Origin of the sequence: Ruminococcus sp. YE282 (assembly GCA_900101355.1) — a bacterium.
Taxonomy (GTDB): domain Bacteria; phylum Bacillota; class Clostridia; order Oscillospirales; family Acutalibacteraceae; genus Ruminococcoides; species Ruminococcoides bromii_A.
On sequence record FMUV01000013.1, the window covers coordinates 1 to 57259 of the forward strand.

At 37.7% G+C, this 57259-nt stretch carries 73 protein-coding genes and 2 pseudogenes (1 of these 75 cut by a window edge); 73 read left to right on the plus strand and 2 right to left on the minus strand.

Annotation, left to right across the window (positions count from 1 at the left end; all coding sequences use genetic code 11):
- The 12 genes from BLP46_RS13015 to BLP46_RS05845 form a co-directional block, all read left to right on the plus strand.
- Positions 1-424, plus strand: a 424-nt coding sequence (locus BLP46_RS13015; RefSeq protein ID WP_092977012.1) for an adenine-specific DNA methylase, incomplete at its 5' end; no start/stop codon positions are given.
- A gap of 10 nt (positions 425-434) precedes the next feature.
- Complete coding sequence (locus BLP46_RS05795) at positions 435-1073, plus strand: hypothetical protein (RefSeq protein WP_143000458.1); 639 nt, start codon at positions 435-437, stop codon at positions 1071-1073.
- Positions 1074-1230: 157 nt separating this feature from the next.
- Positions 1231-2100 (plus strand): DNA cytosine methyltransferase, encoded by an 870-nt coding sequence (locus tag BLP46_RS05800; protein ID WP_318259496.1) that lies wholly within the window; start codon positions 1231-1233, stop codon positions 2098-2100.
- On the plus strand, positions 2088-2378 hold the full coding sequence (locus BLP46_RS05805) for a hypothetical protein (protein ID WP_092977021.1): 291 nt from the start codon (positions 2088-2090) through the stop codon (positions 2376-2378). The genes BLP46_RS05800 and BLP46_RS05805 overlap by 13 nt, the downstream gene beginning before the upstream one ends.
- Positions 2375-2731 (plus strand): hypothetical protein, encoded by a 357-nt coding sequence (locus BLP46_RS05810; protein ID WP_092977024.1) that lies wholly within the window; start codon positions 2375-2377, stop codon positions 2729-2731. The genes BLP46_RS05805 and BLP46_RS05810 overlap by 4 nt, the downstream gene beginning before the upstream one ends.
- The gene (locus BLP46_RS05815) at positions 2728-3624 is read left to right on the plus strand and encodes a hypothetical protein (protein ID WP_092977027.1); all 897 of its coding nucleotides are present in this window, start codon (positions 2728-2730) and stop codon (positions 3622-3624) included. The genes BLP46_RS05810 and BLP46_RS05815 overlap by 4 nt, the downstream gene beginning before the upstream one ends.
- Before the next feature lie 2 nt (positions 3625-3626).
- Positions 3627-4667, plus strand: coding sequence for a methionine adenosyltransferase domain-containing protein (locus BLP46_RS05820; protein WP_092977030.1), 1041 nt, complete (start codon positions 3627-3629; stop codon positions 4665-4667).
- 1 nt (position 4668) lies between these two features.
- Entirely contained in the window at positions 4669-4953 is a 285-nt protein-coding gene (locus tag BLP46_RS05825) for a hypothetical protein (protein ID WP_092977033.1), read from the plus strand.
- Positions 4931-6544, plus strand: a complete 1614-nt coding sequence (groL, locus tag BLP46_RS05830) for a chaperonin GroEL (protein WP_092977036.1) — start codon at positions 4931-4933, stop codon at positions 6542-6544. The genes BLP46_RS05825 and groL overlap by 23 nt, the downstream gene beginning before the upstream one ends.
- A gap of 15 nt (positions 6545-6559) precedes the next feature.
- Entirely contained in the window at positions 6560-7519 is a 960-nt protein-coding gene (locus BLP46_RS05835) for a Fe-S-oxidoreductase (protein WP_092977039.1), read from the plus strand.
- A gap of 118 nt (positions 7520-7637) precedes the next feature.
- Positions 7638-8252 carry a DNA-methyltransferase gene (locus BLP46_RS05840; protein WP_318259497.1) on the plus strand — a complete coding sequence of 205 codons (615 nt, stop codon included), beginning with the start codon at positions 7638-7640 and terminating at the stop codon, positions 8250-8252.
- Between the two features lie 3 nt (positions 8253-8255).
- Positions 8256-8606, plus strand: a complete 351-nt coding sequence (locus BLP46_RS05845; protein ID WP_092977044.1) for a hypothetical protein — start codon at positions 8256-8258, stop codon at positions 8604-8606.
- Positions 8607-8647: 41 nt separating this feature from the next.
- Here BLP46_RS05845 and BLP46_RS05850 read toward each other — a convergent pair whose 3' ends face one another.
- Both BLP46_RS05850 and BLP46_RS05855 read right to left on the minus strand, forming a co-directional pair.
- Positions 8648-9253 (minus strand): ImmA/IrrE family metallo-endopeptidase, encoded by a 606-nt coding sequence (locus tag BLP46_RS05850; protein ID WP_092977047.1) that lies wholly within the window; start codon positions 9251-9253, stop codon positions 8648-8650.
- Between the two features lie 76 nt (positions 9254-9329).
- The gene (locus BLP46_RS05855) at positions 9330-9674 is read right to left on the minus strand and encodes a helix-turn-helix domain-containing protein (protein ID WP_092977050.1); all 345 of its coding nucleotides are present in this window, start codon (positions 9672-9674) and stop codon (positions 9330-9332) included.
- A gap of 152 nt (positions 9675-9826) precedes the next feature.
- Between BLP46_RS05855 and BLP46_RS05860 the strand changes: the two genes are divergently transcribed.
- From BLP46_RS05860 to rimO, 61 genes and pseudogenes are all read left to right on the plus strand, one after another.
- Positions 9827-10087 (plus strand): hypothetical protein, encoded by a 261-nt coding sequence (locus BLP46_RS05860; RefSeq protein ID WP_092977053.1) that lies wholly within the window; start codon positions 9827-9829, stop codon positions 10085-10087.
- Positions 10081-10248, plus strand: coding sequence for a hypothetical protein (locus tag BLP46_RS13020; RefSeq protein ID WP_167669194.1), 168 nt, complete (start codon positions 10081-10083; stop codon positions 10246-10248). Before BLP46_RS05860 ends, BLP46_RS13020 begins: the two co-directional genes overlap by 7 nt.
- On the plus strand, positions 10241-10504 hold the full coding sequence (locus BLP46_RS05865; RefSeq protein WP_092977056.1) for a hypothetical protein: 264 nt from the start codon (positions 10241-10243) through the stop codon (positions 10502-10504). The genes BLP46_RS13020 and BLP46_RS05865 overlap by 8 nt, the downstream gene beginning before the upstream one ends.
- A gap of 10 nt (positions 10505-10514) precedes the next feature.
- On the plus strand, positions 10515-11309 hold the full coding sequence (locus BLP46_RS05870; RefSeq protein ID WP_092977059.1) for an ADP-ribosylglycohydrolase family protein: 795 nt from the start codon (positions 10515-10517) through the stop codon (positions 11307-11309).
- A gap of 299 nt (positions 11310-11608) precedes the next feature.
- The gene (locus tag BLP46_RS05875; protein ID WP_143000459.1) at positions 11609-12547 is read left to right on the plus strand and encodes a zinc-ribbon domain-containing protein; all 939 of its coding nucleotides are present in this window, start codon (positions 11609-11611) and stop codon (positions 12545-12547) included.
- Between the two features lie 2 nt (positions 12548-12549).
- Positions 12550-13581: a DNA polymerase beta superfamily protein gene (locus tag BLP46_RS05880; protein WP_092977065.1), complete on the plus strand. Its 1032-nt coding sequence runs from the start codon at positions 12550-12552 to the stop codon at positions 13579-13581.
- Between the two features lie 18 nt (positions 13582-13599).
- Complete coding sequence (locus BLP46_RS05885) at positions 13600-14547, plus strand: hypothetical protein (RefSeq protein ID WP_092977068.1); 948 nt, start codon at positions 13600-13602, stop codon at positions 14545-14547.
- The gene (locus BLP46_RS05890; protein ID WP_092977071.1) at positions 14538-15833 is read left to right on the plus strand and encodes a CCA tRNA nucleotidyltransferase; all 1296 of its coding nucleotides are present in this window, start codon (positions 14538-14540) and stop codon (positions 15831-15833) included. Before BLP46_RS05885 ends, BLP46_RS05890 begins: the two co-directional genes overlap by 10 nt.
- Positions 15820-16149 carry a hypothetical protein gene (locus BLP46_RS05895; RefSeq protein ID WP_092977074.1) on the plus strand — a complete coding sequence of 110 codons (330 nt, stop codon included), beginning with the start codon at positions 15820-15822 and terminating at the stop codon, positions 16147-16149. Before BLP46_RS05890 ends, BLP46_RS05895 begins: the two co-directional genes overlap by 14 nt.
- 131 nt (positions 16150-16280) lie before the next feature.
- Positions 16281-17057 (plus strand): annotated as a pseudogene (locus BLP46_RS05900) (DNA adenine methylase); the annotation flags it as partial.
- A gap of 10 nt (positions 17058-17067) precedes the next feature.
- Positions 17068-17256, plus strand: a complete 189-nt coding sequence (locus tag BLP46_RS05905) for a hypothetical protein (protein ID WP_092977080.1) — start codon at positions 17068-17070, stop codon at positions 17254-17256.
- Positions 17257-17260: 4 nt separating this feature from the next.
- Positions 17261-17662, plus strand: a complete 402-nt coding sequence (locus BLP46_RS05910) for a hypothetical protein (protein ID WP_092977083.1) — start codon at positions 17261-17263, stop codon at positions 17660-17662.
- A gap of 58 nt (positions 17663-17720) precedes the next feature.
- Positions 17721-18470: a DNA adenine methylase gene (locus BLP46_RS05915; protein WP_092977086.1), complete on the plus strand. Its 750-nt coding sequence runs from the start codon at positions 17721-17723 to the stop codon at positions 18468-18470.
- A complete protein-coding gene (locus tag BLP46_RS05920; RefSeq protein WP_092977089.1) occupies positions 18457-18651 on the plus strand; it encodes a hypothetical protein in 195 nt (64 codons plus the stop codon). Before BLP46_RS05915 ends, BLP46_RS05920 begins: the two co-directional genes overlap by 14 nt.
- A 127-nt stretch (positions 18652-18778) precedes the next feature.
- On the plus strand, positions 18779-19264 hold the full coding sequence (locus BLP46_RS05925; RefSeq protein WP_092977092.1) for a hypothetical protein: 486 nt from the start codon (positions 18779-18781) through the stop codon (positions 19262-19264).
- A gap of 44 nt (positions 19265-19308) precedes the next feature.
- Positions 19309-19653 carry a hypothetical protein gene (locus tag BLP46_RS05930; RefSeq protein ID WP_092977095.1) on the plus strand — a complete coding sequence of 115 codons (345 nt, stop codon included), beginning with the start codon at positions 19309-19311 and terminating at the stop codon, positions 19651-19653.
- On the plus strand, positions 19637-19882 hold the full coding sequence (locus tag BLP46_RS05935; RefSeq protein WP_092977098.1) for a hypothetical protein: 246 nt from the start codon (positions 19637-19639) through the stop codon (positions 19880-19882). Before BLP46_RS05930 ends, BLP46_RS05935 begins: the two co-directional genes overlap by 17 nt.
- On the plus strand, positions 19879-20652 hold the full coding sequence (locus tag BLP46_RS05940; RefSeq protein ID WP_092977101.1) for a DNA-methyltransferase: 774 nt from the start codon (positions 19879-19881) through the stop codon (positions 20650-20652). Before BLP46_RS05935 ends, BLP46_RS05940 begins: the two co-directional genes overlap by 4 nt.
- Before the next feature lie 170 nt (positions 20653-20822).
- Positions 20823-21268 (plus strand): annotated as a pseudogene (locus tag BLP46_RS05945) (XF1762 family protein).
- A 191-nt stretch (positions 21269-21459) separates the two neighbouring features.
- On the plus strand, positions 21460-22035 hold the full coding sequence (locus BLP46_RS13315) for a phosphoadenosine phosphosulfate reductase family protein (protein WP_318259490.1): 576 nt from the start codon (positions 21460-21462) through the stop codon (positions 22033-22035).
- Positions 22036-22043: 8 nt separating this feature from the next.
- Complete coding sequence (locus BLP46_RS13320; RefSeq protein ID WP_318259491.1) at positions 22044-22427, plus strand: phosphoadenosine phosphosulfate reductase domain-containing protein; 384 nt, start codon at positions 22044-22046, stop codon at positions 22425-22427.
- A 59-nt stretch (positions 22428-22486) separates the two neighbouring features.
- Entirely contained in the window at positions 22487-22828 is a 342-nt protein-coding gene (locus tag BLP46_RS05955; RefSeq protein ID WP_092977104.1) for a hypothetical protein, read from the plus strand.
- A complete protein-coding gene (locus BLP46_RS05960) occupies positions 22821-23786 on the plus strand; it encodes an AAA family ATPase (protein ID WP_092977107.1) in 966 nt (321 codons plus the stop codon). Before BLP46_RS05955 ends, BLP46_RS05960 begins: the two co-directional genes overlap by 8 nt.
- Complete coding sequence (locus tag BLP46_RS05965; protein WP_092977110.1) at positions 23786-24007, plus strand: hypothetical protein; 222 nt, start codon at positions 23786-23788, stop codon at positions 24005-24007. The genes BLP46_RS05960 and BLP46_RS05965 overlap by 1 nt, the downstream gene beginning before the upstream one ends.
- A 248-nt stretch (positions 24008-24255) precedes the next feature.
- Positions 24256-24897 carry a Sak single strand annealing protein gene (locus tag BLP46_RS05970; protein ID WP_092977113.1) on the plus strand — a complete coding sequence of 214 codons (642 nt, stop codon included), beginning with the start codon at positions 24256-24258 and terminating at the stop codon, positions 24895-24897.
- Between the two features lie 10 nt (positions 24898-24907).
- On the plus strand, positions 24908-25354 hold the full coding sequence (locus tag BLP46_RS05975) for a hypothetical protein (protein WP_092977116.1): 447 nt from the start codon (positions 24908-24910) through the stop codon (positions 25352-25354).
- A complete protein-coding gene (locus BLP46_RS05980; RefSeq protein WP_092977119.1) occupies positions 25354-25968 on the plus strand; it encodes a hydrolase in 615 nt (204 codons plus the stop codon). The genes BLP46_RS05975 and BLP46_RS05980 overlap by 1 nt, the downstream gene beginning before the upstream one ends.
- Positions 25968-26504: a hypothetical protein gene (locus BLP46_RS05985; RefSeq protein ID WP_092977225.1), complete on the plus strand. Its 537-nt coding sequence runs from the start codon at positions 25968-25970 to the stop codon at positions 26502-26504. The genes BLP46_RS05980 and BLP46_RS05985 overlap by 1 nt, the downstream gene beginning before the upstream one ends.
- 9 nt (positions 26505-26513) lie before the next feature.
- Positions 26514-27848, plus strand: coding sequence for a DnaB-like helicase C-terminal domain-containing protein (locus BLP46_RS05990; protein ID WP_092977228.1), 1335 nt, complete (start codon positions 26514-26516; stop codon positions 27846-27848).
- Between the two features lie 18 nt (positions 27849-27866).
- Entirely contained in the window at positions 27867-28883 is a 1017-nt protein-coding gene (locus tag BLP46_RS05995) for a CHC2 zinc finger domain-containing protein (RefSeq protein ID WP_092977231.1), read from the plus strand.
- Between the two features lies 1 nt (position 28884).
- On the plus strand, positions 28885-29685 hold the full coding sequence (locus BLP46_RS06000; protein ID WP_092977234.1) for a RecB family exonuclease: 801 nt from the start codon (positions 28885-28887) through the stop codon (positions 29683-29685).
- Positions 29686-32763, plus strand: coding sequence for a PHP domain-containing protein (locus BLP46_RS06005; protein ID WP_092977237.1), 3078 nt, complete (start codon positions 29686-29688; stop codon positions 32761-32763).
- A gap of 12 nt (positions 32764-32775) precedes the next feature.
- Positions 32776-33219: a macro domain-containing protein gene (locus BLP46_RS06010; protein ID WP_092977239.1), complete on the plus strand. Its 444-nt coding sequence runs from the start codon at positions 32776-32778 to the stop codon at positions 33217-33219.
- A complete protein-coding gene (locus BLP46_RS06015; RefSeq protein WP_092977241.1) occupies positions 33216-34100 on the plus strand; it encodes an NUMOD1 domain-containing DNA-binding protein in 885 nt (294 codons plus the stop codon). The genes BLP46_RS06010 and BLP46_RS06015 overlap by 4 nt, the downstream gene beginning before the upstream one ends.
- The gene (locus BLP46_RS06020; RefSeq protein WP_092977243.1) at positions 34090-35331 is read left to right on the plus strand and encodes a WGR domain-containing protein; all 1242 of its coding nucleotides are present in this window, start codon (positions 34090-34092) and stop codon (positions 35329-35331) included. Before BLP46_RS06015 ends, BLP46_RS06020 begins: the two co-directional genes overlap by 11 nt.
- Positions 35324-36004 (plus strand): HNH endonuclease, encoded by a 681-nt coding sequence (locus BLP46_RS06025; RefSeq protein WP_092977245.1) that lies wholly within the window; start codon positions 35324-35326, stop codon positions 36002-36004. The genes BLP46_RS06020 and BLP46_RS06025 overlap by 8 nt, the downstream gene beginning before the upstream one ends.
- A 93-nt stretch (positions 36005-36097) precedes the next feature.
- Entirely contained in the window at positions 36098-36379 is a 282-nt protein-coding gene (locus BLP46_RS06030; protein WP_092977247.1) for a hypothetical protein, read from the plus strand.
- Positions 36369-37148: a hypothetical protein gene (locus tag BLP46_RS06035; protein ID WP_092977249.1), complete on the plus strand. Its 780-nt coding sequence runs from the start codon at positions 36369-36371 to the stop codon at positions 37146-37148. Before BLP46_RS06030 ends, BLP46_RS06035 begins: the two co-directional genes overlap by 11 nt.
- Entirely contained in the window at positions 37145-37465 is a 321-nt protein-coding gene (locus BLP46_RS06040; RefSeq protein WP_092977251.1) for a hypothetical protein, read from the plus strand. The genes BLP46_RS06035 and BLP46_RS06040 overlap by 4 nt, the downstream gene beginning before the upstream one ends.
- 11 nt (positions 37466-37476) lie before the next feature.
- Positions 37477-38040, plus strand: coding sequence for a guanylate kinase (locus BLP46_RS06045; protein ID WP_092977253.1), 564 nt, complete (start codon positions 37477-37479; stop codon positions 38038-38040).
- Positions 38033-38464 (plus strand): hypothetical protein, encoded by a 432-nt coding sequence (locus BLP46_RS06050; RefSeq protein ID WP_092977255.1) that lies wholly within the window; start codon positions 38033-38035, stop codon positions 38462-38464. Before BLP46_RS06045 ends, BLP46_RS06050 begins: the two co-directional genes overlap by 8 nt.
- A gap of 14 nt (positions 38465-38478) precedes the next feature.
- Complete coding sequence (nrdD, locus tag BLP46_RS06055) at positions 38479-40809, plus strand: anaerobic ribonucleoside-triphosphate reductase (RefSeq protein ID WP_092977257.1); 2331 nt, start codon at positions 38479-38481, stop codon at positions 40807-40809.
- Positions 40810-40811: 2 nt separating this feature from the next.
- Positions 40812-41348 carry an anaerobic ribonucleoside-triphosphate reductase activating protein gene (gene nrdG, locus BLP46_RS06060; RefSeq protein WP_092977259.1) on the plus strand — a complete coding sequence of 179 codons (537 nt, stop codon included), beginning with the start codon at positions 40812-40814 and terminating at the stop codon, positions 41346-41348.
- 9 nt (positions 41349-41357) lie between these two features.
- Entirely contained in the window at positions 41358-42530 is a 1173-nt protein-coding gene (locus BLP46_RS06065; RefSeq protein ID WP_092977261.1) for a hypothetical protein, read from the plus strand.
- Positions 42514-42927 (plus strand): hypothetical protein, encoded by a 414-nt coding sequence (locus BLP46_RS06070; RefSeq protein ID WP_092977263.1) that lies wholly within the window; start codon positions 42514-42516, stop codon positions 42925-42927. Before BLP46_RS06065 ends, BLP46_RS06070 begins: the two co-directional genes overlap by 17 nt.
- A gap of 12 nt (positions 42928-42939) precedes the next feature.
- Positions 42940-43371, plus strand: a complete 432-nt coding sequence (locus BLP46_RS06075) for a dUTP diphosphatase (protein ID WP_092977265.1) — start codon at positions 42940-42942, stop codon at positions 43369-43371.
- Complete coding sequence (locus tag BLP46_RS06080; protein ID WP_143000460.1) at positions 43349-43774, plus strand: hypothetical protein; 426 nt, start codon at positions 43349-43351, stop codon at positions 43772-43774. Before BLP46_RS06075 ends, BLP46_RS06080 begins: the two co-directional genes overlap by 23 nt.
- Positions 43775-44010: 236 nt before the next feature.
- Positions 44011-45642, plus strand: a complete 1632-nt coding sequence (locus BLP46_RS06085) for a recombinase family protein (protein ID WP_092977269.1) — start codon at positions 44011-44013, stop codon at positions 45640-45642.
- An 87-nt stretch (positions 45643-45729) separates the two neighbouring features.
- A complete protein-coding gene (locus tag BLP46_RS06090) occupies positions 45730-46074 on the plus strand; it encodes a magnesium chelatase subunit ChlI family protein (RefSeq protein ID WP_318259498.1) in 345 nt (114 codons plus the stop codon).
- A gap of 121 nt (positions 46075-46195) precedes the next feature.
- On the plus strand, positions 46196-46390 hold the full coding sequence (locus tag BLP46_RS06095) for a DUF1858 domain-containing protein (protein ID WP_092977270.1): 195 nt from the start codon (positions 46196-46198) through the stop codon (positions 46388-46390).
- Positions 46390-47058 carry a class I SAM-dependent methyltransferase gene (locus BLP46_RS06100; RefSeq protein WP_092977271.1) on the plus strand — a complete coding sequence of 223 codons (669 nt, stop codon included), beginning with the start codon at positions 46390-46392 and terminating at the stop codon, positions 47056-47058. The genes BLP46_RS06095 and BLP46_RS06100 overlap by 1 nt, the downstream gene beginning before the upstream one ends.
- Entirely contained in the window at positions 47045-47803 is a 759-nt protein-coding gene (locus BLP46_RS06105) for a Nif3-like dinuclear metal center hexameric protein (protein ID WP_092977272.1), read from the plus strand. The genes BLP46_RS06100 and BLP46_RS06105 overlap by 14 nt, the downstream gene beginning before the upstream one ends.
- Before the next feature lie 224 nt (positions 47804-48027).
- Positions 48028-48693, plus strand: a complete 666-nt coding sequence (gene trmB / locus BLP46_RS06110) for a tRNA (guanosine(46)-N7)-methyltransferase TrmB (protein ID WP_092977274.1) — start codon at positions 48028-48030, stop codon at positions 48691-48693.
- A gap of 17 nt (positions 48694-48710) precedes the next feature.
- A complete protein-coding gene (locus BLP46_RS06115) occupies positions 48711-50051 on the plus strand; it encodes an FG-GAP repeat domain-containing protein (RefSeq protein WP_092977276.1) in 1341 nt (446 codons plus the stop codon).
- Positions 50052-50082: 31 nt separating this feature from the next.
- Positions 50083-50790, plus strand: a complete 708-nt coding sequence (locus tag BLP46_RS06120; RefSeq protein ID WP_092977278.1) for a response regulator transcription factor — start codon at positions 50083-50085, stop codon at positions 50788-50790.
- Between the two features lie 73 nt (positions 50791-50863).
- On the plus strand, positions 50864-52330 hold the full coding sequence (locus tag BLP46_RS06125; protein ID WP_092977280.1) for a sensor histidine kinase: 1467 nt from the start codon (positions 50864-50866) through the stop codon (positions 52328-52330).
- A gap of 132 nt (positions 52331-52462) precedes the next feature.
- Positions 52463-53455 carry a DUF1385 domain-containing protein gene (locus tag BLP46_RS06130; RefSeq protein ID WP_092977282.1) on the plus strand — a complete coding sequence of 331 codons (993 nt, stop codon included), beginning with the start codon at positions 52463-52465 and terminating at the stop codon, positions 53453-53455.
- On the plus strand, positions 53452-54303 hold the full coding sequence (gene prmC, locus BLP46_RS06135; protein WP_092977284.1) for a peptide chain release factor N(5)-glutamine methyltransferase: 852 nt from the start codon (positions 53452-53454) through the stop codon (positions 54301-54303). The genes BLP46_RS06130 and prmC overlap by 4 nt, the downstream gene beginning before the upstream one ends.
- A gap of 129 nt (positions 54304-54432) precedes the next feature.
- Positions 54433-55539, plus strand: coding sequence for a recombinase RecA (recA, locus tag BLP46_RS06140; RefSeq protein ID WP_092977286.1), 1107 nt, complete (start codon positions 54433-54435; stop codon positions 55537-55539).
- A complete protein-coding gene (locus tag BLP46_RS06145) occupies positions 55539-56150 on the plus strand; it encodes a regulatory protein RecX (RefSeq protein WP_092977288.1) in 612 nt (203 codons plus the stop codon). Before recA ends, BLP46_RS06145 begins: the two co-directional genes overlap by 1 nt.
- Positions 56147-57259 carry the 5' portion of a 30S ribosomal protein S12 methylthiotransferase RimO gene (gene rimO / locus BLP46_RS06150; RefSeq protein ID WP_092977290.1) on the plus strand. 216 nt of this gene lie beyond the right edge of the window, so only the first 1113 of its 1329 coding nucleotides appear in the window; it begins with the start codon at positions 56147-56149; the stop codon falls past the right edge of the window. The genes BLP46_RS06145 and rimO overlap by 4 nt, the downstream gene beginning before the upstream one ends.

A 57259-nucleotide genomic window follows, 5' to 3' on the forward strand; every position in this document is an offset into this window, starting at 1 on the left:
GGGGGGGGGGAAAGTCATTATTGACCCATTTGCAAACAGTTCAAAAATAGGGACAATTACCAATGACTTGAATCCAAAGTTCGACACAGATTATCACCTTGATGCTTTGGATTTCCTAAAATTGATGAAAACACAATCAGCCGATGTGGTTTTATATGACCCGCCGTTCTCGGTGCGTCAGCGCGTGGAGTGCTATGAAAGTGTTGGCATTACTCCAACTATGGAACATACAAAAGCCTCTTGGCGTAGCAATCATCTCAATGAGATTTCACGGATTGTCAAACCGGGCGGTTATTGTTTGAGTTTTGGCTGGAATACAAACGGTGTCGGCAAAACGCGCGGATTTGAGATTATCGAAATTCTTGTTGTGGCGCACGGTGGGAGTCATAACGACACTTTATGCACGGTTGAAAGAAAGGTTTAGAATAAATAATATGAATTATGATGATGAATTAACAATGTTTGAAGCTCTTTTGTATGCACAAGAGGGTGAAAGCCCTTCAAAAGCCATCGAGAATCAGGAAAAGAGAGGTCAGCAATCCGTAGTTGCAAATCAAAGGTTGCCTAAAAGGACTAATTTTTGTTCTGGTTATCAAAATAAAAACAATACCGATTTTACAAAATCACAGTATGAGAAAATGGGCATTGAAATCGTAGGGGATTATGATGGTTTGTTTTGGGAAGTCCAGCTTCCCGAAGGATGGCAGGTTAAAGCAACGAGTCATTCTATGTGGAACGAAATCATTGATAACAAGGGTAGAAAACGCGCAACATTCTTTTATAAGGCTGCGTTTTATGACAGAGATGCTTTTGTAAATTTTGAAACAAGATTTAATATTTCCGTTGAGCATACCGCTGATTACACAGCAGATTATGATGTTTGGAGCAAATCTGATTATCACGGTGTAGTCAAAGATTGTGACAAAATTATTTTTGAAACAGAAACAAGACCCTATTGCGAAGATTTATTTGAAGAAGATAAAAAGGTTATTAAGCCCCTTACTAAAGTATTAGAAAAATATATGGCTGAACATTATCCCGATTATAAAGATGTAAATGCTTATTGGGACTAACAAATGGTGTTTTTATCTACGTTTTTGATTTCTAATCACCTATTTCTGAGTGTTTTCTTTTTGTAATTAAGGTGTTTTTATAGATTTATAATTTAGACCCTTCATAATTCCTCTAAAATAGAGGGGTTAAAGTGATATTTGTGTCAATAAAAACACCATTTTATCGTCACAAAAGGGTTTAACGGTTCTAAGCTTATGCGATGGTATGAGTGGCGGGCAAATCGCATTGAAGGAGTTGGGAATACCAATCCATAAATACTTTTCATATGAGATTAAGCCCACTGCCGTACAAACCACTCAATTAAATTTCCCGAACACAATTCAATTAGGAGATGTGCGGGATTTTGATATAAATGATTTACAAAACGAAACCATAGATTTATTTTTGTGTGGTTCTCCTTGCCAAAATATGAGTTTGATAAATATTACCGGCAAGGTTGGAGTTGATGGTGAAAAGTCAAGTTTGATTTACATATGTGTCGATATTTTCAAGCAAGTTAAACCAAAGTATTTCCTATTTGAAAATGTTGGCTCAATGACGAAAGCAGATAAAAGGGTTTTTAATCAGCTTATCGGTTGCGAACCTGTACAAATCAATTCTTCTTTGGTTTCCGCGCAAAAGCGTAATCGGTTGTATTGGACTAATATTCCTTGCGATGTTCCGCAAGACCGTGGGATTTTACTTAAAGATATTTTAGACGAAAATCCACAAAGAGAAGAAAATTGGTCTGATAAGAAACGAGCATTTGTAAATCGCAAACGAAATGGAACTATGTATGTGCAGGTAAACGGTGATAAATCAATTCCGATTACCGCCCGTGGATATGCTGCGTGGAACACGCAGTTCATAGAAGATGAAAATGGTTTGAGAGATTTAACCATAAACGAATATCGAAAATTGCAGACTATTCCTGATTGGTATGATTTCGGCGGGTTAAGAAAGTCAGCTATAACAGACCTAATCGGCGATGGTTGGAGCATTGAAGTAATTAAACATATTCTAAGAGGTATAAAATGTACGAATTAAAAGGTATCGCAATTCTCAGCGAAAATATTTACGACGTTCAAAGCTATAAAGAAAAGCACAATGACTTTTTCGCGCAAATCCGCGAATGGGTATCGAGTGTAGGCAATGGTTTCACGCTCTTTGAGCCGGTTGACAATCACAGATTTGCTTGTGCTTACAGATTCACTTGTAGCACCGAGGATTTTTGTCGTGGTTTGTCAGCAGAGCTTCAATCAAAACTCAGGCGCGAATTTCCAAGTCTAAATGTGCTTGTTGAGCAAGTGGGTGAAGTAGAGTGATAATAGAACCAACCCGCGCGGAATACTCAATCGAATCATTAAGAGAAGCAATAGCGAACTGCAAGAAATATCCTAATTATCGGGTATTGGCTGTTTTCCCGAATTACAAAGAAGCCGCAATGAGTTTTGTGGTTTTCCCGACCGAGGAACTTTTAGGCGTAAGCGTTCGCATTAACCATCAAAGACAAGAAATAAATCTATCCTGCAAGAATGGCAGTTGGATTAAGTTTCTCGTTCACGGCGATTATGTTACTCACGGATTTAGAGTAAACACTTTGCTTGAATCTCCGCTTGTCAGCAAAAGCACTCTCGATAGCGTTTATGCTCCAATGCTAATCCCGTATCGCGTATGAAAAGATGGATATTAACCCTTGAAGGTAATGACTATAAACCGCTAATTTATGCTGATACCGCCGAAAAAGCGCGGCAATACTTTTATTCCGAGAATGTAACAGATATTCAGCCATACACGAATATGGAGTATTTGAAATACATTGAGGAAATTAAAAGCAAGTCCGAGCTTTTGGCAGAGCAGTTAAGAACAGACGGAACGCGGGAATGGTATAAATGCGTTTTGCCCGATGGTTTTGCGCGGATTAGATTATACAAGGATTTAGATGGAGAGTATTACGATATTGCAGAATATCAGTTTATGTCGAACGACAGTATGATTTATCCTTGCACATTTACTTATTCAAATCCCGCGAAAGTTCATTCCTTATTTTTTGTAGCACCACTTTCTTGCGAGGTGGTTTCATATAGATTTTGGGGTCAGCCAAAACTTGCAAAACCCGCAGAATTGAAAGGCGTTAAGCAGAGCTTTGCGGCAGATTATATTCCAAAGAAATGTTCTTGTCCTTGTTTTGTTAATGGTGATGACTTGTGGATTAAACACAGAGATTTCTTCTCGGAATCATTCAGACCACCAGTAGAAGATATGGGCGCACCTTTGAGATATATTTTAGAAAAATACTTTCCTGATTTTAAACGCCATACTAAAGATTTTATATATGCCGATGCTTGGGGCGACGTTGTATTGCGAAATGAAGCGTGGATTGTGTTCCGAAATTTCGGGCAAGTAATCCGGCGCGATAGACATTTGCCGATACAAAGTTTAGTTAAAGTATTTCTTAAAGCAGATATTATAAGAAAGTCCAAGATAGATTCTTTATCAAATGATTGGTACAGATTCTTTGAAGATGTAATTCAAAAGTACAATGAATTTATTAAGAAGGGGGATGGTTAGTTATGTTCTTCTCAAACGAAATCGTATTCAGGTCGCATCCCGACAAAGTTGCAGACCAAATAAGCGATGCTTTGCTCGATGCTTATTTATCGCAAGACTCAGATAGTCGCTGCGGAATTGAGGTTGTCGGCGGTAAAGGCAAGATATTCGTCACTGGCGAAGTAACCTCGAAAGGTGATGTTGATGTTGAAAATGTTGTTAAATCCGTTTTGGATGACGTTGGATATTCAAAAGACTGTGAAATAATTAACAATCTTGGGCAACAATCACCCGATATTGCGCAGGGAGTTGACACTGGCGGAGCTGGCGACCAGGGAATGATGTTCGGCTATGCTTGCAGAGATACTACAAGTCACGTTCCTCTTGCAATGCACATTTTACAGTGTTTGTCGATGTATTATGATTGGCTGCGTTCGCAAGACCCGCGATTTTTACCCGACGGTAAAGCTCAAATCACAGGTTGCTATGACGAAAGTGGCAAACTCAGATATATAAAGGATTTCGTTATTTCTTATCAAAACACAGAAGTTGATAGGGAAGAAACGGACAGGATTTTGATTGATTATTGCCGCAATTTATGCCATCAGTATTATATCTCGATTGAGAATTTCCATATCAATCCAACGGGTAAGTTTCTTATCGGCGGATTTGAGGGAGATGCGGGATTGACTGGTCGCAAAGTAGTGATTGACAACTATCAAGGCTTTGCTCCTGTCGGCGGCGGATGTTTCTCGGGCAAGTGCTTTACAAAAGTTGACCGTTCTGCTGCATATAAGGCAAGACAATTAGCAATCCGTTTTCTTAAAAGTAATAGCGAGTTTGATTGGGTACAAGTTCAGTTATCATACGCTATTGGTATTGCCGAGCCGATGGCTATTTATATCAAAACCAACAAAGGCGATTATCAAGAGAACATTGATAAACTATATCGGGAGTGTACTCCCGCGCGGATTATCAATGACCTGAAACTTAAATCGGTAAAATATTATGAAACAGCGAAATTCGGGCATTTTGGATTGCCGGGATTTCCGTGGGAGAAATAATATGAAGATAAAAATGGAATATAACGATTATGTTCTTCTTAAACCATACGAAATCGAACCTCAAACTGCATTAATTGTAAACAGCAACGACACGCCTTGTCTTGGCAAAGTCGCGGTGGATTATGAGATTTGGGGCGGCGAAACCGTATATGCCGTTGGTGAGATTCTGTTATTTGACGTAATGAAATCTCAAAAATATGTAATCGGCGGCGAGGAATATATTATCGTAAAGACAGAAAATATTATTGCAAAGGTGGATTCAGATGGCGAAAAAGATACTATATAACGAGGATGCGCAAAAAGCACTTCAAAATGGCGTAAACACCGTTGCGGAATGTGTTAAGGTAACTCTCGGCGCAAAAGGCAATTTTGTTGGCTTAGATAGAGATTATGGTTCGCCGCTTATCACTAATGATGGAGTAACCATAGCAAAAGAGGTTGTTCTGTCTGATGAATTTGAGAATATGGGTGCAAAGCTCGTATGCGAGGCTTCCTCAAAGACAAATAGCGATTCCGGCGATGGCACGACAACAGCTATCGTTCTTGCACAAGCATTAGTCAACAACGGATTAGGCTGCGTTGTAAATGGCGAAAGTCCTGTTTTGATTAAAAAGGGAATGGAACGGGCGGTTGATAACGTCGTTGAGTATATCAAGGAACACGCTATTCCTGTGCGCGGAGCAGACGATATTGCAAAGATTGCGACTATCTCATCCCGCGATGAACAGTTCGGCAAAATCATTGCTGACATTATCGAGAAGATGGGTAACGATGTTGTAATTACGGTTGAGGAATCCCACACTGGTAATACAGAATATGAGATTGTCAAAGGTCTACAATTCGACAAAGGGTATGTTGCGCCGCATATGGTTACAGATGTTGAGAAGATGATTTGCGAGTACGACAATCCGCTCATTTTGATTACTGACCAAAAAATCACTAATATTCAGGACATTCTTCCCATTCTCGAAGAAGTGTCAAAAAGTGGCAGAGCGTTACTGATTATCTCTGATGAAATGTCCAATGAGGTAATGGGAACACTTATTCAGAACAAACTGCGCGGAGTTCTCAATGTGGTTTGTGTTAAGCCACCAAAGTTTGGTGAAATGCGTGAGGCTTGGCTTGAAGATATTGCGGCACTTACGGGTGGAGTATTTATCAACAGTAAGCACGGAATGACTTTGAAGGATATTGAAACTCATCATCTTGGCTCGGCACAGAAAATTAAGGTTGACAAGGACACAACCACGATTATCGGCGGCACGAACAATCCTGATATTATCCAAAACAGGGTTTCTTCAATCCGCGCGGAGCTTGAAAAAGCAACATCCGAGTTCGACAAGGAAAAGCTGAAGGAGCGTATCGCAAAACTGACGGGCGGCGTGGCTGTCATTCGTGTCGGTGCTTCTACGGAAGTTGAAATGAAAGACAAAAAGTTGAGGTTAGAGGATGCGCTTGCAGCAACCAGAGCTGCTATTGATGAGGGTATTGTTCCCGGCGGCGGCATTGCATTGCTTAATGCTTGTGATGAATTGCAAAGAAATAAAATTTATGATTATGCCGAAGATTATTTGACAGGAAATGAAATTGTAATCAAAGCGTTACAAGAACCCTTTAAGAATATCGTTGAAAATGCGGGTTGTGACTACAAAGAACTATACTCAACATATATGGCGAATAAAGGTAAGAAACCACATTCTTATATTAAGAATTGCGGATTTGATGTAATGACAAATAAGTTTGTTGATATGATTGAAAACGGTATTATCGACCCTGCAAAAGTTACCCGCACGGCACTTCAAAATGCCTTATCCGTGGCTACAATGATTATCTCAACGAAGGTGTTGATTACAGAAGATAAGGAAACCAAAGAATAAGAAAAGAGAAATGCAATGAAAATTGTTAATACACATACCGGCAAAATATATGTTGACACCGACAGAAAGTTAGAGTTCTTAACTGTTGGTGATTATGGAAAAGAAAATAATATTAAGGCTGATTTCCTCGGACTAACCAAAGAAATCAATGGCGTGGCAAACACAGAAGTTGATTTATCCGATAAATGGGTTGCTACCATCAGCACACAAAAGGGCTGCCCTATGAATTGCCAATTTTGCGATTGCCCCAAATATGGATTTTATGGTAATGCTTCTATTGATGATATGTGCTATGAAATTGAGCAAATATTAAAGGGCGAAACCGTAAAGGAAACAAAAAGATTTAATGTGCATTTCGCAAGAATGGGAGAGCCGACATTTAATAAAAACGTTTTGGCTTTTGCAGAATCTTACCTAAAACCTCTTGTTGGTGAGTATATCAAAGCAGACACCATTCATCCGGTAGTTTCAACAATGCTCCCGAAGAATAATCCCAAACTTTTTGATTTTATTACTGAGTGGTGTTATATCAAAAACAACGTATATAACGGTGAAGCTGGGCTTCAATTTAGTATTAACAGTACGGATGAGGCTCAAAGAAAAACACAATTTGGAAATAAAAGTTTAGCACTTGTTCAGATTTCGGAGTTTGCTCGCACACTTCCTATGCCGAAAGGCAGAAAATACACATTGAATTTTGCGGTTACTGCGCAGACAATTCTTGATGCAAAAGAACTTTCAAGACTATTCGACAAAGATAAATTCATCGTTAAGATTACTCCAATTCACGAAACAAATTCTGCTATTAAGAATGGCTTTGATGTTGCTACATCTTATACTGATTATGACGTTTACAGAAAATTTGAGCAGCCCCTACTTGATGAAGGTTGGGATGTAATTGTGTTTGTCCCAAGCAAAGAAGAAGATAGCGACAGAATTACTTGCGGAAATGCTTTAATCGCAAACGAACAATAAAACCAAAGAGGAAAAGAGAATTTGACAGTAATTAAGAACACCCCACCGAGCGAAGCTCATTTGTGGAGAGTGCGTAGAACAACTAAAATTACTTGACGATAACAGTATTGATTTGATTGTGACAGACCCGCCGTATAAAGTTACTTCGCGCGGAAGTGCGGGAAACAGCGGCGGTATGCTCCAAAAGAAAATCAATAAGCGTGGTCAAGTATTTGCGCATAACAACATTGATTGTTCTGAATACGCACCTGAGTTTTATCGGGTACTGAAAGATGGTAGCCATTGCTATGTGATGACTAACCACGTTAATTTGATTAAAATGCTTAATACTTTCACAAATTGCGGGTTTCATTTTATCAAATGCCTAATATGGGATAAGGGTAACAAGATAATGGGTCAATACTATATGTCGCAATTTGAATACATAATGTTCTTCCGCAAGGGCAAAGGCATTAAAATCAATCATTGCGGGACGAGCGATATTTTATCTGTTCCGAATGTTAAACTCAAAGGTGATGATGGCAAAAATCTCCACGACACAGAGAAACCAGTTGAACTAATGAAGATACTTATTGATAATTCTTCTAAGGTAGGAGATATTATTTTAGACCCATTTATGGGTATTGGTGGAGCGGGAATAGCAAGTCAACAGCTTGACCGTAATTTTATTGGAATTGAAATTGATAATAAATACTATGATATTGCTATGCAACGTATAAAGAAAGCGAGTTAAATAATGACTACAAAATGTTGTTGGGCGCAAGCAGAGCGGGATGGAGATGTATTTACTTGCCCAGTTTGCGGAAAGAAAATTGATGTGGGAGAAAGATACATTGTTAAATCCCATAAAAGAATAGGTGGGCAAAGACGAGCTAATTTACACGCCAGCTTTGAAAATGGCGCGAACTGCTGGTTGAATCCAAGTGATTTCCAAGTTGGTAACTGTGGCAGAGTTTATATTGAATTTACCAATGGCGAAGTACATACGATTACAACGTCCGGAGTTCAACAGTCGGACTTTGACGGAAAGACCTTAACGGTTAATACATATAATACTGTTTATGTATTTGAAAAAGCAGAAAAATAAATAGCACTTCCAAAACGGAAATGCTAATTGATAAATAGTATTTATTGTAGGGTTTTATATTTAACAACATTTACAATATCGTTTTCCCAAGCGGTTTTCCTATGGTTTCTCAGCCATATCTTATACTCCTTGAGGCGTATATCGGAGGCTTCTGCTGACAAGCCAAATGTGTTTTGAATATCCCGCGCGGATTGTATCTCAAACGCCTTAAACAAAGGTAATGGAGATAACAATGTCGCTACAAAATAGTCAACTTCAATTTCATAATCTTGGTTATTGATTCGTGCGAATGAGTTCTCAGCAATTTTATCCACGGCAGACAGAATGTGATGCCCACAAACGATATGACCTATTTCGTGGGCTATTGTCCATCTGCGCCGACCATAATTGCTTGTTTCAGCCAAGTTCACCAATATTAAATATCGGTTAGTTTCCACATCATAATGCGTACAGCCGGACTTGCTTTGACACAAGGCAATAACGTCATTGACTGAACAATGATTGATGTCGGCAAACTTCTGGTATGACATTAGTTTGCAGTTTGGTAATAGAGATAAAACTTCATTCAAATCGAGCGGATATTTAATTCGCGGGAGTTGAGAATAGAGTTTTAATACCAGATTATTGATATAAATTTTCCTAATCAATGGGGTTATAGTCCTCCTATTATTATACTTCTATTATCAGTATAACAAATTAGGTGGGCGATAAACAGGACAATGCTCAATCGTTTTCCTCAAAAGCATAGCCAAAGGCAAGTTTAATCATTTCGAGTGATTTGGTTTGGTCTTGCGGAGTCATTCGTTCCTTACCGCGCTGCAAAGTAATGATGTACTCATCGCCGAGCAGTTCTGAGGCGGGAGTTCTGACATCCGTTCTTCCGAGCAGATAATCAACTGACACATTAAAGTATGTTGCAACTTTAGCTATCTTATCCGCCGAAGGAGTAGATTGTCGCCATTTTCTAATGACAGAGTTGCCCATTCCTAAATCGCTTTCTAATTTGTTAATTGTTATTCCGCGCTCGGCACAAAGCTCCACAATCCTTTGATACAATACGCTATCCATAATAATTCTCCTTTATCGAGAAAATAATCTCGAAAAACTATTGACATCGAGAGAATTTTCTGATAATATATACACATTGAGAAAATAATCTCGAATCACCAATATTATACAGCCTATTTTCTCAAAAGTCAATATGTAGAGAGGAAGTTTTTATGTTTTACGCAAAATTTAAAGGAATTGAGAATAGTGATGTCGCAGAATTTCAGACAGAACAGCAGAGGGATGAATGGGTAAACTTCCAAGATGAGTTCAGCCGCGACTTTGACACTACGGTTGACAACTGTGTTTTTGGGCGGGAAAAACTGACAAACGAGGACGAAATAAAAAGTGTGGTTGAGAATAAGAATATCCCGACCGCGCAAGATGAAATTCTATCTTACATAAAATGGTATTTAAGGAGTAACATATGCTGAAAAACAAATTAGAGAGTTTACTTTGGTCTTTGGAAATGATTAAGCGTTCTGCCAGAAATGAGAAAGGCTGTGTTCTGAAGGACACTGGCGGCTTTATCCACGATGGGCAGGTTGATGATTTAATCACGCTCGTTAAAGAGAGAATGGTTGCGAATGGGTAAAGGTAAACCGCGCCACGACCCTAATAAGCGACAAAATAGAATAGGTTCAGTTTGTCCGTGGTATGAAGAAATAAAGGATAAAGACGGCAAAATAATCTTGCGGAATTGCGAAGCATACTTATCTTCTAAAGTAACAGAAATTTGTAAAGGTAATCCGCATAATTGCATTAAGGTTAAATACAGATATTTGGCGGCTCGTAGTGACAAACAGAAAAACAACGGTGATGACAAAATAAGTTATTTCGGAATGAGATAGGTGAGATATTATGGCTATTAAAGGCGCAATTATTGGAGATATTATTGGGTCACAATATGAGTTTCAAAGACCTGCCGATTTTGACAATAAAACAGCTATTTTATTGACGGACAAATGTGAGTTTACCGATGATACCGTCCTTACTTTGGCTACAAAGTATGCTATTTTGCACGATAAGCCATTTGCAGAGGTTTATGCCAAATTCGGCAAAAAGTACCCTCACAAGGGATTTGGCGGGATGTTCTTGGATTGGCTCAATACTGACCATACGCAACCATATAATAGTTATGGCAATGGCTCGGCAACGAGAGTCTCTTATATCGCTGACTACTATGATGACATAGAAGATGTTGTTGCTAATGCCCGACATTCGGCAGCTTGTACTCATAACCATCCCGAAGGGATATTAGGAGCAGAGGTCACGGCGGCTTGTATATGGTTTGCGAAGAATGACAGAACTAAAGAGCAAATTTTGGAATATGCTATCGCTCAATATCCAAAAGAGGAATATGCGTATAGTCCCGAAATTCCTCTTGCTCAAATGAGGGAATATTACCGATGGGATGTCACTTGTCAAGGTTCTGTTCCGGCAGTTATTCGCTGCATTTACGAAGCAAACAGTTACACCGAGTTTATCCGTAATGTGTTAAGTTTGAAATGCGACACTGATACATTGTGCGCTATTGGCGGCGGGATTGCGGAGGAATTGTTTGACAATTCTGCCGACCCGATTATGACTCAAGCAGACGAAATCTTGAAAAAATACCTTGACGATTATCTTCTAAAAATTTTTTTAGAAAATTAAAGGAAATAGCAAAAAACATATTGACATAACTATTACAAAAATGTTATAATTATTACAGTAAAGATATCAAGGAGGCGCAATAAATAAAAATAGCTGATATAAGAAGCGCATTAAAGGAAAACAATATTTTATATGATAAAAGTATAAATATTGATGATATTCAAAGTAATAAAAAATATGACTTTGTTTGCGCAAAAGGGCATATATTTCATTCTTTTCCAGTTAATGCTGTAAAAGAAGGTGGCAAAATAGGATGTCCTATATGTTCTCATAGACAAGTGTTAGCCGGTTATAACGATATGTGGACTACCGCTCCTGAGTTAGCTAAATATTTATCAAATCCAGATGATGGATATAAATACACTAAATCATCAAATCAATATCTTGAATGGACTTGTCCAAATTGTAATCACACGTTTATTAAACAACCCAATAAAATGTCGGTCGCAATTACTAAATGTCAGTATTGTAATTTAGAAAAAAGTTATTCAGAAAAATTTTTAATAGCTTTTTTAGAACAGTGCAATGTTGATTTTGAGGTAGAAAAAATTTTCCCTTGGTCGAATAAAAAAAGGTATGACTTTTATGTCCCGAAATTTAATTTAATTATAGAAACGCATGGGAAACAGCATTATATGGAAACATATATGTACAAAAAATCAAGAACATTTGAAGAAGAAAGACAAAATGACGTGCTTAAAGAAAAATTAGCAAAAGATTCAGGCATAATAAATTATTATGTCGTTTTAGATTGTCGAAATGGCAACCAAGAATGGGTTATGCAGTCTATTTTGAATAGCGCTCTTAAAAAAATATTTAATAATATAATTAATGATATAGATTGGGATTTGTGCAATAAACGTGCGGTAAACAATGATACAAAAAGCATTTGTGAAGCATATGAAAATGGTGAAAAAGACTTAAAAAAATTATGCAAATTATTTCATTTATCAATCAATTCATTGCGTGAAAGATTGAAATTTGGTGCAAAATATGGATGGTGTCAATACAATCCTAATATTGCAAGAAAAAATGCGCGTATTAAATCTGGAAAATATGTTGTAGAGAATATGTCGAAGCCGGTACTTCAAATTGATAATAAGAATAATATAATAAACGAGTTTAATAGTTTACAAGAAGCTCAAAGAACGCTTAAAGTATCACATATTTGGGATTGTATAGTTGGAAGAAGAAAAAGTGCCGGTGGATATAAGTGGAAATATAAAGAGGCTGCTTAATTATGATTGATATGCAAAAGATATTAAAACAAAAAGAATATAGTTTTCTAAATAACAACAATAATCTCGGTGATAATATCATTTTATTGGGCTTTGGCGGGAGCTATGCTTATGGTACAAATAATGAAGATTCAGACATTGATATTCGCGGAATAGCCACAAATACTTCAAGAAATATTCTTACTGGGCGAGATTTTGAACAAGTTGTTGATGTCCGAACAGATACGACAATTTATTCATTTGATAAAATTGTAAAGTTGCTTTGTTCCTGTAACCCTAACACCGTGGAGATTCTTGGGCTTAAACCAGAGCATTACTTTTTACTTACAGATGTAGGAAAGAAATTGATTGATAATAGTCATTTATTTTTATCTAAAAAAGCTATATATTCATTTGGATGCTATGCTTCAAATCAACTCCGCCGTTTAGAAAACTTCACTGCAAGAAATACAAGTCAATCTCAGTTAGAAAAGCATATCCTTAAAAGCATTGAACACGCATCGGTTGATTTCAAAAGCAGATATTTTGATATGCCGGAGGATTCAATCAAATTGTATATTGACGAATCTCCGAGAGATGATTACGAAACAGAAATTTTCTGCGACGTAACATTAAAGCATTATCCGCTCCGCGACCATAAAGGTATGTTGAATGATATGGGAACTATTATCCGTCAATATGCCAAGATGGGCAAAAGAAATGAAAAGGCAATGGTTCATAATAAACTCGGGAAGCATATGATGCACCTTGTCCGGCTTTATCTTATGGCTTTTGATATTCTTGAAAAGGGCGAAATCAATACCTACCGCGAAAAAGACCACGATTTTCTTATGGATGTTCGCAACGGCAAATATCTCGACGACAATCAGCAGCCGACCAAAGAGTTCTATGAAATCGTTGATGAGTTAGAAGCTAAACTTGACAAACTCAAAGATACGACAGATTTGCCCGACACGCCCGATATGGATAAAGTTATGGATTTGGTTGAAGAAGCCAATGGCGACGTGGTTAATAAAAATGTATTGCCGTATTGAATATAGGTGAGTAATCATATGACAAGAGAAGAAGTATTACAATTTACAGGTTTGAAGAAAAGATTTTGCAAGGATTGTAACTTGCCTATCAATCTTTTTGACGAACCTTATTTTACGCAAAGGCTCAAAGCACTTGACGTTCAGTTTGATTGCGTAAAGAAGTTCGATACGTTTTGCGCGGATTTAGAAAAATACGATACCGAGCAGGAGTATTTTGAGTATTACAACACCGTCAAGGATGGCGTTATCAATATGATTAAGGATAACACAGAATATATGAAGTTCCTTAATGACGATTTTGCGGACGTGAGAGTTGTAACCAAAAATATTACGTTGGGCAACAAAAATCTTTATATCGAGGGAAATCAGGATAAGACTTTTATTTCTATTGATATGAAGAAGGCTAACTTTTCCGCGCTCAGACACTACTCTCCCGCGATTTTCAAAAACGTGGAAACTTGGGAACAGTACATCGGCTTTTTCACTCCGAGTGAACACATAAGAAGTAGCAAATATATTCGTCAAGTCATTTTGGGCGCGTGTAATCCAAAAAGGCAGATTACATATGAGCGTTATCTTATGACAATGCTCTATCTGCATATCAAGAATGAACTTGATGGCAAGGTTAGTTTTTACAGCTTGGGTAACGATGAAATCATTATCTCAGTTGCTGGCACGAGCGTTTCCGCAAAGGAAATCAAAGCTGCAATCGAAACTTGTCCGCAAAAAATTGGTGAGTTAGTTCGATTTGAGATGTTCGACTTACAAAAGGTTGGCGATTATGGTTGGATGAAGGTTATCTATGATGAGCCTGAGAGAGTTGAATTTAAGACTATTAATGCCGACATTTATCACCAAATCGTAAAGCATTACTGGAATATGCCGATTACCGAAGATGACCTTGTGTTCCGCTATAATGGCGTTTTGGCGAGGTTTTTGGAGGGAGTGAAGAATCCGTGGATATAAAGTTACCTATGTCCGTACAATTTATTCTTAATCAGTTGAACGACAACGGATATGAAGCATATGTTGTCGGAGGCTGCGTTAGGGATTCTATTATGGGCTTTGCTCCGCACGATTGGGATGTTTGCACCTCCGCTCTGCCCGAACAGGTAATTGACGTTTTCAAGGATTACAAAGTAATTCCCACGGGTATTCAGCACGGCACGGTTTCCGTGGTTTTAGAAGATACCGTCTATGAGATAACCACATACAGAGTTGACGGAGAATACAAGGATAATCGCCATCCCGACAGTGTGGAGTTTGTGTCAAATCTTAAAGAAGATTTAGCCCGCCGCGATTTTACAATCAATGCTATGGCTTATAACGACAAGGACGGGCTGATTGATTACTTTGGCGGAATTGATGACATTAAGCATAAGTTCATTCGTTGCGTTGGGTTGCCGAAGAAAAGATTTTCCGAGGATGCCTTGCGGATTATGCGAGCCTTGCGTTTTGCTATGGTTTTCGGGTTTAATATTGAGGGTAGAACAAGTTTTACTATGGATATTCTCGCGGATAATCTAAATCAGATTTCTATTGAGAGAATTAATGCGGAAATCACCAAAATGTTGTCTTGCCTGTGTGATAAACCATTGCAAGATTTTGATAATGAAGAATATTATAAATATCGTGCATTATACTTGAAAATGCTTAAATATCTTCATATCATAAGCCACAAGATTGACGAAGTTGACTATGACGAGAAGTTCCGCAGGATTGCAGAATATAGTGACAATTTCCTACTCAACCTTGCTATTACTTTTGATAGTCCGCGAATTGAAGAAACGCTTACTTGGCTGAGATATTCTAACAATGTTATAGCAGGAGCAAAAGAGATTTATACATTAGGGCATTACCTTGTGAATGAGGCTGGTGAATGGCAATGGGATTATTCAATATATCCCGCGCGGAAGCTACTGGCAAAGATTGAACATAGCGATTATCACGATGTTATCAATTTTGCAAAGTCTTTATGTGATGACACAAACAACGCTCAACAAATAAGGATATTTCTGAGTCTTGGTGAATTACAAAATGATGTCGCGCGGTGTATAGAGAATTGCGACGTTTACTCCTTGAAATATCTCGCAATCAACGGGAACGACCTAATTGAGCTTGGTTATAAAGGAAAGCAGATAGGCGAAATACTGAATAAATTGCTCGACCTTGTAATGAGGGATAAGGTTAAGAATACCCGCGCGGAGTTGCTACAAATAGTAAAGGACGGTAAACTCAATGCCGGAATATAAATGTCCTAAATGCGGCTGCGAAAAAGTTTATGCAAAGCCTCAAGGTCGAAGAATGGGTGTCTATTGCGCGGACTGCAATACTTGGATTCGTTTTACGACCTATAAAAAAATGAAAGACATCTATAACAACTTAGATGAAGAAAATCTTAATGACGGAGTTTCAGTCCGCAGAATCAGGAAACTCGGCAATGTAACAAGAATGTATTGCTCTAAATGCCAATGCTTGTTATATAATTCAAATTATCCAAAAATCGAAGGTCAGTTTGATTTGGTTAATGCCAACTTCTGCCCGAGGTGCGGTAGAAAACTGATTTGAATATAAATAGCACAAAACATAAAATAACCATAGAGGGAATATGATTACAAGTCCAATTTTTTATATGGGTAGCAAAAGGAAACTGTTGAGCAAAGGTTTATTAGAACTTCTCCCCCCCGAGCGAAACTGTAAATACGTTTATTGACCTTTTTGCCGGCTCTGCTACCGTTTCAATGAATTATCGTTCAACAAGAACAATCGTGAATGACATAAACTCAAATTTATTCAAGTTTTACGAGATGTTCCGCGACAATCACGCAGATTATATTATTGATAGGATTATCAAGAATATAAACACGTTCTGGTTATTACGGCGCGGAGTAAAGCAAAAGTCAGAAGAAGCTGAGATTTATAAACCTCGCTATATGAAAATGAGGGAGTATGCTAACCAAACAAAAGATTGGATTGATATTTACTCCTGTATGTTCTATGCGTTCTCTCAGCAAATGCGGTTTAATAGCAAAGGCGAATTTAATATGCCTTTCGGGAACGGAGCTTTTACTGAACAGAATGAACAGTATATCCGAGATGGTTGTGCGTTCTTCCATCGCGGGAGTGTTATAACGACAAACTTTGATTTCCGTGAGTTAAAGGTTGATAAACTCAATCCTATGGATTTTGTATATCTTGACCCGCCATATTTCAACACAACAGCAACGTATAACGAGAATAATGGTTGGTCAATGCAAGACGATTTGGATTTGTTCAAATTGTGCGAACAGCTTGATGCGCGGCACATAAGATTCGGAATGTCAAATGTTTTCAAATGCAAAGGCAAAGAGAACACACATTTGATTGAATGGTGTGAAAAGTGCGGATGGCGAGTTTACATATTCGATAACTTTACATATATGGCTTGCGGAAAAGGCAACTCCGAAGCCAAAGAAGTATTTATTTGTAATTATTAAGGGAGAATATATGGAAATTATTAAAAAAGGAAATATCGAGCAGGTGATTGAATCGAGAATGTTTGAGTGCAAACGCTGCGGATGCGTATTTAAGGCAGAGCGCGGCGAGTACGAAAACAAAATGGATTGCCGTAATGATATATATTATCTTTGCGATTGCCCAACCTGCGGCAAGACGGTATATCAGAGTGAGGAATAACACTATGAATTTTTATTTAGAAAAGATGATTGAATTGGGAGCAGATGGCGTTGATTTTCACGCTTTTGTTGCTAAACCGCCAAAATGTTATATTTCTCAGTCCAACACTAAAGAAGATTTTATGAACGGCGATATTGGAACACCGAGAAGCGGATATACTTTTTGGAAAAGAGAAAATGGTGAAAAGAAATATATTTATCCCGAAAGAAATGAGAAAAATGAAGTCACTGAACCAGTCCGGCAGTCATTTGCATTTGGTGATAAAGTCGTGTTCGCATCACCTCAGAATCCAGACTTGCGAACGCCGTGCGTATTTATCCGTGATGATGGTGGTAAGGCTGTAATAATTTTTGAAAATGCCGAATGGGTGGCAAGAGTGAATTATCGTTTTCTTTCTAAAAGGTGATATATGCAATATTTAGGTGGTAAAAGTAGAATAAGCAAAAGAATTGCGGAGGTTATAAATGCGCTATCAAGGCGGGAAATCGAGAATATCACGGCAGATTGCCGAGATAATTTCAATAACCTCTCCCGTAAATGCACGGGGGGGGAGAACTATAATTAGCCTATTTTGTGGTTCTTGTTCGGTAGAGAGTAAAATTCAAGGATTTGACAGAATGATACTGAACGATAAACACAAATATTTAATAGATTTGCTTAAAGGCGTTCAATCTGGTTATGAATTGCCAGAGCATATTTCAGAAGAACAATATAAATATATTCGCGAACATAAAGACGAAGATTGTGTGCTAACCGGATTTGTAGGGTTTGGTTGCAGCTTTGGTGGCAAGTGGTTTGGTGGTTATGCAAGAAATAAAACCAATACCAACTATGCTCTGCAAAGCAAGAGGTCATTGCTGAAGGATATGGCAACACTCAAAGGTGCGGAATTTACTTGTCAAGATTATCGTGACGTTGAGCTTCCACCAGATTGTGTGATATACGCAGACCCGCCATATGAGAATACGACTGGTTATGGTAATGAGAAATTCAATAGTCAAGAATTTTGGGAGTATGCGAGAGAAGTGAGCAAAGAACATTTGATGTTTATTTCAGAACAAGCCGCTCCGCCCGATTTCGTGGCAATATGGAAAAGACCGTTTACACGCACACTTGATGTGAATAAACAAAATCAATTCAAAGTAACTGAAAAGTTATTTATACATAAATCACAATACAACAAATTGGAGAGTGATTCCAATGAAATTATTTAAGAAATCAAATGATGATTCTGTTGAGTTAAAATTTCATTGCTCAAAGTGTGATACTGATTTGATTAAAGAATCATCTGAGTGCCGTAAAGTTATTTATCCTGGTTTTGCAAATTCCGTGATGACATATTACTTTACACATTGCCCAAATTGCGGAAAACAGATTTCTGCGAGGTATAACTAATGACATTTTTTCAAACGATTTTAGATGAGATGGTTAAAGGGAATTTCTCTTTCGCTATCTTGATTGTCGGAGCATTGCAGTTAATCGTTATGATGATTAACTTATGTAAGAGAAGATAGGGGATATAATGGAGAAGTTTTATATTGTTTCCGCAGAATCCACACTCGGAAAGGCGTATCAAAATTATAAGAACGATTCTGATTTGCTTTATAATACATATTTGGATTTTGCAAAGGAAAAGGGTATTACATCTGACGGAGTTTATTTAACCGCAAAGAGATTGTGGATTAAGCCAACAGCAGAAGATAAAGAAAAATTTGGCGCGGAGTTTATGATGTATGAGCCTGGCAAGTTCAAGAAAACCTCACAACTTTGTAAAGAATGGGTTAATCTATGCCAAGAAAAGGGAATTAAGGGTTTAGCGAAACCGAATCCAATATTCTATTTTCATAAGAGTGATTTCTTTAGTTGCAGAAGCCGTTTGTTTGAATTGGATGGTGTGGTTTACCGTACTCTTTCTTCAAGTAGTGAGTTCGATGCTCCGGATGGACTAAATGAAATCAAAGCAAGTGAGTTTTATACAATTATGGAACAACACGAAATTCAAATATAAAAGTGTGGTTTTATTATCTGTAATACATTAAAGTGAGAAAATATATGAATATCTTAATTAAACGAGTTGGAAGTATAAATATTACTTTATATTCAATTATTTATAAATTATCAGATATACTTGACAACTTAAACGATATAAAAGGAGATTCACGCGACTCAAGTTTTATTGAGTTTTACGAAGCAAAGGGAATACTTGATAAATTATTTGAGGAAAACAATATGAATAATAATCTTGAAGAAATGATAAAAGATTCATTTGATGAATTTGAAGATATGCTGGATTCAATTAACGTAAAAATTGGATATATTCAGGATGATATTGAAAAAATAAAAAATTCTTTATCAAACAATACAAAGGATAGTGTTTCAAATGAACAATCAACGTAGAAAACAAATAAAAGAAGTCCAAAATCAATTATCAGAAATTCGCGATAATCTAAATTCCATTTTATGTGACGAAGATGAATATCTTTGCAATATGCCAGAGGGCTTATTTAGTAGTAGTAAGAAGTCTATGGTCGCACAAGAAAATGTTGGTGATTTACAATTCAGCGTTGACGCAGTTGATGAACTAATAGATACATTAAAAGGAGTCGTTGAAAGAAAACATATATGAATAAAATTTTAGAATCGCCCGAATTTGTGCAAGGGTATTCTCTAATTAAAGGTGACTGTCTGGAAGTTATGAAAAATATTCCCGATAAAACTATTGATATGATACTTTGTGATTTACCATATGGCGTTACTCAAAATAAATCTGATATACAAATCCCCTTTGATAAACTATGGGATTGTTATGAGAGAATTATTAAAGATAATGGAGCGATAGTTTTATTTGCTCAAGGAGTTTTCTTTGTAGATTTGGTTAATAGTAATCGTAAAATGTATAGATATGATTTGATATGGGATAAGTCTTTGGTTACTGGATTTTTGAACGCTAAACGTATGCCGCTGAGACGACACGAACAGATAGCTGTGTTTTACAAGAAATCACCTGTTTATAATCCGCAATTTACAAAAGGGAGACCTTCTCATAGTAAAGGTAGTAAATATAGAAATAAACCTGTTGTAAATAATAACTATGGTAAATTTCAAGCCATTGAATCTAATCAATCCGAAGATAAATATCCAACCTCTATTATTACAATTCAAAAACCACATCCGAGTAAAACATTACATAGAACAGAAAAGCCAGTTAAATTATTAGAATATTTAATCAAAACTTTTTCTAATGAAGGCGACTTAATATTGGATAATTGTATGGGTAGCGGAACAACAGGAGTTGCCTGTATAAATACAAATAGAAAATTCGTCGGAATTGAAATTGACGATACATATTTTGAAACGGCAAAGAAAAGAATTGAAAGTGCAATAAATAGTATTTAATATGAAAAATAGTAGATTATTAAAATACGAAGGCAAAACACCAAATGATTTTCAACGAATAAAAGATATAAGTTATTATAATCACAATTATTATTATGGGTTAGATGATGATATTCTATATGCCGAAAGTGATGATTATGACGCGACAGAGCAGAAGGAAATACATTAATATGAGTAATTTACATATTAAGCCTATTACTCTCAAAGCCGCTAATGAATTTGTATCTAAATATCATAGACATCACAAGCCAACAGTTGGACACAAATTTTCGATTTCTTGTGTTCAAGATGGAGTTGTTCGGGGGTAGCGATATGTGGTAGACCTGTATCAAGATATTTAGATGATGGTTTAACCCTTGAAATCAATCGCTTGTGTACAGATGGAACAAGAAATGCTTGTTCTATTTTATATAGAGCTTGTGCGAGGATTGCTAAAAATATGGGGTATAAAAGAGTAATCACATATATTTTGAAATCTGAGAACGGTGCGAGCCTCAAGGCAAGTAATTTTATTTGCGAGGGCGAAGCTGGCGGAGAGATATGGACGGGCAAAAGAAGCGGACGCGATAATGGCGTTCCGAAAGAAAAGAAAACAAGATGGGCTAAATATTTTTAGTTCTAAATTAGAAATAAGTAAACCCTCTAAAACAGGGGGTTTGCGAGAGAAAAATTGACAATAAAATAGAATTTTTATTGATTTATCAATCTTACAAAGCTCCATAAATAGAGGGTTTTGTATTATAAATCAGTATTACCAAAGTTTAATTATGATAAGTTAAAGTATGAAAAATAGGGAGTTTATTATAAATGAACGACGATAAAAATTCTAATTCATCCAACAAGTTTACTGTCGCGGATTTGAAACAATTTCAAGCATTGCCGCTCGATATAAAAGTAAGAATGACATACTTACGAATCAGATGGTGGCTTAATGAATTTGATGGATATGTTTCTTTTAGTGGCGGTAAAGATAGCACGGTTCTTTTACATATTGCGCGGCAAGTAGACCCCGATATTCCTGCGGTTTTTGTGGACACTGGACTTGAATATCCGGAAGTACGGGAATTTGCTTTAAGTCAAGAAAATGTTATTCGACTTCGACCAGAAATGAATTTCCGAAAAGTTATTGAAACTTATGGCTATCCACTGATTAGCAAAGAGGTATCTCAAAAGATATACACTGCTCGGAGATGTCCTTCCGGCGTATGCGCTGGAAGATTTGACCCCAATAGCGAACACGCCCAAAAGTATGGGAATCGCTATTCGATGGCAAAATGGAAATGGCTAAAAGATAGTGATATTCCAATTAGCCATATGTGTTGCAATATTATGAAAAAGAATCCTGCCAAAAATATGAAAAAGAATCAGGAAGAACGCCAATAGTTGCAACAATGGCTTGTGAAAGTCAAAACAGAAGAACTACTTGGTTGCGGAATGGTTGTAATGCCTATGAAAGTAAAAGACCAATATCTCAACCTATGAGTTTTTGGACAGAACAAGACGTTTTGCAATATATAAAAGAGAATAATCTTCCTTATGCCTCGGTATATGGAGATATTGTGGAGGGTGAAAATGGGAAATTAAAAACTACCGGTTGTGACCGCACGGGTTGCGTATTTTGCGCTTTTGGATGCCACCTTGAAAAAGAACCCAACAGATTTCAAAGACTCAAGCAAACGCATCCGCAGCTTTGGGAGTATTGTATGAAAGATTGGAAAAATGGTGGATTAGGAATGAAAAATGTTTTGGAATATATAAATATAAAAACGGAGTAATTAAATGAAAGCAGAGGAATTGATTATTGAAGAAATCGCAGAGAGTTGAGGTGAATAGAATGTCAGAATCAAATGTAACACCAACTGAAAATGAAGAAATCAAGCAAAAGCAACAGGCAGATTTCGAGAACCGCGCGGAGCAGATTATCCGCCCGCTTTTAGAAAAGCAAAGAGTGCAGGGTATTCGTATCGGCATACTTACGGCGAGCAAGGTGGTTATGGGGCATCTCAATGACACCTCAAAGCCCTTGCTGAAACGCATTGAAGCCGTAAAAAAGTTTTGCGGCGTGGCAATGAAAGATGAAGATAACTTTCTGAATCAAGGCATTAACGATACTCCCGCCGAATCTGAAATAAAGGTTGAAGAAAAACCCGAAACTGAGGTTGAGGAAAATGAATAAACCCTCATTTATTATGATGGTTGGCTTGCCGGGAAGTGGCAAAAGCACATATGCGAAAATGCTCACTCTTGATGGTAAGCCATACATCATTCATTCGTCCGACAAGTTAAGAGAAGAATTATATGGCGATGCCGCGATTCAGGGCGACAATAACAAACTGTTCGCTGAATTGCACAAGCGAATCAAAAAGGATTTGCAGCGCGGAGAAAACGTCGTATATGATGCCACGAATATCAAAAAGAAAAACAGAATTGCATTTCTTAGAGAACTCAATGATATTCCTTGCTATAAAGATTGTATCGTTATGGCTACTGAGTATAAAGCCTGTGTGTACAACAACGAGCATAGGGAACGCAAAGTCCCGCCAGAAGTTATCAGAAGAATGTTCCTCAACTATCAGCCTCCGCACGAAAGCGAAGGATTCAGAGAGATTATTTATGTGTTTACATATCTAACTTCTGATAATAGGTTAGTTAAAAACCCGCCGAATGACGATTACACATTATCAAAATTCTTTAAGATTGCAAACGATTTTGACCAAGAAAACCATCATCATTCATTAGCTCTTGGTGAGCATTGTGCAAAAGCAGGAAAGTATATTCAAAATCATAGACCAAATGATTTTTGGTTATTGATAACCGCACTTTTACACGATATTGGCAAACTTGATACAAAATCAAGGCTCAATTCTCGCGGAGTTGACGATGGCAATGCACATTATTTCAATCATAACTGTGCCGGCAGTTATACCGCAATGTTTGTTCTATCCAATATCGAAAAAGTATGGGAGAAATATTGCCCGATGAGCGACGTGACAAATATGATTTATTACCATATGCACCCATATTTGGCTTGGAAACAATCAGAAAAAGCAAAGGAACGAGATAAGAGATTACTCGGCGAAAAAATGTTTAATGATATTATGTTGCTGCACGAAGCTGATTTAGCAGCGCATTGATGAGGATAGTAGAATGGAAAAACCTTGCAAGCATTGTGTACACGGACATCACTATGAAACTCAAAACGGAGAACCCCGTTATTATTGTAGCATTTGGATATTCGACGATATGGCTTGCCGTAATTGTGAGCGTAGACAAAAGTATGAAGATTTTCTTGAAAGCCGGCGGAAATACAAACAAGGCAAGCCTGTTAAAAATATTCAAGAATATTTTGTGTTAAAAGAAAAAGGGGAATCATTGTTCTATTGGCGTGGAGCAATTAGACATTTTAAGGTTCTTGAATGCCTACAATTTAGAACGTTTGTTGATTTGATAAATCACGGTAATCTTTATAGAGCAATCAAAAAACAATAACACTCTTTGAGTGATGACATAGATACCTTACTTGAAAGGCGTTGGTTAAGTTGATTGTCTAACATAAATAGCAAGAAACATTGTAACCGAACATTAAAACAAAGGAGATTTAGAATGGCAGAAACAAAGAAGAAAAGCGTATTTGACATTTTAAGCAGCATTGATGTTAGCGATTATGTCAAAGAAAAGAATGGGTTATCGTATCTCCCGTGGGCAAAAGCGTGGGAAATTGTAAAAAGACATTTTCCCGATGCTACATATAAGGTTTACCCGCAAATTATGGATGAGTACGGCAACACACGTTTTTGGCACGACGACGGTAAGAGCGGCTGGGTATCAGTTGGCGTAACCATCGAGGGCGAGGAACAGATTGAAAACCTTGCGATTATGGATTACAGAAATCAGGCAATTCCCGCCGAAAAGATTACATCGGTCGATGCTAATAAGAGCAAGCAGAGATGTCTTGTTAAGGCTTGTTCATATCACGGTCTTGGGTCGAACCTCTATTATGGGGAGGAACTGCCTGAGTTGGTAGCAAGAGCCGAGGACTTAAAGGAATTGATTAAAGAAGTGGTTAAAGCTAAGTGCAAGATTTCCGACAAGGCAAAAGAAAAGGTTGCGGAACTTTGCAAGAAAGCAGAAAAAGCAGCGAATCCTAATACGGATGACGAGCTGATTTCCGGCAACTACAAGATTATTAACGATGTAGATATTCTTGAAAATCTCTACACCAATTTGTTAGCAGTAAGAAAGTGAGGTATTTACTATGGGATTTAGACAAGCAGATTCAGAAGGACGCGGCGGTTTCGCTCGCATTTGGTCAGTAGAAGATAGGGGTAACTTCTCTATCGCAAAGGTTAGCACGAGCAGAAAGCGCAAGGATGCTGACGGTAACGATTATTACGAAACAGACTTTCAGGATGGTTTTGTTCGCCTGATTGGTTCAGCGCACGAAAAGGCGAAAAACCTTGACATTCCTACAAACGACAAGGGAGAGTCTAAGGGTGTTTCAATTCAGATTACTTCTTGTGAGGTAACAACTCCTTACAATGCCGAGAAGAAGAAGGTTTATCAGAACTACGCGATTTTCGCATTTGATATTCCCGACGGAAATGGCGGCACAAAGAAGTCAACCGCAAAGAAAACCACAACGAAGGCTAAGACAAAGAAAGCTGCCGTTGAGGACGATGACGACGATATGCCGTTTGAATAATGACGACAAATGAGAATATCGAGCGGTTTGAACGATTACTAAGAAGCACTAACAGAGATGGTATTGAAAATCTGATTTCTTTTATTCAGAAGTCAGATTTCTATACCGCCCCGGCAAGTACAAGATTTCACTCTTGTCACGAGGGCGGGTTGTTAGAGCATAGTCTATACGTTTATGACCGCTTTGTGGCGAAATTCAAAGATGAATTGTGGGCAGAAAAGGTCAATGTCAGCAAAGATAGTTTAATTATTATCGCGCTCCTGCACGACCTTTGTAAGTGCCGTTTCTATGGCACTGAGTTAAAAAACAAGAAAGTATATAGCGATATGGGCAAAAAGTCGGATTCCAACGGCAGATATGATTGGGTGACAGCTCCGGCATATACGGTTGATGATAAGTTTCCTATGGGTCACGGCGAAAAATCAATGTATTTAGCCGAACGATTCATAAGGTTGAGCAAAACTGAGGCGATGGCAATTCGTTGGCATATGCTTTGGACAGAGCCGAAAGAGCTTTATAACACAATCGGAAATGCTATTAAGTTATATCCTATCATTCTCGCTTTGCACGAAGCAGATATGGAAGCGACTTATTTGCTCGAAAAAGAGGAATAATGAGTAAGAAAACTGATATTAAAACTTGCAGATTTGTCGGCTGCCCACACGGAAAGAAGATTGACATTTCCAAAGATGAGTATGTAATGCCAACGAAAGGGCAATATTATCACCCTGATTGTTGGAGCAAGAAACGAAGTGGAACTTGGAAGGACTCACAAACTCGCGCGGATTTGCAATACATAAAGAACGAATGGGCATTACGCATTGACAAAAATGTGAATTATAGTCAGTTGATGAGAGTATTAAATGATTTTGTCGGTCGCGGAGTTTCTTCCGAGTATCTTGTTTTTGTTCTTGATTATGTAATCAAGCATAAGAAAAAACTCAATTATCCATATGGTTTTAAGTATTACGTTGATGATAAAGAAATTAAAACAACTTATGACAGAAGTAAGTATGTAAAAATTGACCAGTCAAAATTTGCGGTAGAGAAAAAGGAATTTGAACCTCCGCAAAAAACTGACCCATCACCTCTAATTGCAAACAAGCCAAAAGGATTTGGAAGTATTCTGCGGCACAAACACAAGGAATGAGGTGGTTGATTGGATATAAAAGAATTATCGGATATTCAGAGTGAAAGCGGAGTAATCGGAACATTGCTCTATCATCCTGATTACATTGCCCATACAGAATATCTAAAGCCCAACTACTTCTATAATGTCGATAACGCCTGTATTTATTGGGCAATTCAAGAATTGTTTGAGAGCGGGATAACCAATATTGATGCTTATAACCTATCAAGCAAACTTCAATCCCATCAAGGCGTAAAGAACAAGTTGGAACAATACAATTTGCCAGCCGTCCAAGAGTTGGTCGAATTGTTCAAAGAAACCGCGCGGCACTCACTCGAAGAATATCAAATGCTTGCCGACAACATTGTTACATTGTCATTCAAGCGCGACCTTGTTAAAACACTTCACGAAATCGAAGCAGATTGCTTTAAGAAAACCGTTGACCTCGACCATTTGAGTTCTAATGCTTATGGTTCTATGGACGGGTTGACGAAGAAATATCTCACAAGTGGTGAAATTCAGACGGTTGGAGATAAAATCGAGCAAATTTGGGCAGAGATTGAGGACTCAGCAGAACACGGAATTGAATCGAAATATAAATCATTCCTCGGTTATTTTAAGTATGAGCCGGGAGAAGTTATTTCCATCCAAGCCCGCAAAAAGCAGGGTAAATCAATGTTCCTTATGAACGAAACCGTTCATATGCTCAAACAAGGTCTGCCAACTGTGGTTTATGACAGTGAAATGAATGATAAGTTATATGTAACTCGTCTGCTTAGTCATTTGAGCGGTGTGAAAATCCACACAATTTCTTATAAGACATACACTCCCGAAGAATACGCGCGGATTAAGCAATGGAAAGACTGGCTGAAAGAACAGCCGTTCGTACATATCTATGACCCGTCAATGAGTATGGAGAAGTTTTTCTCAGTTTGCCGCTCGTTGCAGAACAGTATGAACCTGTCGTTTATTGTTTACGATTACCTCAAAAGCAATAAAACCTCGACGGGCGAAAACTATAATGCTTTGGGTGATATGACAAACTACTTGAAGAACGAAATTGCCGGCAGATTAAATCTCCCTGTTTTGGCTGCCTGTCAGCTCAACAGAAGCGGTGAAACTGCCGATAGTGAGAAAATCAATATGTATGTTTCCGTTGGTATCAAATGGGGATATAAAACCCAAGAAATGATTGCAAAAGACGGTATTGAGTGTGGAAATGCCTATGCAAAAGTATTTTTTAATCGTATCGGGCAATCTATGGCAGAAGATGACGAGGACGAATATATAGATTTTGTCTTTGATGGCGCAAGAGCAACCATTGAAGAAGCTAAACAACATACAGTAAGTGACGATTTTAATTAACGGGCGGTGATAGGTTAGATGGTTTATGATGACGAAATGCTTCAACAAATCAATGATAACGCTAACCTACTCGAATACGTCCAAAATGCAGGTATCGAACTAAAGCAACAAGGAGACGATTATTTCACGAATTGTCCTCTACACGTTGACGACACACCTTCATTATCCTTTACTCCCGCGAAAAATTCATTCTATTGTTTTTCGTGTGGAGCGAAAGGACAAATGATTGGCTACTTAATGAAGTATGAAGATTTAGATTTTGATGAAGCGGTTGAAAAAGCCGCGCGGATTGGCAATACCGATATGAGCAAAATGTGTCATTCCGAAACCGTCATTTTCCTTAAACGATATAAGCGATACCTTGAGGCGAAAAAACACAAAGTTAAGATTGAACATCCCGCGCTGCCGGATTACGCAATCAACAAATTCTCAAAGGACGAAAAAATCACGGAATGGTTAGACGAAGGTATTACTCAGGAAATGATTGATTTGTTTGGCGCGAGAATTGACGATTATCAGAATAGAATTGTTTATCCTGTTTACGATTTGGCGGGAAAGTTAATCAATGTTAAAGGGCGAACTCGTTATGAAAATTATCACGATTTAGGTATTCCAAAATATATCAATTATTATCCCGTTGGTACTATGGATTACTTTCAAGGATTGAATGTCACCTTGCCATATGTCAAGGAGCGCGGCGAAATTATAATCTTTGAATCCATCAAAAGCGTTATGAAAGCATACGCTTGGGGCTACAAGAATTGTGCATCGGCAGAAAAACATACATTAACTCCCGAACAGACAGAATTACTCGTCAAACTGAGAGTAAATGTTGTTTTTGCGTATGACACAGACGTTAGTTATAAGGATAAAGACGTAGCCAAAAGTATTAATAAACTCCGCAGGGTAACAAATGTTTATACAATCAATGACTATGATGAACTTTTGGGCGGTACATCCGCTAAAAACTCACCTGTGGATTGCGGGATAGATATATGGGAAGAATTATACGAAAACAAAAGGAAGGTGATATAAATTGGGAACACGATGGTCGTATTCAAGATGTACTTCCTTTGGACAATGCAAATATGAATATTACTTAAATTACATAATTAATGATGATGAACAGTATCTCCGCGAGGGCAACTATTACGCCGAGGTCGGCAGTTATATCCACAAAATCCTTGAAATGATTTTCAATGGTGAACTCAAACAAGAGGAAGCATTGCAATATTATCTCGATAATTATAAGGATAATGTTTTTTACAAGGTCAAAAAGCAATCCACAATGGATAAGACATACGCACTTTTGGCGGATTTCTTTGCAAATTTGGATTTAAGTTGGGCTGACAATTACGAAGTTCTGGGCGTAGAAAAGAAAATGAAATTCACTCTTGATGGGTATGATTTCGTTGGATATATCGACTTACTACTCCGCGACAAACGAGATGGCAAAATTGTCGTTCTTGACCATAAGAGTACGGAATATCCGTTTAAGCTGGACGGCGGGTTAAAGAAAAAACTGCAAGACAGTTTCGGCAAATACAAGAAACAAATGTATTTGTACGCTTATGCTGTTCACGAAGAATATGGCGAATATCCAAAAGAGATGACTTGGCATCATTTCAAAGACGGTGGGAAACTCGCAACTATTCCTTTTAAGAAGAAGGAATATGATGAGGCTTTGGATTGGTTTAAGGAAACGCTTAGAGAGATTGAGATGGAAGAAGATTTTGAGCCAAGCGAGGACTACTTTTATTGTGCAAATTTGTGCAATTTTCGGCGGAGTTGTGAATATCACAAACGTAGTATGAGAAAGATGTGGAAGAAGAAATAAATGTATAAGAATTACCATAAACACGACCATCAGGGAAACCCGTGGGCTATGGATGTGGTGGTTAAACCCGAAGAATATTGTAAAAGGGCAATAGAATTAGGTCACGATTCTGTGTTTACAGTAAATCACGGAGTTACAGGTAATATATTTGATTGGATGGAACAAGCCAAAAAGTATAATCTAAAACTTCATTATGGCACTGAGGCTTATTATGTACCAGACAGATTTGAGAAAGACAGAAGTAATCGACATATCATAATAATTGCAAAAAACAATGAGGGTGTTATGCAATTAAATGATATTATGACAGAAGCCCACCAAACAGGTTTTTATTACAAACCAAGAATTGATAAGGAACTATTGTTTTCTCTTAATTCAAAGAATTTCATCATTACAACAGCTTGCGTGGCTGGACTGTGGAATGACCCTGAACTCATTCTTGCTTTACACCGAAAGTTTGGTGATAACTTCTTTTTGGAATTGCAAGACCATAATATTGCCATTCAGAAGGAAGTTAATCGCAGAATGTTACAATTTAGCAAGCAAGCACATATTCCAATTATCCACGCAAACGATAGTCACTATATTTATCCGCAGGATTCAAAATACAGAGATATTCTTCTGAAAGCAAAAGGTATCTTTTACGAAGAAGAAGAATCTATGACTTTGGATTATCCCTCGGAAGATGAGATATATAGTCGCTATGAGAAACAAGGAATATTAACTCCGCAGCAAGTCAGAACTGCTCTTGATAACACAATGGTTTTTGATGAGTGCGAACCAATTACCATTATCAATGATGATATAAAACTACCGCCGATTTCAGAACATCCAACAGAGGATTTGAGAAACCTCATATACACACAATGGGAAACTGAAAAACAAAACATTCCAAAAGAACAATGGACAACGTATGAAGAAGCAATATCGTATGAACTGGATATTGTCGAAAAAACTCATATGGAGAACTATTTTCTTATTGACTATAATGTTGCAAAAAATGGTCAAGAAAAATATGGCGGCAAACTTACAAACACAGGTCGCGGCAGCGCACCATCGTTTTATATTACCAAATTGCTCGGATTAACTGATATTGATAGGGTCGCTGCACCAATTACCTTATTTCCAACAAGATTTATGTCGGTTGAGCGTATCTTGGGCAGCAGGTCGTTACCGGACATCGACCTAAATATGGCAGATAGAGAGCCATTCATTAAAGCAACAGAAGATTTGCTCGGCAAAGAAAACTGTGCTTGGATGTTGACTTGGAAACCACTTCAAAATTCATCGGCTTTTCGTACATATTGTAAGGGCATCGGCAAAGATATAAGCGAATATGACGAGATAGCCAAAAATCTTGAATTATATGAAAACGATAAAAAGTGGAAAGATATTATTGAAGAAAGCAAGAGATTTCGCGGAGTTATTGAAAGTGTATCGGAGTCGCCTTGTTCGATGCTGCTTTATTACAAACCTGTCAGGAAAGAGCTTGGATTAGTAAGAACCAACGCAGGGGTTTATTGTTGTCTATTAGACGGCATCAACTGCGATAAATATAAGTATCTTAAAAATGACTATCTTGCAGTTACGGTTTGGTCAATTATTCGTTCGGTTTGTGAATTGGCTGGAATACCCATTCCTACAATCCGCGAATTAGACAAACTATTGGATGATGAAACATTTGATATTTATAAAGAAGGATTAACCTGTACTATCAACCAAGCAGATAGCGACTTTGCAACAGCGTTGGTAAAAAGATACTGTCCGCAAAGCGTTTCTGAAATGTCTGCTTTTGTTGCAATAATCAGACCTGGATGTGCAAGCCTATTACAAGATTTCATTGATAGAAAACCATACACAACTGGTGTAAAAGAACTTGATGACATTCTTACCGAAGGTAAGCATCGAATGATTTATCAAGAATTAATTATGAGATACTTGATTTGGCTTGGAATCCCTGAAACTGGTTCTTATGACATCATCAAGAAAATTGCTAAAAAGAAGTTTAAGGAAGCAGAGCTTGCTGAATTAAAAACCAAACTATTGAACGGTTGGAAACAAAGATTAAATACAACCGATGGTTTTGATGAAACGTGGCAAGTAGTTCAAAACGCCGCAAAGTATAGTTTTAACGCTTCTCATTCACTTTCTTATGCTTATGATAGTTTGTACGGAGCTTATCTAAAGTCACATTATCCGCTTGAATATTATACCGTTGCACTGAATTATTATGGCGGAGATTCAGAAAGAACTCTTAAACTGACCAATGAATTACCGTACTTTGATATTAAATTAAAACCAATTCGATTTAGATATTCAAAGGGCGATTATACTCTATCCCGCGAGGATAACAGTATATACAAAGGAATACAAAGTATCAAAAATATGAACACCAAAATCGCAGATGAAATTTATGAATTGAGAAGCAATCAATATAGTTCATTTTTGGATTTACTGTTCGATATTAAAGAGAAAACATCTACAAATGCGCGGAAGTTAAAAATTTTAATTGAGTTAGACTTCTTTTCTGAATTTGGTGACGTGAATTATCTTTTAGAACAATATGCCTTTTTTGATAAGTTTTATGGCAAAAAACAATTCAAGAAAGATATTCTAAATGAATTTGGAGTATCCCTCGAAACGATTAGTAAGTATTCCGAAAAAGAAAGTCCAAAAATGTTTAGCGAAGTTGATTTTCACGCATATGCACAAGTTGTTGCGCCAGAAATAAGATACACTCCGCGCAAATTATCCGAGCAAATCAAGGCTCAAACCGATTATCTTGGATATATAACGATTATCGACAATAGATACACAGGTATGGCTGCGGTGGTTTCAATAGATACTAAATACTCTCCGAAAGTAAAAATGTATTCATTGAAAAACGGTACAACACTTGATTGCAAGATAGACAAGAGAACATTTAATCAAAATCCGATTTCTGCCGGAGATATAGTAACAATTTATGGCACAAAAAAGAAACCAAAAGCCAGAAAAAACGCAGAAGGCAAATGGGAAAACGTTCCCGGCACAAGCGAACTTTGGATTACAAAATATGTGAAAGCACAGAACTTATAAGGAGATAAAGAAATGATTTTTAATGAAGTACAGCAAGATTTATTTACAGTACCACAAGGGTATTATCTCGCGCATTGCATAAGCGGCGACTATGCACTTGGCGCGGGAATCGCAGTCAAATTTGATGAAGTTTACAATATGAAATTCAAACTACACAGAGATTACGCTATTCCCGACGGTCAGAAATACGCGAATGTCGGCAGGGCGTTGCTTGTCGATAATGTATTCAACCTTGTAACGAAGGCGCGTTGTTTCCACAAGCCAACATATGATGACCTTTATGATACTCTTGTCGATATGAGAGAGCAGATGGAGGATTTCGGAATCACTAAGTTGGCTATCCCGAAACTTGGCTGTGGGCTTGACCGTTTGGACTACGATAGAGTTAAAGACGTTATCGAGGACGTTTTTGAAGATACCAACGTCGAGATTTTGGTCTGCTATCTCTATAAATGACGGAAGATGCTAAACAAAAAACTTGGGCGGTTTACTTACATCAAACGCCATCTGGGAAACGATATATTGGTATTACCTCAAAGAAACCGATTGAAAAACGATGGGGATTAAAAGGACAACATTATAAAAATTGCACCGCGTTTTATAGAGCAATACAAAAATACGGTTGGGAAAATATATCACACACTATATTGCATAAAGATTTGCCGTATCAAGAAGCAATAAAAATGGAGAAGCAATATATAAAAGAATATAAAGCAAATAATAAACAATATGGCTATAATTTAACAAACGGCGGAGAGGGTATAAGTGGTTACATACTCCCATTAGAAAAGCGAAAAGAAATGTCTAAAAGAAGGCAGGGTGAAAACGCTTGTGCATTTGGGCATTATCCATCAGACGAGACTAAAAAGAAAATGAGCAAAAAGGGGCGGCTTAAAGTATTTAGTCAGTCTACTCGGGAAAAGATGGCTAAAAAGAAAAATAAAATAGTATATCAATACTCTTTTGACGGTGAATTGATAAATATTTTTAGTTCTGCTACTGAGGCTTCTAATGTAACTGGTGTAAATCGCGGAAATATATGCTCTTGTTGCCGCCATATTGTTAAACAAGCGCAAGGATATTTTTGGTCATACCAAGAAATAAAAGACCCAATAATTATCATTAATCATCTTAATGATACTAAACCATTAACACCAATATATGGTAGAAATACCAAACCAGTGTTTCAATTAGATTATGATGGCAATATTTTATGTGAATATCCTTCAATCAAAGAAGCAAGCCAATTTACTGGTATTCCCGAACAGTCTATATCCGCCGCTTGTAAGAGACTGCAAAGTGTAACAGAAAGATATAGGTGGAAATATGCAGATTAGTTATGAACCAAAATATTTGGTAATGGTCGATGCGGGTGGAAATAGAAACAAATACTATCGGTTAATCCAAAACGGCGATACGTGGGTTGCTAAATACGGGCGAGTAGGTAGCAGCTCACAAACCCGCACTTACTCAAAATATGAATTTGAAAAGAAATACCGCGAAAAAATCCGCAAAGGCTATGTTGACCAAACAGACCTTGTGCAAGATTTGATTTCGGTTGAAAAGCCAAAAGCAAAACCTGAATATCGTCCGATTGATAATACGGCAATAAATGAAATTGTTGAACGGCTACAATCTATGGCTCGTAAGGTTATTAGCGAAAACTATACAGTTTCTTCAAATAAGGTAACTCAGGCAATGGTTGATGAAGCGCAGGACATTTTAACGGGATTGCTCAACGTTACAGATATTAAGCAATTCAATAATGAACTTGTAAAACTATTTACAACAATCCCACGAAAAATGAGTTCTGTTAGTAGTTATATTGCTAATAAACCCGATGACTTTAATAAAATTATCCATAGAGAGCAAGACCTATTGGATGTAATGAAAGGTCAAGTTGTTCAAAAGCAGATTGTTGACAAAGCGGAAGAAGATAATGAGCCAATCAACAATATCACCGTGCTTGAGGCTCTTGGACTTGAATTTGAGGAATGTTCAAAAGATGACATTGCAACAATCAAGGTGGCACTTGGAAGTTGCGCAGATAAATTCCATAAAGCGTGGAAAGTTAAGAACATTAAGACTCAAGCAAGATTTGATAAGTTTGTTGAGGATAACAATATCAAAGATATTAGATTGTTATTCCACGGCAGTCGCAATGAGAACTGGTGGTCTATCATTCAAAGCGGATTAGTGCTGCGCCCGACAAATGCTATTATCACAGGGAAGTTATACGGATATGGGATTTACTTTGCCCCTAAAGCCAGAAAATCGCTCGGTTATACAAGTCTTAATGGCAGCTATTGGGCGAGAGGAAATGCTAATTCTGGATTTATGGCTTTAATGTCTGTTGCTTATGGAACGCCGTATGACGTGTATGATTTCAATTCAAAATACGGCAGTTTAGATTATGATGGATTACAAAAGTTTAAGAAAGGTGCGAATTGTTTACACGCTCACGCCGGAGCAAGTATGGGATATTCAAATCTGAGAAATGACGAAATCATAGTTTATAAAGACGAGCAATGTACAATTAAATATCTTGTGGAATTAAAAAATGGTTAGTGAAAATATGAAATTTGGTAAACTCACAACAATGTATGAAAATGGACGCACTAAACATAGTGCAAAAATTTGGCATTGTAAATGTGATTGTGGGAAAGAAATTGATGTCCCATCTACCTCTCTTTCATCTGGTAACACAAAATCTTGTGGTTGTTTATTGAAAGAAAGTGCAAGAGAAAAAGGTGTAAAAAAGAGAAATCTGAATAGATATGACCTATCAAATGATTATGGAATAGGTTATACATCAAAAGGTGAAGAATTTTATTTTGATAAAGATGACTATGACAAAATAAAAAACTATACTTGGCGTTATAATCCAGAGAAATATGTCTTTTCAATGCCATTCGGGAAAATAATAAAAATGCACATTCTGATAATGTCTCCGCCAAAAGGTAAAGATGTTGACCATATAAATCATATAACATTTGATAATCGTAAATCAAATTTAAGAATATGCGAACATTATCAAAATATTATTAATAGTAAAACTTATAAAAATAATACATCAGGCAAAAAGGGTGTTCATTGGGATAAATCAAGAAACAAATGGTTAGTTAGTATTACCGTCAACAAAAAGACATATTATCTCGGCAGATACGATGATTTTGATAAGGCTGTACGTATAAGAGAAGAGGCAGAAGAAAAATATCACAAAGAATTTAGGTGTCAATAAAATCACGGTTTTATCGACACATATACCACAATATATAGTGTATTTATTATATAATAACACAATATATAGTATAAACAAAAAAGAGATTACATATTGTTTCAACCATTTGAACTTTTTGACGTGAAATTTGAAATTACAGAGGAAAGTAATGTGAGAAATCAGCATATGCAAGCACCTCGAATGATTATTGAACAACAATTCATTCAGCTTATGCAACAAGCCACAAATTTACAAATACCCATCAAAATCAAAATAAGTAGAACAGAGCCATTCTATGATGTATTTGAACAGAAAACAACGGAAAGAGAAAATAGCATTGTTTTTATGAATAATGCTTATTTGGCAACAAGAAAAGAGGAAACAAATGAAGTTTGAACATACAAGAACTATGAATTGGGAGGGCGCACTAAGAGGTATGCGCAACCCACTTAACAGTTGGCATAAAAGCGATAGCCATTTCGGAATTTGTAATGTAATTGAACCTGCGGAGTTTGAACAAAATTCTGATAATAAACAGCAGGGCTATCTTGCTAAATATCCTGATAATCCAGCATATATCGTTTATTTATCATATCCTTATGCTGAATATGTAAGCATAGGAAAAGAAGATATGGGATTGGCACAACGGCTTATTCTCTCTGACTCAGAACACAGAAAATTTATGCGCCAAATTTTTGTGTGCGTTGATATTACTGCACCACTTTATTGGTGGAAAGAATTTGATACATACAAGGTTGCCACCGTGAGAAATAGTTGTTCTACAATGCACAAAATTCATAGCAAACCATTTAGTGAAGATGATTTTGCTCACGATGCGGTTGATGAAGTTGATATTGTTATTTCTGAGCAGTTTGACAACACATTAACTACATTGGAATATTTGAGAAATCGTTTCAATGAAACCAAAAATAAGAAATATTGGAAAGCATTGATTCAGATGTTGCCGGATGGTTATGAAATGAAAGCAACATTGACATTTAACTATGAAACTCTGCTTGGTATGTGCAGCAATGGTCAGCGTAGAAAACATAAATTAAATGAATGGTCGGGTAAAGATAATCCGAATGTTCCGAATTTCATTGCGTGGGCAAGAACACTTCCTTATGCACAAGAATTTATTTTCATTGATGAGATAGTGAAATGAGCAGACATTATACAAGTGAATGTGTTGATTGTGGATTGCCCTGTCTTGGCGCAGGATGCCAATACTATCGAGTAGCGGTAGATATTTGCGATAAATGCGGCGATGAAAACGCTGAGTATCGAGTTGATGGTGAAGATATGTGCGAAGATTGTGCAAAAAAAGAATTAGAAACACTATTTAAAGAACTTAATCAACAAGAAAAAGAAAAAGCATTAGATATTACTGCCGAAGAATTATTAAAAGAAGTATTTGATGATTTAACAATGGATGAGCAAGCGGAAGCATTAGATATATGTTTCGATAAGATTGATGATTAGAGGTGAAACGAATGATTGTGATTTTAGTAGGCGAAAGCGCAAGTGGCAAAACTACTCTTGCCCGCGATTTGCAGCAATTTGAGGGCTTTTCTCAAATCGTTACATATACAACAAGACCGCCGAGAAATGGTGAACAAGATGGAGTTGATTACCATTTTATAACAGATGAAAAATTCAATGTAATGATTGACAATAATGAATTTGTCGAACACGCAAGTTATAGAGGGTGGCAATACGGAACTGCAATTAACTCAAAAATCACAGAAGATGTGGTCGTCGTATTAACTCCTGCCGGAGCAAGAGCGTTTAGGAAATTCGCAGCAGAGCATCCTGAATTAGAATTGGATTTATTTGTTATCTACATTATGGTTGATAGGCGTTCAAGGCTTATGAAACTATTGGAGCGCGGAGATGACATCGAAGAAGCATATCGCCGCAGTTTATCCGATGTTGGTCAATTTGATGCCTTTGACAGAGAAGCAGATTACATACTGATTAACAATGAATACTGTTTATCCCCCGATGACGTTTATGCTTGGGTAGCTAATGAAATTCAGAGGAAGAAAAATGAGTAAAACTTTTAAGATTTTCACTTCTGGTGCAATGGGCGGATTAACTTACAATGAACAAATGGACTGGCGGCTTGAATTAGAACATTTAGTATTTGAACTAACAGAGAAAAAAGTAAAATTTATCCACCCACCAGATTTTTTCGATTATGATTTTCACGACCAGAGGGTAGTAAAAGAATGGGAAATAAATCAACTACTTGATAGCGATATAGTTGTTATTAACTTATCTAACATCAAGAACAGTATTGGAACACATATAGAATTAGGTGTTGTTCAGGCGGCAAATAGGCTACCTGGACACCACATAACCACTATTGGAATCGGAGAACCAAATACTGACCATCCGTGGATTAAGTCAAGTATTTTTTATAGCGTTAAAGATACAGTAGAGGCGGCGGATTTTATATGCAAATATTTATTGATTTAACAAAGGAGAATTGAATGAAGGTAAAAAAGAGAGATGGACGAATTGTAGAATTTAACAAAGATAAGATTATCTCTGCCGTATCGAAAGCCTATAAAGAGGTTGATGGAGATGTAAGTGAAGATACTTTAACTCATATTCAAACGATGGCAGAAGATATAGGAAAAATCAAAAAAGAAATTTTGAGCGTAGAAGCAATTCAAGACATCGTTGAAAAGAAACTAATGCAAAGTTCGAGAAAAGACGTTGCAAAAGTATATATCATTTATCGTAATGACCGCACAAGAGTTCGTGAACAGAACAGTAAATTATCTAAAGAGATTTCTGATAAACTGTTCGCAAAAAACATTGAAAACCAAAATGCAAACGTTGACGAGTTTTCCTTTGGTGGTCGTATGGGCGCGGTTACGAGTGTAGTTACCAAAAATTATGCTCTTAATAATTGTATGTCGGATATGGCAAAGAATAACCACCTCAATAACGAGGTTTACATTCACGACTTAGACCATTATGCGGTTGGCGACCACAACTGTTTGTCAATTCCCTTTGATAAGTTGTTGGCAAACGGTTTTAACACAAGGCAGACGGACGTAAGACCCGCGCAATCTGTCGGAACGGCTTTTCAGTTGGTTGCGGTTATTTTCCAGTTGCAGAGTTTGCAGCAATTCGGCGGGGTATCTGCTACTCACTTGGATTGGACAATGATACCCTATGTGAGAAGAAGTTTCTTAAAACACTTCATCGCGGCTTGGCTGAAGGATAGCAATGAGTTTTTGGGATTAGACTTACTCAATATGTTATTTGATGATTATACTGAGGAAGTTGAGGGTCATATTATCACCCGTAATAAGTTTGATGATTGGGTAGATTCTCACAAGGCAGATTTCTTCAAGGCAACCAATACAAAAGAGGAAGATTATACTTTGGATAACAAAAAGCTCCCTCAAAAGTATTATCAAAGTGCTTTGTACGATACAATCATTGAAACCAAACAGGCTGTTGAGGGTATGTATCATAACCTTAACACGCTTCAATCTCGTTCCGGCAATCAGTTACCATTTACGTCCATCAATTATGGTACTTGCACCTCAACCGAGGGTAGATTAGTAACAAGATGTTTGATTGAAACTTCTATCAAGGGCATTGGTAAATTACATAAGACATCTATCTTCCCGTGCGGTATTTTCCAATGTATGAAAGGCGTAAACCGCAAACCAGGCGACCCAAATTATGACTTGTTTAGATTGGCTCTAAAGTCAACATCATTAAGACTTTATCCGAACTATGCAAACGTAGATTGGAGCGGCAATAACGGTTATGACCGCAATGACCCACAGACATATTTTAGCACAATGGGATGCCGCACGGCAAATGGATTTGATATTAACGGATTTGGACAGCTTAAAGATGGTCGCGGAAATATCTGTCCAACCACAATCATTCTTCCAACATTAGCTATGGAAGCTACAGAGTTAGCATCAAAAGAGAATTTGGAATATGGTGATTATTTAGATGATAACCTTGTTATAAAATGTTTCTTTGATATTCTCGACAAAAAAATCCACGAAGCCAAAGATATGTTAATTGAAAGATTTACATATATTGCTTCTCAATCACCCGACTCAGCTAAATTTATGTATGAGAATGGTCTTATGGAGGGTTATGACGGTGAGAATATTATCTCCGCGCTGAAACACGGTACTCTTGCTATCGGTCAGCTCGGACTCGCAGAAACACTTCAAATTCTTGTTGGCTGCGACCACACAGAACCAAAGGGAATGGCGGTTGCAAAACGGATTGAACAGTTGTTCAAGGATAGATGTGCTGAGTTCAAACAAAACTACAAACTCAATTTCGGTGTATATTACACTCCCGCAGAGAATCTTTGCTTTACCGCAATGACGCGCTTCAAAGAAAAGTACGGCGAAATTCCTAATGTTTCCGATAAGAAATTCTTCACAAATTCAATTCACGTTCCCGTGTGGAAAGAGATTGACCCGTTTGAAAAGATTGATATTGAAGCTGAGTTGACTGGCTATTCGAGCGCGGGTTGTATTACATATGTTGAACTCAATGCCGGCATTAAAAACAATATTGAGGCGTTAGAACAAATCGTCAACTATGCTATGGATAAAGACGTTCCTTATTTTGCTGTGAATGTACCAAACGATATGTGTGTTGATTGTGGTTTCACTGATGAAATCAAAGAGATATGCCCTATGTGCGGATGCGATGAAATCCGCAGATTGCGCAGAGTGACAGGTTATCTCACAGGAGATTATAAGAGCGCATTTAATGAAGGTAAACAGGAGGAAGTTGAAATGCGCGTAAAGCACTTCAACGGCTAACTATGAATTATTTGCAAATTGAAAAAGCCTCTGTCGCAAACGGCAAAGGTATAAGAACGGTATTATGGGTTTCGGGATGCTCCTTGCATTGCAAGGGGTGTCAGAACCCCGAATCGTGGGATTTTAACGCCGGAAAACCATTCGATGATAAAGCAAAACAAGAATTATTTTGCTATCTTGAAAATCCATATATTCAAGGAATTACATTTTCTGGTGGACATCCTTTAGATTATAAAAACGCCTATGCAATTTACGAATTGATTTTAGAAATTAAAGAAAAATATCCTCAAAAAGATATATGGCTTTACACTGGCTATTCTCTAACTTATGAAGATTTTTATAGTCATCCTTTGAGTTGGATGGTATCTGGTGAAGAAACTAAAATCAATATTTTACAAATGTGCGACGTTGTAGTTGATGGTGAATTTCGTGAGGAATTAAGAGATACAACATTGCCATTTCGTGGCAGTAGCAATCAAAGATTGATTGATGTAAAGAAAACTATTGACAATAAAAAGATTATTTTATTTAAGGTATAGAGGTGGTTTATGTCTATTTTCATACCGACAAGAATAAATGTGGGGTATCAAGAACGAAAAGATACTTACACGGGGAAATTAGCCTATATTATTTACTATGATGAGCGCGGCAAGTTGAGGAAAGAAACCTCTTGGCAAGGTTGGCGAGATAAAAATATCCCAAATAATGAATACGATAATGTTCCCACTGAGGGATTCGTATTAAACAAAGAAGTTGGCGGTTACAAAAGCGGCTGGGATTTTCGTCAAATTTATGCAAGAGTATATGACCCGCGAGGGTTTGAATTTGAGATAACAATGGAGAACCTTCTTTGGATTTTGGAATGTTGTAGCAGTATAAAAGGTAAGGGATTAGAGGGCGAATTTGTTTATGGTTACGACGGTGGCAACTTATTGCTGATACCAACAGATTCACCTGACTATCAAAAATTCATCGCCCAAAGTAAAGCTATACAAGACAATTTATTTGTAAAAGGTAGTGAATTGGTTGTTGGCGCAACATACAAAAGTCGCAATGATACAGAATATATTTATTTAGGTAGATATGATTACTATAAAAAGGAAGAAAATCATCTTATACAACAGTGTGTTGGTTCATTTTATAATCTAAGATATGAAGATGTCGGTTGGGAATATCCATTAGATAATAGTTGGCAAACTGATATATCATATAAACCCAAAACATATCGTTTTAGATTTAAGAATATGGGTAGATATTATTGGTTCGCGGAAATATGTACATCATATGGCGGAGAAAAATATTATCGTATCTCATCAACTAAAAGCGTCAGCAAACGCTTTTTTAGAGCAGAATCTAATCATCAAGATAAATATTCTGAATTGTATGAAAAAATGATTAAATTGGAAACATTTTCTCCGATAAAGTATTCCGAAAGTAAATTGATTTATATTCCATTCGATATATTTGAACAACAATGCAATAAATTGCAGAATAACGAAATAAACGATGCTTTGAACGTATCTACTTATAATGATGAGTATGGAATAGAAAAATATGTATATTTACGATATAACAAAGAAAAATCTACATTTTATCACAATGGTATAAACTTTAACACTATAAAAAGCGCATATGATAATCTAAAACCTTGTTTTGCAAAACATTATTTAGAAAACGGAAAGATACTGATAGAGGGGTATAATTATGGCTACGAAGAATGACGAAAGAATTATTGAATTAAAAAAGATAATTGAGAAAAAGCGCGAAGAACTTAACAATATGCACAGCAGATTCGCGCCAAAGACAAATTGCATTTTGCAACTCGATGGAGAAACGTACAACTTAAACGTGTCTACGCAGAATTTGACTTATCTGCTCGTAAAGATTAACGCGCTTATCAAATCCGCCGAGTCACTTAATATTCCTGCGGAAGATGTTATAATTTCTGGATTTGGTCTATCCGAATGGTTTGACGATATTAAATCCAAGAAAGACTCCGTTGATTACCGCGAAAAGAAACGTGAGCTTACTTCAATAGAAAACAAACTTAACAATTTGTTGTCCGACGATAAGCAAACAGAATTACAAATTGATTCTTTAGAAGCATTATTAAAATGAGAGGTATAAAATATGGAAACAATTAAGATTAAATATCATACAGATGAAATTGATAAAATTAAAGAAATTGCCGTCGGGGATTGGATTGACCTCCGCGCTGCTGAAACTGTCGCAATGAATACTGGCGATTTCAAACTGATTTCCCTCGGTGTTTCAATGAAACTGCCCGAAGGATATGAAGCACACGTTGTTCCTCGTAGCTCAACATTCAAGAAATGGGGAGTATTGCAAACAAATTCAATGGGTGTTATCGACAACTCATACAGTGGCACAAATGACATTTGGCGTTTTCCTGCGCTTGCTATGCGTGATACCGTAATCAACAAGAATGACAGAATTTGTCAGTTCAGAATTATGAAAAGACAACCAACTATTGAATTTGAAGAAGTTGATATTTTAGATTCAGTTGACCGTGGTGGATTTGGTAGTACAGGTGCTAACTAATATACAAGCTGCAATTAAAGAAATTCAAGAAAAGATAACCACAGAATCAGTAAGAACGTTAGATGAATGTCACGAACACTATTTAGCTGGCTTGTCGGACGCTCTTGGAATTATCGCAGATTACGCGAATAAAGATTTAACTGTTAGAAATACATATTATGTGGTTATGCCACAAGATGAAGCAACAAATAGAGTTATCAAAATGCGACTTTATAAAATCACGCAAAAATATAAAATGTATTATAACTTTACCGCTGACATAAACAATATGAGAAACGGAAACAACCTTACATTATCTAATCAACAGAGTATTAAAATGCGTGTATTCAAGACACGAGAAGAAACTGAATCTCATAAGGATATTATGGTTTGGCGTAGAGAATTAAGACGTTCTAATTGGTAATGAATAAATGAGCAAGAATGAATATATGAAAGTGACAAATAATCTAAACAGATTAAAACACTCAAAGCTAATAACAGAAAGCGAATATATACAAGCCTGTTCTTTGTTGGATAAGAGGTATTCAGAGTCACAAAAAAGAGAAATAAACTGATTGAATCGGGCGCGTTTTCCTTGCGCCCTTTTCTTATTTATGGTATAATGGTAATAGTAAAGAATATTACAGAAAGAGAGGATATATGGATGAAATAATCAAAGAGTTGGACATAAACAAAATCTATAAAGTTGTTTTTTATGCAAGGGTTTCAACAGAGGAAGAAAAACAAATCAATGCGCTTGAAAAGCAAGTTGAAGAACTAACATCTTTTATCCACTTGCAACCTAATTGGTTACTTGTTGACGGCTATATCGACGAAGGTAAAACAGGAACAACGTCTAAAGGCAGACACGAATACAACAGATTGTATAATGATATGTTGACAGATAATTTTGACATTATCGTTATTAAAGACATATCAAGAATGAATCGGAACACTGGCAATTATTACCAATTCATCAATCGTGTTGCAACCGAGGGCAAAAAACTGTATATGTTCCTTGATAGAAAGTTTTATACTTCTGATGATTCTTTAATCAACGGCATTAAGGCTATGATGGCTGAAGAGTATTCAAGGGATTTGTCAAAAAAGATTAACAGTGCTTCACAAAGAAGTATTGAAAACGGCGTAGCTTACGGTAACAGCAGAATCTATGGTTATATCAAAACAAAACAATCATTTGCTGTTGATGAAGAAGAAGCTAAAATAGTAAGACAAGTTTTTGAATGGTATGTTAGCGGATATGGATTTAGAACGATTCAAAAGAAACTAACAGAAATGGGTGTATTTTCTTCTACTGGTACACAATTCAGTTTATCAACACTGAAACGAATGATAAAAAATGAAAAGTATAAAGGGTTATTAGTCAGTGGTAAAACTCATTATAACTTTGAAACAAAGAAAACTGAAAGTGTGCCAAAGAGCAAGCGCAAATATATTCAAAACGGTATTCCTGCTATTGTAAGTGCAGAAATATGGGAAAAGGCAAATGATATTATTAAACAAAAAGCTATCACATTCAATACGTCCACAGGAGAAAAGAGAGGTAGTAACTCAACACCTTTCGCGCCAGAACAATCTGCATTAAGCGGTAAAATCTTTTGTGGTAAATGCGGCAAACCGTTTTGGCATAGCCCATATACAACCAAAGTAAATAAATTAAGACGTGATATATGGCTGTGTAGTACCTATAAATCTTGGGGAGTAAAGTATTGCAAAAACTATAATATAGAGTTTGATAAAATACTTAACGAAATTCGACAAATTCTTTTTATAGAGAACAAAAATTGTACAAGCATTAAAATCACCCTTGATATTCTTCGACAATCTCTTGACAGCGGCAAAGAAAACAGAATCAATACTCTAACGAAACAACTTGAAAAGCATAGAAAACGACTAAATAATTTAACTGATTTATTATTAGATGAGGTCATTAGTAAAACTGAATACATTTCTAAAAAAGAGGAATTTGCAACAAAGATTAACTCATTGCAATCTGAACTTGAAAAAGAATCAATCCAACAAACGCAGTTCATTGGCAAAGAAAAACGGTTGCAAGAAATCAAAACCTTTTTAGAAACAAGTGTTTCAGACTCCTCTGATATTACAGATGACGACATCAGAAAATTTATAAAAAGAATCACCGTATTTGATGAAAAAATTTTGGTTGAAACAGAAAGCGGTAATTCTTATAACATTGACCCAGATAATGTAAAACTCAAATTTATGCCACGAAATAAAGAGTATTTGCAGAAAATCAGGGCAAATAATTAAGAAAAAGTTTAACTCTATTTCAGTTTGTGACCGATAACAGATAGGTTCGATATTCATGTCGAGGTTCCGCCTGTAAAGTTTGACGAACTGCGAAGCACAGAAGTCACCGAGACTTCCGCTGAAATCAAAAAAAGAGTTGACCGAGCAAGAGAAATCCAAAGGGAACGCTTTAAAGACAGCAGCACCTTGTGCAATTCCAAGATTAATGCCGAGCAGTTTGAAAAGGTCTGTGTTATTGACAAAGAGGCTGAACGTACCCTGAAAAATTCTTTTGAAAAGCTCGGCTTGACTGCAAGAGCTTATGACAGGGTCTTAAAAGTTGCCCGCACCATTGCCGACCTTGATGAAAGTGAAATAATCCATTCCGATCATGTGCTTGAGGCAGTGCAATATCGCAGTCTTGACAGAAAATATTGGTCGGCAGGCGGATAACAGTAGACTAAAAATGACTATAAAATATTGTTTTAATACAATTATAATGTAAAAAATAAAGAATTTTATTTTTGACAGAATGTGTTATAATAGTATCAATAAAAGCAAGGAGGTTTTTATTATGGAAATAACAAAAGATTCTATCATCGGTGATGTTTTGGACAAGCACCCTGAAACAGCGGAGCTTTTCTTCAGCATCGGCATGCATTGTCTTGGCTGCCCTGCTTCAAGGGGAGAGTCAATTGCTGACGCCTGCACAGTTCACGGCGCAGACGCAGATGCACTTATTGAGGCTCTTAACAAGGCAATCGGCTGATGAGTACAGGCATTTCACATCTTGACAACAGATTGAGGCTTTGCGCAGAGTTTGTTAGAAACGGCGCAAAGTTTGCCGATATTGGCACTGACCATGCATATTTGCCTGTATGGCTGTGCCAAAACGGCAAATGCCCTTCTGCAATTGCCGCCGACATCAATCCTGAACCGCTCAAACGCGGACATGATACTGTTGTTGAAGCAAATCTGACGGATAAGATTGAAACAAGACTTTCCGACGGATTAAAATCAATTAACAGCGACGAAGCAGATGACATTGTAATTGCGGGAATGGGCGGAGAACTTATTGCCCGAATAATAGGCGACTGCGGTTTTTCTAAGGATAAATCAAAGCAATTTATTCTTCAGCCTATGACTAAGAGCGAGTATCTCATTGAATGGCTGTGCAAGAACGGCTACAAAATTTTAAAGCAAGATTGCTGTGTTGCGTCAAATAAATGCTATACGGTTATTCTTGCAAAATATACAGGTGATGTTACTGCGTATGATGAAACTTATTATTATATTGCAGAGCTTGATACCAAAAATGAAACACATCTTCGTTTTGTCAGAAATCATATAAACAGACTTCTCAAACAGGCAAACGGTGATGTGCGTTTTGCTGTGCTTGCAAAACGTCTTGAGGAGATAATAAATGACAACAATTAACAATATTTTGAATTTTTTTGAGACCTTTGCTCCGCTTGAAACCGCAATGAGTTTTGATAATTGCGGTTTGCTTGTCGGTGATAAAAATACAGTTGTTAAAAATGCACTTGTATCTCTTGATATTACAGAAAACGTGGTTGATGAGGCAGAGAAACTCGGTTGTGAGCTTATTATAAGCCACCACCCCGTTATTTTTAATCCGATTAAAAGCCTCGGAACAAATGATGTACCTTATAAACTTGCTTCAAAAAACTTATCCGCTGTTTGTATGCACACAAACCTTGACCTCTCCGAAAAATTCGGCGTTAATATTTGTCTTGCCAAAGCTGTCGGATTAAAAAATATTCGACGTTCGGAAATCGGAGATTGCCTATTTTTGGGAGAACTTGAAACCGCAACGGATATAGATGATTTTGCTCAAAAGGTGAAAAAGGCTCTCAACTGCAACGGACTCAGATATACTGCAATTAATAAGAATATTAATACCGTTGCTTTGTGTTCGGGTTCGGGCGGCGACCAGATTTTTGCTGCCGCAAAAGAAAATGCGGACGCATTGCTTACCGGTGAAATTAAACACCACGAAATCAATGCCGCAAACGCTCTCGGAGTGAGTATAATTGACACAGGGCATTACAGAAGTGAAGATGTTGTAATAAATCCGCTCGTTAAAATGCTTTCGGATGAATTTTCGGAAGTTTTGTTTACAAAATCGAAAACGTATAGCGATAATATTAAATTTATTTAACGCCATAGGCATTTTAACAAAATAATCGTTGCATAATTTGTTACAATTTGATATAATCTAAGTGCAAATATCCTTGACTCTATACTCGGCAGGAGCCGTTTAAGGAGTTGCAATCGGTCACAAGCTCTGTTTTTTGCAAGAAAAGCAAAGAGTTTCTCCGATTTAAATAAAATGTAATAATTTTTGATGTATGCGGTTTTATGCCATATACATATTGAGGAAATATGAGAATAAGAAAAAAGAAATGGGCTGAGCCGGAATTGTCCGTATGCGATTTTTTCGTGAAAAATCCCGAAGAATATGCGGGAAAATGGCAGTCAGCCTTTAAAAAAGAACAGCCGCTCGTGCTTGAAATAGGCTGTGGAAAGGGTTCCTTTGCAGGACAACTTGCACTTGAAAACCCGGACAAAAATATAATTGCTCTTGATATTAAGATTGATATGCTTGGCGTTGGCAGGCGTACAATTGTAAAAATGTTTGAAGAAAGCGGCAAAACTCAGGATGACATCACTAATTTGCTGCTTGTCAGATATAATGTTGAACAGCTTGATAAAATTATTAAGCCTGAAGATGAAATTGAAAGACTGTACATAAACTTTTGCAATCCGTGGCCGCGTGCAAAGCATAAAAAGCGCAGGCTGACATATTACAAAAAGCTTGAAATGTATAAAAGCTTTCTTAAAAAGGACGCAGAGATAAGATTTAAAACAGACGATGATGAACTTTTTGATGAAAGCCTTGAATATTTTGAACAAAGCGGATATGAAATCCTTTATCTTACACGTGATTTGCATGCAAGCGATGTGAAAGATAATATTGAAACCGAGCATGAAAAAATGTTCTCTGCAGAGGGAATCAAGATAAAATACTGCATATCCAGACAGAAATAATAAGGGAGGAAGGCAATTTGAAGCTGAAAACAGCTGCTGCGGCTGTAATCGCCACAGTTTTACTGATGTCTGCAAGCGGCTGCGATTTTACGGACTTCGGTTCGGAAAATATGCTTCGGCCGCCAAAATCTATGGGCGATGAAGCGGAAATCGAACAGCTTATTGCCGATACCGCAAAAGGAGATTATACGCTGAAATATCCCAAAAGCGGCAATTACAGAAGCGCAATTGTTATGACCGACCTTGACGGTGACGGCACATCCGAAGCGATTGCATTTTACCGTGAAAAGGGCAACACAACCAGTATACATATGCTCGTTATGTATGACGATAACGGAAGTTGGAAGTTGTCGTCGGATTTTGTGACCGAAACCACGGATATTGACTGCGTTGACTTTGCAAATGTTGACGGCAACGGTGCACTTGAGATTTTTGTCGGATATGCAACTTATTCGCCAAACGTTAACTTCTTATCGTGTTATTCTTACGGCGGCGGTACAACTCAGGCGATTACTGCCGGTCAGAATTATTCTGCGTTTTATTGCGGAGACTTAAATTCCGACGGAATGGACGAGGTTGTAACCCTTTCGCTTTACAGCACAGAAAACGAGGCACGTGCTTCAATGCTTTCGTATGACGCCGAAAAAAAGTCTATGTTTGCAAAGGCAACCGTTCCTATGGACCCGAACGTTGTTAAGTATAAGAATGTTACAATTTGTGACTTGGATAATAAAACAAAGGGAATAGTGGTGGACGGTTCGTTTGCAAGCGAGGAAATTAACACACAGGTTATCTACTATAACAATGAACTGTCGCTTTTAAGAAATCCTTTGTTTAAAGATAAAACTAAAAATTTGACTCAGCGAACAATACCTGTAATTTGCGCCGATATTAACAATGACCAATTGTACGAAATTCCGGTTGTTTCACAGCTTCCTCATTCGGGCAGTGAGGGAACCGAGACGGTGGCAGACAAAATCATATGGAATTCCTTTGATTTGGGAAGTGAAACTCTTGTTCAGAGTGTGAGTATGGTTGCAAACTATGATTTGAAGTATACTGTCAAGATGCCTGAAAAATGGCAAAAAGATACGGTTACCGCTCTGATTAACAGCGAGAATAATTCCACGGCATTTTACGAGTGGAAGGATGACGAGCTTGGAGATGAGCTTTTTGAAATCAAGGTTTTTGATGTTGCAAGCTGGGACAAGGGTCAGAATAAAGGAAACTATACCATTATATATAAAGATAACAAGTACGCCTATACTTTTGTAAATTGCAACAGCAAAAGTGAGTACGAATTGAGCGATGAAGAGATAAAAACTGCATTTTCCGTATTAAACGAACTTATTATATAAACGAATAACTAAACAAAGCGGAGGTTTTGATATGAAGAAAATATTAGTTTGCGAGGACGAAGCCGCAATACGCGATTTTGTGGTTATCAACCTCACACGTGCAGGCTATGATGTTGTTGAAGCTGACTGCGGCGAGGCTGCACTTCAAAAATATGACGAAAATAACGGCGATTTTGACATTGCTATTCTTGACGTTATGATGCCGGGAATAGACGGATTCCAGGTTTGCAAGGAGCTGAGAAACCGCAACGGCGGAATAGGCATTATCATGCTTTCCGCAAAGACTCAGGAAATGGACAAGGTTACAGGTCTTATGCTCGGAGCAGACGACTATGTTGCAAAGCCGTTTTCACCGAGTGAGCTTCTTGCAAGAGTAGATTCTCTGTACAGACGTGTTGCGCTTGCACAGTCTCACGCCGAAAATAATTTTAAGGAAGAATTAAAATCAGGCGAATTTACTCTTAACCTACGCAACCGTGCGCTTCACAAAAACGGAAAAATGATTGAGCTTACACAGGTTGAATTTCAGATTATGGAGTATTTCTTCTCAAATCCCGGTGTTGCTCTTGACAGAATTGATATTCTCAACCATGTTTGGGGAGACGCATATGTTGGCGAAGATAAGATTGTCGATGTTAATATACGCAGACTGAGAATGAAAGTCGAAGACGAACCGTCGAATCCAAAACACATTATTACGGTTTGGGGTCTCGGCTACAAGTGGGATTCGGGAGAATAACCGTTTACATAATTGCTGATTTTTATTCAGCATAACAAAGCAAATTTCAGGAGAAAGGAGGACTGCAACAAATATGTTTAAGGGCATTACAAAGCGTTGGATTTTAAACACTCTCAGCGTAATTTTAACCATTATCATTTTAATTGTTGTAGGCCTTATCTTTCTTGTTACATATATTTTTCAGAATAATGTAGAACAAAAACTTACATCTACCACGAATGAGCTATCGCTTGTGTTTTCAGGTTACACCAGCGACAGTTCTACTTCCTTTACTTCATCTGCACGTGATTATGTAGAAAATTTTGATAAAAAAGAGCAGATGGAGGTTATGGTTATAAATTCAACCGGAAGAATCGTTATGTCTTCAACAGGTTTTATTCCGACGGGTGACGAGCATTTGCCCGATTTTGATGAAGCCAAGACAAACGGTAACGGTTATGCCTTTTGGAGCGGAAAGCTAAGCTCAAACGAAAAGGCAATGAGTGAAACAAGAATCATTACCAACGACAGCGGAACTGCCGTCGGTGCGGTAAGATACATTGTTTCAATGGAGCCCGTAAACGAGCGCATTATGCTGGTTTCGGGTATGATTATCCTTGTCGGTCTCATAATTATAGCGCTTGTTGTGTTATCGGGAATTATGTTTATTCGCTCAATTGTAAAGCCAATCAGACGGCTGTCCGAAATTTCCGCCCAAATTGCGCAGGGAGATTTTTCGGCTTCCGAAAAGATTGAGCATAAGTATGATGATGAAATCGGCGACTTGTGCGATGCAATCAGCGATATGGCAAAAGATTTGCAGACGGCGGAACAAATGAAAAACGACTTTATCTCACGTGTATCACACGAGCTGAGAACTCCGCTTACCGCTATCAAAGGTTGGGCAGAGACAATGCAGCTTTCCGAAAGAGGAAAGCTTGACCGCAGAACTTTTGACAAGGGTATGAATGTAATAATCAAAGAAAGCGGAAGACTTACAAGCATTGTTGAGGAACTTTTGGATTTTGGACGAATCCAGAGCGGCAGAATGGTTTTGATGTGTGAAAAAATAGATATTCTTGCCGAGTTTGACGAGACGGTTTATATGTTAAAAGAACGGGCTGTCGAAGAGGGAATACACCTTTTGTATGATGACCCCGAGGCAATTTATCCTCCGGTTTACGGTGACCGAAACAGGCTGAAACAGGTATTTATTAATGTTCTTGACAATGCGCTTAAATATACGCCGAAAGGCGGCGTTGTTGCCGCTCAGGTAATATACTCCAAAGACGAGCCCGATGTTATTAAAATCATAGTAACGGATACCGGCTGCGGAATTTCTGCGGAAGACCTGCCAAAAGTAAAGGAAAAGTTCTATAAGGCAAACCAAACGGTAAGAGGTTCGGGCATCGGACTTGCCGTTGCGGACGAAATTATGAATCTTCACCACGGTTCGCTTGATATTGAAAGCGGAGAGGGCGTTGGCACAACGGTTACCCTTACGTTCCCGATATACAAAGAGGGTGAAGAAAATACCTTGCCCGAAAATGTTAAACTTTAGATTATTACAGCTAATCTGTAATCCTTTTTGCAATCAGAGCAGAGCATCGCTCCGATTTAATTAGTATAGAAAATGAGGCTGAGTTTTGTAAATAAGCTCAGATTGACTCTTAATATATAAAGGAAAGTGCTTATGTCTAAAAAAACTTCAACTAAAAAAATAACCTCAATCGGCGGCAGTGCCCTGATTGAAGGCATTATGATGCGCGGTCCGAAGCGTACAACGGTATGCGTAAGAACCGGAGAAGACGAAATATACAAAGAAGATATCAGCATCAATACCATACCGTCAAAGTGTGCTTTGTTCCGACTTCCGTTTTTCAGAGGAATTGCCGGTTTGATTGATTCAATGCGACTTTCTTACAAATCTCTTATGCTGTCGGCTGACAAAGCCGTTGAGGCAGGCGAGATTGAGGAAGAAGAACCTACAAAATTTGAAAAATGGCTTGATGACAAATTCGGCGATAACCTTGTTAAAATAGTCATGGTTTTTGCTTCAATCATAGGAATCGCTTTTGCCGTATTTTTGTTTTTCTTTTTACCGTCCTTTTTATTTGACCTATCATCAAACGTTGTGCCTGCCTTTAAAGAGGACAACAGCGATATGGTAGTATTGTGGAAATCCATTTTTGAGGGCGTTTTAAAATTAATTTTGTTTTTGGGATATATTATAATTGTGTCGCAGACAACGCAGATGAAACGTGTATTTATGTATCACGGTGCCGAACATAAAACTATTTTCTGTTATGAAAATGAGGAAGAACTTACAGTTGAAAACGTAAGAAAACAGATTCGTTTTCATCCTCGCTGCGGAACCAGCTTTATGGTAATTATGCTTATTATCGGAATTTTAATTGGACTCTTTGTTCCCGTTGCTCCGTTCGGAATCGGATTTTTAAGACCTGTATTCAAGATTCTTTTGCTTCCGGTTTCCTGCGGAATCGGCTATGAGTTAATAAAAATCTGCGGCAGACACGACAACCTTGCAACAAGGATTATTGCCGCACCGGGACTTTGGGCACAAAGGATTACAACCAAGGAACCCGACGACAAAATGATTGAAGTCGCAATTGAAGCAATTAAAGAAGTTATTCCGGACGACGGTTCCGATATTCTTTCAAAATGATAACACTAAAACAAGCATATCTTAGGTGCAGGGACACACTAAAAAATAATGGATTTGATGCTCCCGAATTTGAGGCGCATACTTTGGTTGAAGCCGCAACAGGATTTGACAGAACCAAGTTAACTGTAAACGGCAATGCCGAACTCAGTGCAGATAAAGAGCAGACGTTAATTGCGTACACGCAAAAAAGGCTTTTGCATATTCCGCTTCAATATATAATAGGAAGCTGGAATTTTTGCGGTTTTGACTTTTATGTCGGAGACGGCGTGCTTATTCCTCGTGACGATACCGAAGTTTTGGTAGGTCTTTGTAAAAAGTTTTTGCAAAACAGACCTAATAAAAAAACAATTGACTTATGTGCGGGCAGCGGAGCAATATCTGTTGCATTAAATAAACTTTGCAATGCAGATGTGACTGCGGTTGAACTAAGCGACAAAGCATTTATATTTCTTCAAAAGAATATACAGTTGAATAATGCCGACATATCGCTTGTCAACGGAGATGTTTTTGAATGTCACAAGGACTTTGATGACGGTCAGTATGATTTGATAGTGTCAAATCCCCCTTATATAAAGAGAAGCGAGTTAAGCACTTTGCAGAAAGAAGTGCAGTTTGAACCCAAGATGGCGTTGGACGGCGGGGAAACAGGGTTTGATTTTTACGAGGCAATAATAAGACTGTGGAGCAGTAAACTGGTTTACGGCGGCGCACTTGCCTTTGAACTTGGAGAAGGTCAGGCTGATTATGTCAAAAGTCTTATGAAGTCGGCAGGGTTTTCAAATATACGAACAGAAAATGATTTTGGCGGAACTCAAAGGGCTATAATCGGGACAATTATTAATAATTAGAAAATTTGTTCGATTTTTTTATCTCTGTTTTATTGCAATTTTGAATAAACTACATTATAATAACTTATGACGAACCGCTGAATTGCGGTATTTGCTGTCCCATAAATGGGATATTTGGAGGTATATAATATGGCAGTTGACAAGATGAAGGCTCTTGAAACGGCTCTTACACAGATTGAAAAGCAGTTTGGCAAAGGTGCGGTAATGCGCCTTGGCGAAAACAAGCATATGAATATTGAACACATCTCAACAGGTTCACTTTCCCTTGACATTGCGCTTGGAATCGGCGGACTTCCAAGAGGAAGAATTGTTGAAATCTACGGTCCTGAATCTTCGGGTAAAACCACTTTGTCGCTTCACTGTATTGCCGAAGGACAAAAAAACGGAGGAAACGTTGCTTTTATCGACGTTGAGCATGCGCTTGACCCTAATTATGCGGCAGCTTTGGGCGTCGATGTGGATTCTCTTTTGGTTTCACAGCCTGACACAGGTGAAGACGCTCTTGAGATTGCCGAGGCTCTTATCCGAAGCGGCGCCATTGACGTTATTGTTATTGACTCGGTTGCCGCACTTGTTCCAAAGGCAGAAATTGAAGGAGAAATGGGCGACAGCCATGTAGGCTTGCACGCAAGACTGATGTCACAGGCACTGAGAAAACTGGCCGGTGCAATTTCAAAGTCGAACTGCGTAGCTATTTTTATTAACCAGCTGCGTGAAAAGGTCGGCGTTGTTTACGGTAATCCCGAGGTTACAACAGGCGGCCGTGCGTTAAAGTTTTACAGCTCGGTGCGTATAGATATAAGAAGAGTTGAAACAATCAAAGTCAACGGTGAGATGATTGGTTCTCACACAAGGGCAAAGGTTGTTAAAAATAAGATTGCTCCGCCTTTCAGAGAAGCTGAATTTGATATTATGTACGGTGAGGGCATATCCCGTGAGGGAGAGCTGCTCGACCTTGCGGTTAAGGCTGATATTGTTCAAAAAGCAGGTGCTTGGTTTAGCTATAAGGGCAACCGTCTCGGACAGGGACGTGACAAGGTTAAGGCACTTTTAAAGACCGATACAGACCTTGCAAAAGAAATAGAAGACGAACTTTGGGCTAACATTGATAAACTTTATGAGCGCAGAAAACCTGCTCCAAAGGCTAATATTACAGCGGCACCGGCTGCCGAACCGTCGGCGGCAAAGGTTCCCGAAGCAGGCAAAACAAATATTGACGTACTTGTTGACGACTGATGCTTATTACTGCAATTGAGCCGAGAAGAAAGGCTATGAGTGCGCTGTATCTTGACGGCGAATATGTGATGAATCTTGACACACGAACATTAATAGAAAACCGTTTTGACGTCGGTAAAGATATTGATGACGAAGATTTGCACGAGATTATCAGGCTCAGCAATGAAAGACGTGCAAAGGAAAAGGCTCTTTGGCTTATTTCTTACCGTGACCATTCAAAAAAAGAACTTGCCGATAAGATAAAGCGAACCTGCGACGAGAAATCAGCCGACAAGGCTGTTGAGCGCATGGAGGAGCTTGGTCTTGTAAATGATGAAAGCTATGCGCTTCATTATGCACAAAAACTGATTTTTACAAAGCATATGTCCAAAAATGCAGTTGTCTATGAGCTTGCACGAAAGGGCATTGATAAAGAACTTGCGGCTGAAATCCTTGACGAAATTGAGGTTGACAGCAGCGAACAAATCAGGATAATAATAGATAAAAAATATAAGAATATCAGCGATGAAAAAATCAGACGCCGTGCCGTTGCTGCTTTGCAAAGGCTTGGATATCGCTGGGATGAAATTAAAGGCGTCATTGAAGAATACGCAGAGGATGACAGCATATGAATTATAAAGTCGGTATTGTATCGCTTGGTTGTGCAAAAAACCAGGTTGACGCCGAAATGCTTTTGTTTACACTGAAAAACAAGGGCTTTACAATTGTAAATGACCCTGCACAGGCAGACGCAGTTATTGTAAATACCTGCGGATTTATCGATTCTGCAAAGCAGGAAAGCATTGACGAAATTATTGAACTTGGCAAACTAAAGCGTGAGGGTACAATTAAAGCTATAATTGTTACAGGCTGTCTTGCCGAAAGGTATCAAAATGAAATCACAAAGCAGCTCTATGAAATTGATGCGGCAATAGGAATCGGTGCCAACGAACAGATTGCAGACATAGTTTTGGAAGCTCTTAAGGGCAAAAAAGCAGAAGTCTTTCCGGATAAAGTCTGTCTTCCGCTTGAGGGTGGAAGAATCCAATCCACACCTTCATACACTGCGTATCTTAAAATTGCAGAGGGATGCGACAATCGCTGCACTTATTGTGCAATACCGATGATTAGAGGTCGTTTCAGAAGCAGAAAACCCGAAAATATCATTGAAGAAGCAAAAACTCTTGCTAAAAACGGCGTTAAAGAAATTAACGTAATTGCACAGGATACAACAAGGTACGGTGAAGACCTGTTTGGCGAGCCTTACCTTGCAAAGCTGTTAAGACAACTTTGCCAAATTGACGGTTTGGAATGGATAAGAGTGTTGTACTGCTATCCCGACAGGCTTACCGACGAGCTGATTGACACAATCGCAGAGGAAGACAAAATTGTTAAGTATATAGATTTGCCTCTTCAGCATTGTAACGGTGAAATTCTAAAGAGAATGAACAGACACGGCGACAGGGAAGTGCTTACGGAACTGCTCAATAAAATCAGGACCAAAATTCCAAATGTTGTTTTGCGTTCAACCTTTATAACAGGATTCCCGGGCGAGACTGACGAACAGTTTGAAGAGCTTGCCCAATTTGCCAAAGATATGAAGTTCCAAAGACTTGGCTGTTTTGCATATTCTCAGGAGGAAGATACCCCCGCCGCACTTATGCCGAACCAGGTTGACGAAGAAATCAAGCAAAAACGTGCTGACATTATTATGGAACAACAGCAAAATATTATGGCTGAG

Coding starts and splice junctions, on each gene's coding strand:
- BLP46_RS05795 (WP_143000458.1), top strand. CDS start 435: ATGAATTATGATGATGAATTAACAATGTTTGAAGCTCTTTTGTATGCA.
- BLP46_RS05805 (WP_092977021.1), top strand. CDS start 2,088: ATGTACGAATTAAAAGGTATCGCAATTCTCAGCGAAAATATTTACGAC.
- BLP46_RS05815 (WP_092977027.1), top strand. CDS start 2,728: ATGAAAAGATGGATATTAACCCTTGAAGGTAATGACTATAAACCGCTA.
- BLP46_RS05820 (WP_092977030.1), top strand. CDS start 3,627: ATGTTCTTCTCAAACGAAATCGTATTCAGGTCGCATCCCGACAAAGTT.
- BLP46_RS05825 (WP_092977033.1), top strand. CDS start 4,669: ATGAAGATAAAAATGGAATATAACGATTATGTTCTTCTTAAACCATAC.
- groL (WP_092977036.1), top strand. CDS start 4,931: ATGGCGAAAAAGATACTATATAACGAGGATGCGCAAAAAGCACTTCAA.
- BLP46_RS05835 (WP_092977039.1), top strand. CDS start 6,560: ATGAAAATTGTTAATACACATACCGGCAAAATATATGTTGACACCGAC.
- BLP46_RS05845 (WP_092977044.1), top strand. CDS start 8,256: ATGACTACAAAATGTTGTTGGGCGCAAGCAGAGCGGGATGGAGATGTA.
- BLP46_RS05855 (WP_092977050.1), bottom strand. CDS start 9,674: ATGGATAGCGTATTGTATCAAAGGATTGTGGAGCTTTGTGCCGAGCGC.
- BLP46_RS05860 (WP_092977053.1), top strand. CDS start 9,827: ATGTTTTACGCAAAATTTAAAGGAATTGAGAATAGTGATGTCGCAGAA.
- BLP46_RS13020 (WP_167669194.1), top strand. CDS start 10,081: ATGCTGAAAAACAAATTAGAGAGTTTACTTTGGTCTTTGGAAATGATT.
- BLP46_RS05865 (WP_092977056.1), top strand. CDS start 10,241: ATGGGTAAAGGTAAACCGCGCCACGACCCTAATAAGCGACAAAATAGA.
- BLP46_RS05870 (WP_092977059.1), top strand. CDS start 10,515: ATGGCTATTAAAGGCGCAATTATTGGAGATATTATTGGGTCACAATAT.
- BLP46_RS05875 (WP_143000459.1), top strand. CDS start 11,609: ATGTGGACTACCGCTCCTGAGTTAGCTAAATATTTATCAAATCCAGAT.
- BLP46_RS05880 (WP_092977065.1), top strand. CDS start 12,550: ATGATTGATATGCAAAAGATATTAAAACAAAAAGAATATAGTTTTCTA.
- BLP46_RS05885 (WP_092977068.1), top strand. CDS start 13,600: ATGACAAGAGAAGAAGTATTACAATTTACAGGTTTGAAGAAAAGATTT.
- BLP46_RS05895 (WP_092977074.1), top strand. CDS start 15,820: ATGCCGGAATATAAATGTCCTAAATGCGGCTGCGAAAAAGTTTATGCA.
- BLP46_RS05905 (WP_092977080.1), top strand. CDS start 17,068: ATGGAAATTATTAAAAAAGGAAATATCGAGCAGGTGATTGAATCGAGA.
- BLP46_RS05910 (WP_092977083.1), top strand. CDS start 17,261: ATGAATTTTTATTTAGAAAAGATGATTGAATTGGGAGCAGATGGCGTT.
- BLP46_RS05915 (WP_092977086.1), top strand. CDS start 17,721: ATGCGCTATCAAGGCGGGAAATCGAGAATATCACGGCAGATTGCCGAG.
- BLP46_RS05920 (WP_092977089.1), top strand. CDS start 18,457: ATGAAATTATTTAAGAAATCAAATGATGATTCTGTTGAGTTAAAATTT.
- BLP46_RS05925 (WP_092977092.1), top strand. CDS start 18,779: ATGGAGAAGTTTTATATTGTTTCCGCAGAATCCACACTCGGAAAGGCG.
- BLP46_RS05930 (WP_092977095.1), top strand. CDS start 19,309: ATGAATATCTTAATTAAACGAGTTGGAAGTATAAATATTACTTTATAT.
- BLP46_RS05935 (WP_092977098.1), top strand. CDS start 19,637: ATGAACAATCAACGTAGAAAACAAATAAAAGAAGTCCAAAATCAATTA.
- BLP46_RS05940 (WP_092977101.1), top strand. CDS start 19,879: ATGAATAAAATTTTAGAATCGCCCGAATTTGTGCAAGGGTATTCTCTA.
- BLP46_RS13315 (WP_318259490.1), top strand. CDS start 21,460: ATGAACGACGATAAAAATTCTAATTCATCCAACAAGTTTACTGTCGCG.
- BLP46_RS13320 (WP_318259491.1), top strand. CDS start 22,044: ATGGCTTGTGAAAGTCAAAACAGAAGAACTACTTGGTTGCGGAATGGT.
- BLP46_RS05955 (WP_092977104.1), top strand. CDS start 22,487: ATGTCAGAATCAAATGTAACACCAACTGAAAATGAAGAAATCAAGCAA.
- BLP46_RS05960 (WP_092977107.1), top strand. CDS start 22,821: ATGAATAAACCCTCATTTATTATGATGGTTGGCTTGCCGGGAAGTGGC.
- BLP46_RS05965 (WP_092977110.1), top strand. CDS start 23,786: ATGAGGATAGTAGAATGGAAAAACCTTGCAAGCATTGTGTACACGGAC.
- BLP46_RS05970 (WP_092977113.1), top strand. CDS start 24,256: ATGGCAGAAACAAAGAAGAAAAGCGTATTTGACATTTTAAGCAGCATT.
- BLP46_RS05975 (WP_092977116.1), top strand. CDS start 24,908: ATGGGATTTAGACAAGCAGATTCAGAAGGACGCGGCGGTTTCGCTCGC.
- BLP46_RS05980 (WP_092977119.1), top strand. CDS start 25,354: ATGACGACAAATGAGAATATCGAGCGGTTTGAACGATTACTAAGAAGC.
- BLP46_RS05985 (WP_092977225.1), top strand. CDS start 25,968: ATGAGTAAGAAAACTGATATTAAAACTTGCAGATTTGTCGGCTGCCCA.
- BLP46_RS05995 (WP_092977231.1), top strand. CDS start 27,867: ATGGTTTATGATGACGAAATGCTTCAACAAATCAATGATAACGCTAAC.
- BLP46_RS06005 (WP_092977237.1), top strand. CDS start 29,686: ATGTATAAGAATTACCATAAACACGACCATCAGGGAAACCCGTGGGCT.
- BLP46_RS06010 (WP_092977239.1), top strand. CDS start 32,776: ATGATTTTTAATGAAGTACAGCAAGATTTATTTACAGTACCACAAGGG.
- BLP46_RS06015 (WP_092977241.1), top strand. CDS start 33,216: ATGACGGAAGATGCTAAACAAAAAACTTGGGCGGTTTACTTACATCAA.
- BLP46_RS06020 (WP_092977243.1), top strand. CDS start 34,090: ATGCAGATTAGTTATGAACCAAAATATTTGGTAATGGTCGATGCGGGT.
- BLP46_RS06025 (WP_092977245.1), top strand. CDS start 35,324: ATGGTTAGTGAAAATATGAAATTTGGTAAACTCACAACAATGTATGAA.
- BLP46_RS06035 (WP_092977249.1), top strand. CDS start 36,369: ATGAAGTTTGAACATACAAGAACTATGAATTGGGAGGGCGCACTAAGA.
- BLP46_RS06040 (WP_092977251.1), top strand. CDS start 37,145: ATGAGCAGACATTATACAAGTGAATGTGTTGATTGTGGATTGCCCTGT.
- BLP46_RS06045 (WP_092977253.1), top strand. CDS start 37,477: ATGATTGTGATTTTAGTAGGCGAAAGCGCAAGTGGCAAAACTACTCTT.
- BLP46_RS06050 (WP_092977255.1), top strand. CDS start 38,033: ATGAGTAAAACTTTTAAGATTTTCACTTCTGGTGCAATGGGCGGATTA.
- nrdD (WP_092977257.1), top strand. CDS start 38,479: ATGAAGGTAAAAAAGAGAGATGGACGAATTGTAGAATTTAACAAAGAT.
- nrdG (WP_092977259.1), top strand. CDS start 40,812: ATGAATTATTTGCAAATTGAAAAAGCCTCTGTCGCAAACGGCAAAGGT.
- BLP46_RS06065 (WP_092977261.1), top strand. CDS start 41,358: ATGTCTATTTTCATACCGACAAGAATAAATGTGGGGTATCAAGAACGA.
- BLP46_RS06070 (WP_092977263.1), top strand. CDS start 42,514: ATGGCTACGAAGAATGACGAAAGAATTATTGAATTAAAAAAGATAATT.
- BLP46_RS06075 (WP_092977265.1), top strand. CDS start 42,940: ATGGAAACAATTAAGATTAAATATCATACAGATGAAATTGATAAAATT.
- BLP46_RS06085 (WP_092977269.1), top strand. CDS start 44,011: ATGGATGAAATAATCAAAGAGTTGGACATAAACAAAATCTATAAAGTT.
- BLP46_RS06095 (WP_092977270.1), top strand. CDS start 46,196: ATGGAAATAACAAAAGATTCTATCATCGGTGATGTTTTGGACAAGCAC.
- BLP46_RS06100 (WP_092977271.1), top strand. CDS start 46,390: ATGAGTACAGGCATTTCACATCTTGACAACAGATTGAGGCTTTGCGCA.
- BLP46_RS06105 (WP_092977272.1), top strand. CDS start 47,045: ATGACAACAATTAACAATATTTTGAATTTTTTTGAGACCTTTGCTCCG.
- trmB (WP_092977274.1), top strand. CDS start 48,028: ATGAGAATAAGAAAAAAGAAATGGGCTGAGCCGGAATTGTCCGTATGC.
- BLP46_RS06120 (WP_092977278.1), top strand. CDS start 50,083: ATGAAGAAAATATTAGTTTGCGAGGACGAAGCCGCAATACGCGATTTT.
- BLP46_RS06125 (WP_092977280.1), top strand. CDS start 50,864: ATGTTTAAGGGCATTACAAAGCGTTGGATTTTAAACACTCTCAGCGTA.
- BLP46_RS06130 (WP_092977282.1), top strand. CDS start 52,463: ATGTCTAAAAAAACTTCAACTAAAAAAATAACCTCAATCGGCGGCAGT.
- prmC (WP_092977284.1), top strand. CDS start 53,452: ATGATAACACTAAAACAAGCATATCTTAGGTGCAGGGACACACTAAAA.
- recA (WP_092977286.1), top strand. CDS start 54,433: ATGGCAGTTGACAAGATGAAGGCTCTTGAAACGGCTCTTACACAGATT.
- BLP46_RS06145 (WP_092977288.1), top strand. CDS start 55,539: ATGCTTATTACTGCAATTGAGCCGAGAAGAAAGGCTATGAGTGCGCTG.